The sequence below is a fragment of the Paenibacillus sp. genome, assembly GCF_035645195.1.
Classification (GTDB): domain Bacteria; phylum Bacillota; class Bacilli; order Paenibacillales; family YIM-B00363; genus Paenibacillus_AE.
Map to the genome: position 1 here is coordinate 1 of NZ_DASQNA010000027.1, position 57,671 is coordinate 57,671.

Sequence of the window (57,671 nt, forward strand, 5' to 3'; positions counted from 1 at the left end):
GCTTGAAGACCCCATGTAGACGACATGGTTGATAGGTTCGAGGTGGAAGCGCAGCAATGCGTGGAGCTGACGAATACTAATCGGTCGAGGACTTATCCAAAACGATGTTCGTTCGATTCGCATCCAGTTTTCAGGGAGCAACAAACTCTCTGCATAACACATGCTGATGTAGCTCAGCTGGTAGAGCAACGCATTCGTAATGCGTAGGTCGGGGGTTCGAATCCCTTCATCAGCATTTCATCCGGTTTGGTGGTAATGGCGGAAGGGAACCACGCGTACCCATCCCGAACACGAACGTTAAGCCTTCCAGCGCCGATGGTACTTGGACCGCAGGGTCCCGGGAGAGTAGGACGCCGCCAAGCCGACAAGAACGCCTCGATCGCACCCGCGATCGGGGCGTTTTTTTTTACATCGGCACGCAGTTTCGAGTGTTCCGTATGTTTGTTAGCAAATAGCGGTTTCTTGTTAAGATTTTTGAACAACAATGATCAACCCTTTAACAAACCCTTGCCAACTGGGTGTACTGAAAAGGAATTTGTTCGAAGAAGGAAACAAAGATGTAAAATCTAAGAACAAAATCGGACAGCTAGAAAACCGGATAGGAGGGTCAACGGGATCAAGCGGACGGAATCGGGTTGCAAGAAGCTACTCCCATGGACGCCCGGGTTGTGGTATGGTAATAAGAACGGTTTCAAAAGCGAAAGGGGAAAACGAAAGATGACGAACGCGGAAATCGTCACGTTCGGCGAAACGATGGCGTTAATGATGCCGCAGCACGGCAAAGGAATCGAATTTTCCAAGACGTTCGAAGGATCGTTCGGCGGGGCCGAGAGCAACGTCGCGATCGGCCTTGCCCGGCTCGGCGTACAAGCGGGCTGGTTCGGCCGGCTCGGCAACGATCCGCTGGGACGCATGATTTTGAAAAACATTCGCGGCGAAGGGGTGGACGTGTCCCGCGCGAAGCTCTCCGACGGCGAGCCGACCGGTTTGATGCTGCGCGACATCACCTGGGGCCGTTCGTCGGTGTATTATTACCGGAAGCTGTCTGCAGCCAGCGCGACGACGCCCGAGCACCTTGACGAAGAATATATTAAGCAGGCGCGCATTCTTCATATTACGGGCATCACGCCCGCGCTCAGCGCTTCCTGCCGCGAGACGGTGTTCGCCGCCGTCGACATCGCGAAGAAGCACGGCGTTAAAATCAGCTTTGATCCGAATTTGCGGCTGAAGCTGTGGACGCTCGAGGAGGCGGCGCCCGTACTGCAGCAGCTGGCGGAGCAAGCCGACTATTTCCTGCCAGGATACGACGAGCTGCAGCTGCTGTACGGGACGGACGATACCGATATAATCGTCGCGCGACTGCGCGAGCTGAAGGCGGTGTCGATCGTCAAAGGCGTCGGCAGCGAAACGTGGGTCGTCGAGCCGGATCGAATCGGGCGCATTCCGTTCTTCCCGGTGAAGCAGGTCGTCGACACGGTGGGCGCCGGGGACGGCTTCTGCGCGGGCTTCCTTGCCGGCGTCGCGCGCGGGCAAAGCCTCGACGAAGCGGTCCGTCTCGGCAGCCTCGTCGGCGCGCTCGTCGTCCAGGGAGCCGGCGACTGGGAGAGCCTCCCGCCGCTGTCGATGGTCGAAGCCGAGCTGGGCTTGCGCAAGCATGTCGAACGGTGACCGTTTAATAAGATTCTGTTGATTCGGCTTCCGCCGGCCAATCCGCCGGCGGTTTTTTCCGTTTGCGGAATACGAGGAGCAGCAGCGCGGGCAGCGCGAGCTGGAACGCCATCGCTGCCGGGGTAAACCAACGGTCGTAAGCGAAAAGTTGCATCGCGTTCTGGAACAAGGTCACAGCGCAGACGGCGGCGGCGACGCAGACGATCGCCGTCAGCATCGGGAGGCGCAGCTTCGGCAGGATGCGCGCGACCCCGTTGGCGGCGATGTACAGGCCGAAACTGGTCTTCACCATCATCGCCGGCAGCCAAACGCCGACCATCGGCAGGTCGAGCCGGTCGAGGAAGTCGGTGAGCCGCACCTTCCGAATCATCATGTAGTTCGGGTACAGCGTTCGCACCGGAAGCTCAATGCCCATCGACAGCACGACCGTGATCGTCAGAACCAGCAGCAAAAACCAGCCGAGCATGAACGAGTAGATGGAGTACCGCATCGTCCAGGAACGATAGGTGGCGATCATGAAGATGCCGATCGCTTCACCTGCGTACGAAATTAAATGGGAGCTGCCCTTCCAGACGTCCCGCGGGGAATGCTGAAATACGGGCAGCAGGTTCTCGAACACGAGCGCTGAGCTTAAAAAGATCGGCAAGCAGAGAATCAGTAAGATGAGCATCGGCTGCCAAAGCTGGCTCATGCGGGCGACGACGATTTTGCCGTGCCTCGCTATAGCATAGATGCAAATAGCCAACAGGCTCGTGATGACGGGAATCGGCGTCACCGGCAGCAGGGTAATTTTTACGAAATCGGAAGTGGCGCGGACGTCCCTCAACAGAATGCCGAGAAAAAACAAAGTATAGCCCCCGACCAACAATCGTCCGAACCGGGGGGAGGCGGCGATCAGCCCGTCGAACAAATCCCTCCTCGGAAATCGCGACGCGAGGATGGAATATAACACGATTACCGCCAGCCCATACGCCCCGGAGATCGCAAAACCGATCCAAAAATCGCTTCGCAGGTCGCGAATGACGAGGCTTGGCTTGCTGATCAAGGTCGAATCGAGGACGAACGCGCAGCCGATCAAGAGCACTTGCGATCGGGATAATCGATTGGTCATGGCACGAGCTCCTTTTCCGGAATGCCGACCGGGTACGTAACCGTCCCGGGATGCTGATATTCGAGTCGGGAGTGGAACGATAAATCGGCGCGGCCATACACAGAGCGCCACTCCGGCTTTACCCGCTGCCAATAACGGGGGTAGTGCTGATAAAGAAATTCCCCCAACCCGGCGGGGTCGACGCCGTGCCGCTGCGTTTCGGCGAACGCCTCTCGTACGACGCGCTCGATATGGAGGTTCACCGCCCGCTCGAGCCCCGCGATCGTCTCGGCGGATTCCGAAGCGCGGAAATTCGAATTGTTCTCCATGATTTGAAGCTTTCCTTCGATCACGAAACGGAAGGACGGCGCCGCGCTTCCGGGAGAAGCGGAGATGCGGACGTCGTAGTTGCTCGCTTGGAGAGAAATAAATCCTTCGCCGGACGGCGCCTTCACCGTGATCACCGGAAGCTTGGCTTGGTTCAGGGCCAACAGCATCCCTTGGGCGAGGCTGTCCTTCAGGACCGTCTCCAGTTTGTCGCCCTTAAATAAGGCGACGCCTTTCAACATGGCAATTTTCGGCGCGTCCGGGTTGTCCGCCTGCGTCGCTTTCACCGCGGCCAAGTAAGGCAAATACGGATCGATGCCCTCGGAAAGGATCGCATCGACGAAATCTTCGATCGTGCGGGCACGTTTGTAAGTCATGCCTGCGATTTCGCGCAGCAGCTCGGCCGGCATTTTCTCCAAAGAAGAATCTACCTTGAACAGCTTGTGCGCCTCGCCTTCCGTGACGAACACATACGCCGACATTCGGTTTTGCGGAATGCGTCCCAATATATCCATCACGTCGGAGGTGCCCGCTTTCGCTGCCTCTTCGCCTAGAATCAACACTCGTCGGTGCGAAAAATTCAAGATGCGCGATAGCGAGGCTTGCTGCTCCGCGTTCGCTTCCCTGCCGGTGCGGCCGACGGCCGAGGCGGTATGCCACGGCTTTTGGCCCGACGTACCGCCGCCGCCTCCGCCGGAGCCGGCCCCGCCCATCTGGCCGGGGAGCGGAAATTGAATCGTGATTTGGTACTTATCGTCCTTGCGGTCGACCGCGGTCGCCGAGACAAACACGACGTCGTTGATTTCTCTGCGATCCCAACAGCCCGATAGCGCGGCAAGGAGCGGCAGCAGAGCGATGATCAGCAACTTTCGACGCATGGACTTCCTCCTCGGAGTTGGTCTTAGAAACGGCGGCGGCGACCTTGCTCAGCGACCGTCGGCCTGCGCCGCATCCGGAACCACGGCGCACGCATCAGGATGTCCTTCAGCTCGGCGGGGCGCAGAGGCGCGATGCCGCTCATGTAAGGGACGCCGAACGACGATAAACTGCACAAGTGCGTGGCGATCAGAAGCGTACCGACGATCATGCCGTACAACCCGAACATGCCCGCCAAAATCATGAGCGGGAAGCGGAGCAGACGAATCGCGATGCCGAAGTTGAAGCGAGGCACCGTGAACGAGGCGATGCCGGTCATGGATACGACGATGACCATCGGCGCGGAGACGATGCCGGCCTGCACCGCCGCTTGTCCGATGACGAGGGCGCCGAGAATGGATACCGCTTGGCCGACCGTCTTCGGCAGCCGGATGCCCGCTTCCCGGAGCGCTTCGAACGATACCTCCATGATGAGCGCCTCGATCAGCGCGGGGAACGGGATCGCTTCCCGCGCGGCCGCGATGCTGAGCAGGAGGCTTGTCGGAAGCAAATCGTGATGGAACGTTATCGTCGCCACGTAGATCGCGGGCAGGAACAATGCCAGGAACAATAAAATATAGCGAAGCAGCAGGAGGAAGGTAGAGAACGAATACTTCTCGTAGTAATCCTCCGCCGAATGAAGCATTTGCCAAAACGTGGTCGGGCCGGTCAGCACGAACGGCGAGCCGTCCACGAATACGGCGAACCGTCCCTCCATCAGCTGCCCGGCGACGGTATCGGGCCGCTCCGTGTAAAGCATTTGCGGGAAGATGGAACGGGGGTTGCCTTCGATCAGCTCCTGCACGTATCCGCTTTCCAGCACGGAGTCCAGCCGGACGTTTTGCAGACGCTTTCTCACTTCGGCAATGACGTCTTTGCGCGAGATGCCTTCGTGATACGCGAGCACGACTTTCGTCTGCGATTCGGAGCCAAGGCGGAACGATTCCATTTTCAGCTGCGGGGTTCTCACCTTGTTCCGAACGAGCGCGAGATTGGTGTCGATTCGCTCGATGAAGCCTTCCCGCGGCCCGCGGATCACCGCTTCGGTCGAAGGTTCCTGAATGCTTCGCGCCGAAGTGCTCGGCACCGGGAAGGCGTAGGCGCACGGCGATTCGTCGACGAACAGGAGCACTTGTCCGAGATAGATGGCGTTCAGCGCCTTCTTGTAATCGTCGACGGTCTCCGCGTTCAGCATCCCCTGCACGACGCTTGTCGGCGATTTCGTCATCATCGGCTGGATAAGATGCTCCTCCAGCCGGTTTGCGTCCACGGAGCCCTGCAGATAGGCGATGAGCATCCGTTTGCCGTCTTTGCCTTTCGCTTCCCGGAGAATGACGTCGCTCGCGGGATATGTATCGTTTCGAATTTGTTCCAGCAGCCGGTCCCAAGGCAAGGGAAGCGTCGTTTCGTTCAAAGGCCATCCCTCCTATCGGGCTAGTTTTCCAAGGGGACGCCGAACTCATGCGGAAAAAATGTAAAAATCGGCTCGGTCATTGGAATGTCTCTCCTTTCGGAGTAAGATGGAAATACCGCGCATTGGCGGAAGGTGTACAAGCGAATTGGTTTCCAGCGGGTCGGGATCTTTCGATCGGAGGCGTCCCGGCGGAAAAGAGAGGGTCAACCGGATGGAAGTATGGAAGAGAAATCTAACGGTACTGTGGACAGGAAATTTTTTGATTTCGGTCGGCATGAGCATTATTATTCCGTTCTTGGCCATTTACGTGCTGGAACTGGGCGTGACGGACGTGAAGGAAGCGGCGATCTGGTCGTCGTTCATCTTCGCGATCAATCATGTCATGCTGGCGCTGTTTTCGCCGATGTGGGGAAGGCTCTCCGACAAGTACGGGCAGAAGCGCATCCTCATCGTCTCCGGCATCGGCATGTGCGCGGCGATCGTCGCGATGGGGCTCGTCGGCAGCCCGTGGGGACTGCTCGCGCTGCGCGGCGTGTTCGGCACGATGGGCGGCTTCGGTCCGGCGGCGTCCGCGCTCGTCGCGGTGGAGACGCCGAAGGAGTCGCTAGGCAAATCGCTAGGCTCGCTGCAGACGAGCGGGATCGCGGGGCAGTTGATCGGACCGCTTGCAGGCGGTATCCTCGCTTCGACGATCGGCATGCGGAGCGCATTTTTTATTACCGGGTTTCTCATGGCCGTAACCGTCGCGCTCGTCATCGCGTTCGTGAAGGAGACGACGCCGCGCTCCGCGTTTGCGTGGAAGGACGTCTTCCGCACAGCGGATGCGGGGGCGTCCGGACAGCCGTCGGCCGCGGGCGGGCTCGCGGCGGCGTTCCGCTATCCGTTCGTGCCGCTCATGCTGCTGACGACCATGCTGCTATTCATGAGCACCCAGAGCATCGAGCCGATTATGACGCTGTATGTCCAAAGCGCGATCGAAACGGACCACGTCGAGATCGTCGGAGGGCTCGTGTTCGGGGTGTCCGCGGTGGGCACGCTGCTGACGGCTCCGCTGTTCGGCCGATGGGGCGATCGGAAGGGCTTCGCGGGCATAATCGTCGGATCGCTCGCGCTGCTGGCGATCGTGTACGCGCTGCAGCCGTTCGTGCACCAGACCGGCCCGCTGCTCGCGCTGCGTTTCCTCGCGGGCGTCAGCATCGGCGGGCTGTTCCCGTCGCTCGGCGCGTGCTTGCGGCGGCTGACGCCGAAGGAAGTGCAGGGCAGCGTCTTCGGCGCCAACGCCGGGGCCATGTCCGTCGGCTGCGTGCTCGGCTCGCTGTTCGGCGGCTTCACCGCCCGGTGGTTCGGCTTCGATACAATTTTCAACATCGTCGCCGTCCTGCTCCTGCTGCATGCGGCGCTGCTCGCCGTCGTATGGCGGAAACGTCCGATGAGCGCAAGGTTTTACGAATCGGACGCGGCCCGGCCATCACTATAAACAGATAGCGAACGCGATTCGACCCGTCTCCGACGGGTTTTTTTTCGTTTAATATTAGACTGTCAGTCTAATTTCGCATATAATGGGGGTATGAAAAGGGGGCGGCGCGCATGACGGCGTTCATGAGAGCCTCGACGCAGAAAAAGCGGCGGCGCGTCATCGAGACGGCCATCCGGCTGTTCATGGAGAAAGGCTACGAACAGGCATCCGTGGACGAAATCATCCAAGAAGCGAACATTTCTAAAGGAACGTTCTATCATTACTTTCAAAGCAAAGAAGAGCTGCTCGCCGAATTGACCATAGGTCAGGCGGAAATCATCGAGCACTGGCAGTCGATGTCGCCGGCGCAGGTGCCTTCGCTGGAACGGCATATTAATCGGCTGTTCTTAGACTTGGGGTCTAGTTTGGCGCATATGCCGAAGCTGTTCCGCAGCTTGACGGCGCTCGCCATGAGCAACGATAACGTGAGGAAACGGCAGGCGGAGCAGCTCGGGGCGCTCGAAGCGGCCGTCATGAAATGGCTGCCGGACCGCAGGAAGGCGGAGCTGTTGGTCGCCGTATATTACGGGTCGCTTCACGCCTGGGCGTACCAAGAGGACTCCAGCTTGATCGCGACGCTGCAGTCGAACCTGGCCGCCGCATGGGCGGGGCTCCGGGCGGCGGAGCTGCCGGCGCCGATCGAAATTACCGGAAACGAGAAAGAGGGATACCGAATGAAAGTGGCGATTATCGGAGGAGGGCTCGCGGGTCTGACCGCGGCGGCGTATTTGTCGGAGCATCCATCGATCGAGGGCGTGCTGTTCGAACGGAGCCCGCAGCTCGGCGGGCGCGCGTTCACGTACGAGAAGTCCGGATTTACGCTCAATTACGGCGCGCACGCGGTGTACGGCATCGATCGGCACGAGCTAACGAATCTGGAGCGGGAGCTTGGGCTGTCGTTCGGCAGCAAGCAGGTCGACAAGCGCAAGGTGATGTACGCGAAGGACGGCCGCCTGACGCCGGCGCCGCTCGACGCGATGAACCTGATGAAGACGGATTTGCTGCCGTCGATGCAGAAAGTGCGGTTCGTCGCGGAAATCGCCGCCATTATCGCGAACATCCACAATATGAAAAACTACCGCACGCTAGGCGATTATTTGGCGGAAGCCGAAAGCGGCGAAGATTTGAAAGAGCTGTGGGAGCATCTCGTCTGCTCGAATTTCTTCATCGCGCCGTCGGACGCCCGCAACGTGCCGGGTCATGTCATCGGCGAATATTATCACAACCTGTTCCTTTCCAGTCGTCCGGTCAATTACGTGCTCGGCAGCTGGGCGGTCATCACGAACCAGCTCAGGCACAAAATCGAGGACAGCGGCCGCTGGAGCCTCAAGCTGCAGGAAGCGGTCGACGAGATCCGGTACGAAAACCGGAAATACAAGCTCCGCACGAAGAACGGAGAAGACGAATTCGACCGCGTCGTCTTCGCGATGCCGGTGCAGCAAGTCGTGAAGCTGCTGCGCGGCACGCCGTGGGAACCGTTCCTCGCCGACTTCGAGAAGGCGACGCCGACCGAGGTGATGGTGTACGACATCGGTCTCAACGAGGTGGTGGCGCGGCCGTTCTCGTATATCAGCGACATGAACAAGAAGCTGTTCATCAGCGACGTGTCGGCGACCGATCATACGGTCGTGCCGGAAGGCGGGCAACTGCTGCAGGGCATCGCGTATTTGAGCGATCAGTTCGAGAGCGAGGAGCAGCGCAAACAATATCTCGATCAGAAGACGGCGCAGATGGAAGAAATGTTCGACACGTATTATCCGGGCTGGCGGGAGAAGGTCGCGGTGAAACGGGTATCGAAAAAAGCGATGGTGTCGAGCGTCAAAAATATCGTCACGAACCGGCTTCTGCCGGTGCGCCTCGATTCGGTGCCGTTCTATTTCTGCGGCGACGGCTGCGAAGGCAAAGGCGAGCTGGCAGAACGGGCGTTCTCGAGCGCGAGGGCGGCAGCCCAGCAAATTTTGGCCGAAGCGCGCAAGGAAGAGAGAGTTCTTGTATAACCGTATTCTAACGAAGCCCTGCGCGCCGATCCGGCCGCAGGGCTTCGCCGTTCATGAACGGAGCTGCACGAGCGCCCAATTGCCTGCCCAGACGAGCAAGGCTAAGCCGACGTTGACGCAGCCGAGCACGAACGCGTATTTGCCTTCCCGGCGCTGCTTGGCATGCCGGTACAGCCGGGTATCAACCCACAGCGTGAGCAGGCCGGAGGCCAGCAGCAGCATGACGAGGAAAGGGATATAGCCGAACTCGGACTGTTGCACTTCTTCGAACGCCCCTTTCAATAAGGTTATTTCGCCTTCTGTCCGACCCGGCGCACTTGCAGCGTTGCGGTTACCTGCACGTCCAGGTCCTTGAAGGCTTCCTGCCATCGCTCTTTGGTACGAATGTTTCGATTCCAATAGCCGGGCGCCTTCGCCCGAATATATTCGCCGTAGCCGAAAATGTCCGCCCCTTCCGACTGCAGCTGATGGATGAAGTCTTCGTATTGCTTCGTTATCCGTTCGGACAAATCGTTCTCGATCAGCCGGATCACGTCGAGCGAGGCGACTTTGCCCGCATCGGGTTCGGACAATTCCGATATATTGCCTTCCAGGTACACCTTCACCTGTATCGTCGGCCGACCGTTGCGCATATGCACGTCGGTGGACGCCCTCCGATTCGTGACCCGAAACATCGCGGTTTCCTCCGTGCCGGGAATGCGCACGTAGGAGGAGTAGCCGCCTTGGCCGTTGCCGATGAGCCCCATGTACAGCGCGATCTCCAACGTTTTCGTCACGCCGGCGAGCTTGTCGTTCTTGAAATAGGCGAGACCCGCCAAACGGACGTTGTCCTTATCTTCGATCTGCAGGTAAGGCAAATTCGCCTCCCGGCCTTTGCTGGAGAGCTTGATCCAGAAGCTGCCGATCGGCTCCATCGGATAACGGCCCATCTGCACGGCGTTATCCAGCGTGGCCATCAGGTATAGCGCGGGCACGCGTTCGAGCTGCGGCGCCGCTTTCAAATATTCCGAGGCGTTCTCCTTCGACACGACGAGCCAAGCGAGGCGGCGAATTTCCGGATTGCGGCGCAGATAGTCGTTGATGTTGCTCGTGCCGCGGCGCGCGACGTCTTCGGAAATGACGATTACGCGAAGATGGCCGAAAAACAGCCGGTCCGCCACCTCTTGCTGCAGCGCCTCCACAGCGTCCTCGATCGTATGACCGACCGACTCGAGTACCCAGACCGGCTCTTGGCCGCCGCTCGCGCCGCCGCCGCCGCCGCCTTCTCCGGGGCCGAGCGGAATGCGGCCGGGCACCGCGATTTGCGCCGTCAAGCGAATCAAATGGCCATCCGGCAGCGGCGTGTTGTTGTTCTCTTTTAAAGCGTCCTCTTGAATGTACGATTCGTTCTCGGCTTCGTGGGATTCGGCGATGTCGACCGCGATCGCGAGCACGACGGCGCGTTCTTCGATTTCCAGCCGGTCCCAGCAGCCCGCGAGCGGAACCAGCAGGACCAGCGCCAGAGCCGCGCGGAGCAGTTTCATGCTTCTTTCCCCCTAATGCCGCGAATAGCGGCGACCGCGAGCAGCAGGCCGGGATACACAATCGTCAGCAGCAGCCCGATCCGGCCGACGATTTTAATGATTTCGTACAAATGGAGCACGTTCGACGGCGCCATCGCGATGGCGAAAATGATCGGGAGCAGAAAAAACGTAAACAGCTTATGATCGTGCAGCCGAAACAGCTCTTTCAACCCGTTGACGGCCAAGTAATAGCTCGACATCAGCGTCGTGAACACCGCCGTCACCCAAATGGACAAAAAAGCGGCGTCGAGCCGTTCCAGCACGTTCGCCGGGAGCGCCGTCGTTTTCGCCAGCTCGAGCGTCGGCCACAGCAGGTTTTGGGTCTCCATCGGGCCGAACACGGCGACGACCGCGACGACGGTCAGCAAATAGAGACCGCCGGCGATGGCGATGCCGAAGACGCTCGCGAGCATCGCCTTCCGAGGACGCTGCATATGCGGAATGACCAAGGACATGACGAAGTAGCCTTGGAACAAGGCGGTAATCGTCGAGACGCCGTCGAGAAACCGCGGGCGTTCGTTCCCGAACACGGGCAGCAAATAAAGAATGTTCGAATTTTTGAGCGATAGGACGACGATGACGATCGCCGGAAACAGGACGATCGGCAAATAGAACAAGTGCATGTAGGCGAACGCGTTGATGTCGGCGCGGGCGGACAGCAGCGCGAGCAGCAGCATGACGACGACCGTCACTTCGATCGGCGTATTCTTGAGGACCGACGTGACGACGACGGTGCCGAACTCCCGCGCGGCGAGCGCCGTCAGCACGGAGAAGAAGACGATCAGCGACGCGCTGCCGACGGCCGCGATCCAACGGCCGACGATCAGTTCGCTGAGGCGGACGAACGACACTTGGGGAAAGCGCATGCCGAGCTTCGTGACGAGAAACAATCCCGCGAAAGCGACGAGCATCGCGACGAGGGTTGCCATCGGCGCGCCGGTTTCCGCCGCCCGCACGGCGAACAGAGGCAGCGGAAGGACGCCGACGCCGATGATGGTGCTAATCAGAATCGCGGTCGCCTGAATGGTCGTGATGTCTCTGTACGTCTTCAACTGACTCGACCTCTTTCCGTTGCAAAATGTTGCGGGTTTTCGCGCCCCTCCGATCCATCGTTTTGCGCCCGACCCGGCTTTTCATGCCGGCGCGGAGCATGTCGGGCCGCTCCGACATCCACCACAGCGGCCCGCGTATGAGCAGGTCCTTCATGCCCTGCCAGTTGCCCGGCACGGCGGGCGTCAAGTACGGGACGCCGAACGATTTGAGCGACAGGGCGTGGTTGCCGATCAGGATCAGTCCGACGACGATGCCGTACAAGCCGAACATGCCCGCGAGGAAGATGAGCGGGAAGCGCAGCATGCGCAGCGCGAAGGCCGCGTTGTAGGCCGGCGTAGCGAACGAGCCGATCGTCGTCAGCGCGATGACGACGACGGTGATCGGGCTCGCGAAGCCGGCGGACACGGCCGCTTGGCCGATGACGAGCACGCCGACGATGGAGAGGGCGCCGCCGACCTGCTGCGGCAGGCGGATCGTCGCCTCCCGCAGAATCTCCATTGAAATCTCCATGACAAGCACTTCGACGACGGACGGGAACGGCACGCCCGCGCGTCCGCCGGCGACGGCGATCGCGAATTCCGTCGGGATGAGCTCCGGATTGAAGGAGATGATGGCGACGTACAGCGAAGGCGTGATAAGCGAGAACAGCAGGGCGAGGACGCGCGCGAGGCGGGAGAACGAACCCTGCAGGAAGCGGGAGGCGTAGTCCTCCGACGATTGATAAAACTGTACGAACACGGTCGGCGCGATCAAGGCGAACGGCGAGCCGTCCACCAAAATGACGACGCGGCCTTCGATCATTTGCCCGACCGCCCGGTCCGGCTTCTCCGTGTTCTGAATTTGCGGGAACGGCGACATATGGTTGTCCTCGATGAGCTGCTCCAGAAAGCCGCTGTCGAGAATGCCATCGATGTCGACCGACTTGATGCGCCGCTGCACTTCTTCGACGAGCTCGGGATTGGCGATGCCCTCGAGGTAGCAAACCGCCACCTTCGATTTCGTGATGCGGCCGACCCGCATAATTTTGATGCGCAGGTTCGGGGTCGGCAGCCGGTACCGAAGCAAGCCTAAATTGAAGATGAGCGGCTCGATGAAGCCTTCCCGCGGCCCTTGAATCGTCTGCTCCGTCGGCGGCTGGGACACGGAGCGCTTCGGCACGTTGGGCGAGCCGATGACGAACGCTTGGTCGAGGCCGTCTACGACGACGACGGCTCGGCCCTGCAGAATCGCGTCGACCAGCGTGTAGAGATCGCTTTCGAGCAAGCACTCGCCGTGGATGAGCGCTTCCTCCGCGATCACCTGTTTCAGCTGTTCCTTCTCGACGGGAGCCCCCTGCAGATGCCGCGGACCTTGCATGAGCGGCTGAAGAATGTCGCTGTTAATGATAGCTTGATTGGACAGGTCCGTGAAATAAAACAAGGCGGCGGGCGTCCCGTCGAACACCAAGAACCGGCGGACGACGAAGTCGTCGGTTTCGCTGAGCAAGCTCCGCACGATGCGAACCGTCTCCTCCAGCGCCGGCGGGAGCGGCGCGCCGGCGTATCGATCCATCGATTCGTTCGGCGGCGTGCGGTTGCGGCGGCGCATGGCGAATCCCTCCCGTTCCGATACAAAACTAGATGCCCCGTTTTCTTAGAATTTTCACGAATGCGGGAAATCATGCACGGAGATGGCGGCGGACGGGGTATAATGGACGTATTTCGCAAGCCGGAGAGGAGTGTTTTCATATGTTCGAAGAGGTTCCGGGCGTCGTTTGGTTCGCGGCCGTGCTCATTTTGGGGCTGGTGACGTGGCTCGTCATTTGGGCGACGAACAAAGGGTATTCCAAGCAGTGGGACCAGGATTGATCCTAGACAAAAAAGGATTGACCGCCGGCGCGGCGAGTGATAGAATCATAAAAATTTACCCAAAACCAAGGAAGGGAAGGGATGAAGCCGCAATGGCCATCTATTATAACGAACCGTCGCGCACGTTCAGCGAATATTTGCTCATTCCGAATTTGACCCGGAAAGACTGCACGCCAGCGAACGTCGACCTGAAGACGCCGCTCGTCAAATTCAAGGAAGGAGAGAAGCCGGCATATTCGCTGAATATCCCGTTCTCCTCCGCGGTCATGCAATCGGTGTCGGACGATAAGATGGGCGTCGCCCTCGCGAGAGCCGGCGGCATCTCGTTCATCTTCGGCTCCCAGCCGATCGAAGAGCAAGCCCGCATGGTCCGCAGCGTCAAAACGTACAAAGCGGGCTTCGTCGTCAGCCGCTCGAATTTAACGCCGGACCACACGCTCCAGGACGTCCTCGACCTGAAGAAGCGCAACGGTCACTCCACCTTCGCCATCACCCACGACGGATCGCCGAACGGCAAGCTGCTCGGCATCGTGACGAGCCGCGACTACCGCATCAGCCGCGACGCGCCGAACAAGCCGGTCCGCGACTTCATGACCCCGTTCGAATCGCTCATCGTCGGCCGCTCGGGCATCACGCTGTCCGAAGCGAACGACCTCATTTGGGATCACAAACTCAACTGTCTGCCGATCGTCGACGAAGAGCAGCGCCTCGATTATCTCGTGTTCCGCAAAGACTACGACGCGCACAAAGAGCATCCGTACGAGCTGCTCGACGCGAACAAGAGCTACGTCGTCGGCGCGGGCATTAACAGCAAGGACTACCAAGACCGCGTGCCGGCGCTCGTCGAAGCGGGCGTGGACGTGCTCGTCATCGACTCTTCGGACGGGTACAGCGAGTGGCAGCGGGAAACGATCGAGTACGTGAAAGCGAATTTCGACGTCAAGATCGGCGCGGGCAACGTCGTCGACCGGGAGGGGTTCCTGTATCTCGTCGAGGCGGGCGCCGATTTCGTCAAGGTCGGCATCGGCGGCGGCTCGATCTGCATTACGCGCGAGCAGAAGGGCATCGGCCGCGGGCAAGCGACGGCGGTCATCGAGGTGGCCGAGGCGAGAGATCAATATTACAAGGAAACCGGCATTTACATTCCGATTTGTTCCGACGGCGGCATCGTGCACGATTACCACATTACGCTGGCGCTCGCCATGGGCGCGGACTTCGTCATGATGGGACGCTATTTCGCTCGCTTCGACGAAAGCCCGACGCGCAAAGTGAAAATCGGCGGGACGTTCGTGAAGGAGTTTTGGGGCGAAGGCTCGAACCGGGCGCGCAACTGGCAGCGGTACGACACGGGCGGCAAGCAGGGACTCGTTTTCGAAGAAGGCGTAGATTCCTATGTACCTTACGCGGGCGGCCTGCAGGAAAATCTCGACAAGACGATCGCGAAAATCAAGTCCACGATGTGCAACTGCGGCTCGCTGACGATTGCCGAGCTGCAGAAGAACGCGCGCATTACGCTCGTGTCCGCGACGAGTCTCGTCGAGGGCGGAGCGCATGACGTCATCTTGAAAGATAACAGCGGCTTGTCCGGGGAATAAATGGAATTTTAATATCAAAATGCGAATAAACGTTTGCCTTTTGGGGGCCGATCGGTTAGATTAAAGAGCGTATGGTAAAATTATCCCCCAAAAGGGCAGAGGTGTTTCATGGATCGCAACCGAACGAAATTGAACTGGGTCGTCGCCGGCTTGCTGCTCGGCTTGTTCGTCGGCGCGCTCGATCAGACGATCGTTTCCACCGCCATGCCGACCGTCGTGACGGAGCTCGGCGGCTTCGAGTTTTACGTGTGGGTATTCTCGGCTTATATGATCGCGACGGTCATCGCCACGCCGATTTTCGGCAAGCTGTCCGACATTTACGGGCGGAAGCTGTTTTTCCAGCTCGGACTCGCGATTTTCCTGGTCGGATCGGTGCTGTGCGGCGTCGCCGGCAGCATGACCGAGCTCGTCATTTACCGCGCGGTGCAGGGCATCGGCGGCGGCGCGCTCATGCCGATCGCGTTCGCCGTCATTTTCGACATCTTCCCGCCGGAGAAGCGGGGCAAGATGAACGGCTTGTTCGGCGCCGTCTTCGGTTTGTCGAGCGTGCTCGGCCCGTCGCTCGGCGCTTACATTACCGATTACATCGATTGGCGATGGGTGTTCTACATCAACGTGCCGATCGGCATCGCCGCCATGTTCTTAATCCATTACGGCTATCGCGAAAGTCAGGCGTTCCGCAAGCAGCGCATCGACTGGGCGGGAGCGACGACGCTCGTCGGCGGCATTCTCGCCTTCATGTTCGCGATCGAGCTCGGCGGCGCGGAGACGTTCGCGTGGGGCTCGCCGCAAATCGTCGGCTTATTCGCCGCGTTCGCGATTCTCTTCGCTCTCTTCTTCGCGGTAGAGCGCCGGACGAAAGATCCGATCGTCGAGCTGAAGCTGTTCAAGAACCGGCTGTTCGCTGCGAGCCAGGCGATCAGCTTCTTCTACGGCATCATGATGATGGCCGGCGCCACGTACATCCCGCTGTTCATCCAGGGCGTGTACGGCGAATCCGCGAGCGCGGCGGGCCAGACGCTCACGCCGATGATGCTGGCGGTCGTCGCCAGCAGCGTCGCCGGCGGACCGCTCGTCGGCCGGCTGTCGTACCGCAGCATCATGCTGATGTCGACGGCGATTCTCGCGGTCGCGATGACGCTGCTCGGCACGATGACCGTCGACACGCCCCGCTGGGTCGTGACGATGTACATGGTGCTCGTCGGGCTCGGCATCGGCGTCAATTTCGTCGTGCTGAACATTTCGGCGCTGCACGGCCTGCCAGGGCAGTACAAAGGCGCGGCGATTTCGCTGCTGACGTTCTTCCGGACGATCGGCTCCGCGCTCGGCGTCACCGTGCTCGGCGTCGTGCAGAAGATGGTGTACAACGACCGGATCGCGGAGACGTTCCCGGACCCGGCCGCGGCGGCGCGGTTCGCCGACCCGAAGGCGCTCCTCGTGCCCGACGCGCGGGCGGCGCTGCCGCCGGAGATGCTGGCCGGGGCGACGAAGGCGCTCGCCGACTCGATCTCGTTCTTGTTCCTTGCGTCCATCGCGATCCCGGCGATCGGCCTCGTGTTCGTGCTGATGCTGGGGAACGCGCGAATGGAGCTCTCCAAAGCGGGTCCTCAAGGCGGGGCGGAGGACGGAGCGGCGCCGGCGCCGATCGGCCACTGACGGAGGCGGCGCGGACTAGGAATAGGAGCCCTTACGCTGCCATAGGATTATACAATCCGGCCTCGCCTCAGTCCGATGTCGGTCGGGCGCGGCTAAGGCGCTAAAGGAAAGGATGATGATGTGAACGCAGGGTTTTGGATTCGGTTCGGCGCAAGTTTGTTGGACGGCATCATCGTGAACATTCCGCTGCTCATCGTCGCGCATGCGTTATTCGGGGCGGAGAACCGGGATTGGGTGTCGAATCTCTTGTACACGCTCTACGCATTGATCGTTCCGGTCGTCTGGAGCGGCTACACCGTCGGCAAAAAAATATGCGGCATCCGCATCCGGAAGGTCGACGACGAATCGCCGCCTACGATCGGTACGATGCTTCTTCGCCAAGTGGTCGGCAGCCTGGTGTACGTCGTCACGCTCGGCATCGGTCTCATTATCAGCGCGATCATGGTCGGCGTCCGGGACGACAAACGGGCGATCCACGATTTCATCGCAGGTACGGAAGTCGTCCGCGATTAAAGCCAACGAAAAAGAACCTACCCTTTGCGGGTAGGTTCTTTTTGTTCGCTTGGGCGGGGACGAGCGGTTAGGCGGCGCGTTCCGCGACGGTCCCCGAACGCAGCGCGCCCCACGCGAGCAGCGCGAACACGGCGGCTCCGGTAACGTCGCTCAGCGCGTCGGGCATCTTCGCGACGTCTTTGGCGATCGCGATCGCGATGACGGCGATTATGCCCCACAGCGGCAGCTTCCCCGCGCGGTACAGTCCGACCGCGAACACGATGATGCCGACGAGGTACGAGACGATCAGCAGCAGGAACGGAATGAGGAACGGCCCGCTCTCCCACTTCGTCCACAGCGCGATCATCGCTTCCCGCTGCTCGGGCAAGCCGGCCATCGTGACGACGATGTATTCCAGGAAGGCGACGGCCGAATGCGCCATATTGCCGGCGACGGCGATCGCCGCTCCGACCGCCGCGGCGCCCGCTCCGCGCCCCTCGAGGCGGCGGGCGGCGAAGAAGAAGGCCAGCGCGACGACCACCGAATACGCAAGATCCAAATAGGGGGTCATCATGGCCGCTCCGGGGTTCGCAGCGATCATGTCCAACGTGCCGGCCGCTTGCTCGCCTCCGGGCAGCTCCGGATTTTGGACGACGGCCATGACGAGAAAGAGAAGGGCGATCAGGGCGAACAAGACGCCGCCGACTCCCGAGCCCGCCGTCTTCCGCCGCGCGGCGGCTTCTTCGACGGCAAGTTGCACTGCATGCTTCATACGCGATCCGCTCCTTGAACCTAAAGTGTTGGTTGAGTTCAAGGATGATTGTACGGAACGTCGCGTCCCGCCGTCATGGGACTTCTTCCCGGAGAGCGTCCCGAAGCCGCTCCCGAATCGCTCGGTCCCGGCGCCTCGCGTATTACTTCGCTTTGAAATGGACGACCGCGGTATACAGCATTTTATTATGCAGCGGATGGAACGTCGCTTGATGCTGCACGTTGTGCACGCTCAGCAGCAGCGCTTTATTGATTTCGATCTGCTCATCGATGCGCTTTTCCAGCGTTTTCAGATCGAACGCCTCGACGAACTCTACTTTATCCTCGATTTTGTCCAGCATGAACCCCATAATGCGGTCCCTCCGTTTTCCCGATATTTCTGTATTTCGCTCGAGAATCAGTATACAACAAGCTAAATATTTAAAAAAACGAGTTGATTCATTGCAAAGACCCGCGCCGGATTCGCCCCTATACTTGGTTTACAAGCAACGAGTAAGCGGTTGCAGACTTAAACACCGGAGGGGTAAACAATGAAAAAAGCATGGGTACTATTGCTGCTCGCGGCGATGTTGATCGTGGCGGCGGCTTGCGGCCAGTCGGCCGGCGGCGGTTCGGCGGAGGAGAGCGGGGGCGCGAGCCAAGCGTCGGGAGGCGGCGAAAGCCAGGCGTCCGGCGGCGGGGAAGCGAAGCCGAAGGCGGGCGGCAGCGGGTTCGTCGGCATCTCCATGCCGACGAAATCGTCGGAGCGCTGGGTCAGCGACGGCGAAAGCATGGTGAAGGAATTCGAAGCGCTCGGCTACAAGACGGATCTGCAGTACGCGGAAGACGTCGTCGAAAACCAGGTGGCGCAGCTCGAGAACATGATCACCAAGGGCGTCAATATTTTGGTTATCGCGCCGATCGACGGCGAATCGCTGACGAACGTGCTGGAGCAGGCGAACAAAGCGGGCATCAAGGTCATCTCCTATGACCGGCTGATCAAGAAAACGGAGCATATCAGCTACTACGCGACGTTCGACAACTTCAAGGTCGGCGTGCTCCAAGCGTCGTACATCGAACAAAAGCTCGGCCTCAAAGACGGGAAAGGCCCTTACAACATCGAGCTGTTCGCGGGCTCCCCGGACGACAACAACGCGTACTTCTTCTTCGACGGCGCGATGTCCATTCTTAAGCCGTACATCGACAGCGGCAAGCTCGTGGTGCGCAGCGGCCAGACGTCGATCGAGCAGGTGGCTACGCTTCGATGGGACGGCGCGTTGGCGCAATCCCGGATGGACAATTTGCTGAGCGCGCATTACGCAACGGAACAAGTGCACGCGGTGCTGTCTCCGTACGACGGCATCTCGATCGGCATCATCTCTTCGCTGAAGGGCGTAGGCTACGGCACCGGAAGCCAGTCGATGCCGATCATCACCGGGCAGGACGCGGAGCTCGCGTCGGTGAAGTCGATCATCGCCGGCGAACAGACGCAAACCGTGTTTAAGGATACGCGGGAATTGGCGAAAAAAGCGGTCGCGATGGCGGACGCCGTGCTGAAGGGCCAGGAAGCGGAAGTGAACGACACGACGACGTACGACAACGGCGTGAAGGTCGTTCCGTCCTACCTGCTCGAGCCGGTATCGGTCGACGCGACGAACTATGAGGAAGTATTGGTCGGCAGCGGGTATTACACGAAGGAAGAATTAGGCCGATAATTCGGGGGCGAGAGGGCCGGTGCAGCGACCTTACGTTACGGCGTAAGACGTCGCTGCGCCGCGTTCGTCCATGCGGGAGGTGCGGAAAGCATGACCGACGTCATCCTCGAAATGAGGAACATCACGAAGACGTTCCCCGGCGTCAAAGCGCTCGAGGACGTCAACCTGCGGGTGAGGCAGGGGGAAATCCACGCGCTGATGGGCGAGAACGGGGCGGGAAAGTCGACGCTGATGAAGGTGCTCAGCGGCGTATACCCGCACGGCACGTACGAAGGGGACATTTTGTACAAAGGAAAAACCTGCGAATTCAAAGACATCAAGCAGAGCGAGAGCGAAGGGATCGTCATCATTCATCAGGAACTGGCGCTCATTCCGTATTTGTCGATCGCCGAAAATATTTTCCTCGGCAACGAACAAGCGCGGTTCGGCGTCGTCGACTGGAACGAAACGGTGCGGAAGACGGGGGAGCTGCTCCGCAAGGTCGGCCTGTCCGAATCGCCGAAGACGGTCGTGTCGACGCTCGGGGTAGGCAAACAGCAGCTGGTGGAAATCGCGAAGGCGCTTGCGAAGAAAGTGCAGCTGCTCATCCTCGACGAGCCGACCGCGGCGCTGAACGAAGACGACAGCGCGAATTTGCTTCAGCTGCTGCTCGAGTTCAAACGCCAGGGCATCTCTTCGATCCTGATTTCCCATAAGCTGAACGAAGTCGCCCAAGTCGCCGACGCGATCACGATTTTGCGCGACGGGAAGACGATCGAGACGCTGTATACGAAGGACGGTACGGTGACGGAAGACCGAATTATCAAAGGGATGGTCGGCCGCGATTTAACCCAGCGCTTCCCGGTCCGCACCCCGAACATCGGGGACGTATCGTTCGAAGTGCGCAACTGGACCGTATACCATCCGACGCAGCCGGACCGCAAAGTGATCGACGGCGTCAGCCTCGAGCTGAGACGGGGCGAAATCGTCGGCATCGCGGGCTTGATGGGCTCGGGGCGAACGGAATTCGCCATGAGCGTCTTCGGCAAATCGTACGGCAAACGCATCAGCGGCACGCTGCGCAAGGACGGACGGGAAGTCGCGTTCAACGACGTCAGCGAGGCGATCGAAGGCGGCATCGCGTACGTGACGGAAGATCGCAAACATTACGGCTTGGTGCTGATCGACAATATCAAGCGCAACATTACGCTGCCGAATCTCGGGAAAATCTCGAAGCGGTTCGTCGTCGACGAAAATCGGGAAATCGTCGAGGCCGAAGCGTTCCGCAAGCAAATGAACATCAAAACGCCGAGCATTCTTCAGACGACCGGCCTTCTAAGCGGCGGAAACCAGCAGAAAGTCGTGCTCAGCAAATGGATATTTTCGGAACCGGACGTGCTCATCCTCGACGAACCGACGCGGGGCATCGACGTCGGGGCGAAATACGAAATCTATACGATCATCCAGCGCCTCGCTTCGGAGGGCAAAGCGGTGCTTGTCATCTCATCCGAGCTGCCGGAAATTCTCGGGCTGTGCGATCGCATCTACGTGATGAACGAAGGGAAAATCACCGGCGAAGTTCCGCGCGAGCAGGCGTCGCAGGAGCTGCTTATGAAATATATGACAGGGGCAAGGAGGGACGAGCGTGGGGAAGCTATCGGGGCTGTTTAAAGCCAATATGCGCCAATACGGAATGATCATCGCGCTGTTGTCCATCGTGATCCTATTCCAAATCATCACGGACGGCATTTTGTTGAAGCCGCTGAACATTACGAATCTGATTTTGCAAAACAGCTATATCCTAGTGCTCGCGATCGGGATGGTGCTCGTGATCATCACGGGGCATATCGATTTGTCCGTCGGCTCGGTGGCGGCGTTCGTCGGCGCCGTCTCGGCGATCATGATGGTCGATATGCAGCTGCCGATGCCGCTCGCGTTCGTCCTGTCCCTCTTGATCGGCGGGCTGATCGGGGCATGGCAGGGCTTTTGGGTCGCGTACGTCCGCATTCCGTCGTTCATCGTGACGCTGGCCGGCATGCTGCTGTTCCGGGGACTCACGATGGTCGTGTTGAACGGGCAATCGATTTCGCCGTTTCCCCCCGCATTCCAGAAAATCAGCTCCGGCTTCCTTCCGGATTGGTTCGGGGGCGGGACCGTTCATTTGCTGACGATCGTCATCGGCATTCTCTTGACGCTCGTTCTCTTCTTCGGCGAAGCGCGGAATCGTCGAACGCAGTTGAAATACGGTTTCGACGTGCTGCCCAAGGGGCTGTTCGCGGCGAAGCTGATCGCGATCGCGGCCGCGATCAACATGTTCACGTACGTGCTGGCCACGTATGAAGGCATCCCGAACATTCTAATCATCCTGTTCGTCCTCATCGTGATTTATACGTTCGTCACGAATCGGACCGTGGCCGGCCGCCATATTTACGCGTTGGGCGGCAACGAGAAGGCGGCCGGTTTGTCGGGCGTCAAGACGAAGCGGGTCACCTTCTGGGTTTTCGTGAACATGGGCGTGCTCGCGGCGCTGTCGGGCCTCATATTCGCGGCGCGTCTCAATGCGGCGACGCCGAAGGCGGGCATCAACTTCGAGCTCGACGCGATCGCGGCCGTCTTCATCGGCGGCGCTTCCGCGACGGGCGGCATCGGGACGGTCGTCGGGGCGATCGTCGGCGGTCTCGTGATGGGCGTCATGAACAACGGGATGTCGATCGTCGGCCTCGGCATCGATTGGCAGCAGGGGATTAAGGGGCTGGTGCTCTTGCTCGCCGTCGGATTCGACATTTATAATAAGAACAAATCCGCATAACCCACCCGTTGAAGCAAAGCCGCCCCTCGAGGCGGCTTTACGCGCCTTAGCCCCAAGGAGGATGTTCATGAAAAAGCTGCTCATCGTGTATTCCGTGCTGATCGCCGCATTCGGTTTGTTCTTTTACATCTATTTTTTCCGCGGGGATCAACAGGCTTCGTGGGAAAGCGCTTACGCCGGATCGATGCAGGGCTCTGCGGAAGAACATTACGTGATGGTGACGTTCCTATCGGGCATCGATTATTGGAAGAGCTGTCTGAAGGGATTCGAGGACGCGGCGGAAGCGCTCGGCGTGTCCGTCGAATACCGCGGCGCGACGTCCTATGACGTGCACGAGCAAATCACGGTCATGGAGCAGGTCATCGCAAGGAAGCCGGCGGGCATCGCGCTGACGGCGATGGATCCGGCCGCGCTCGTCGACACGATCAATAAAGCGGTGGACAGCGGCATCCCCGTCGTCCTGTTCGACTCGGGGGCGGAGGGCAGCAAGGCGTATTCGTTCCTCGGCACCGACAATTACAACGCCGGCGCCGCCGCCGCGCGCCAGATGGCGAAGCTGACGGGCGGCGGCGGGCAGGTCGCCGTCGTCACGCTGCCGAATCAGCTGAATCACGAGGAGCGCGTGGCCGGCTTCCGCGCCGCGCTGCGCGCCGAATTTCCGGACATCGACGTGGTTGCGGTCGAGAACGGGAAGGGCGATCAGCTTGCCTCGGAGCAGGTCGCGAGGGAGCTGCTCGAGGAATACCCGAAGCTGCGCGGCATATTCGTCACGGAAGCGAACGGCGGCGTCGGCGTCGGGGCGGCCGTCAAGAAGGCGAACCGGCTGCCGGACGTCAGCATCGTGAGCTTCGATACCGACAAGGGAACGCTCGACATGGTGCGCGACGGCACAATCGCGGCCACGATGGCGCAGGGGACGTGGAACATGGGGTACTGGTCGCTCATGCATTTGTTCCATCTCCATCACGGCTTGGCGCGTCCGGTGCCGAACTGGGAGCAGGCCGACGTGCCGCTGCTGCCGACGTACGTGGACACCGGCGTTTCGGTCGTGACGCGCGACAACGTGGAGCATTATTATGCGAAATAATGCGCGCGGCGCGGCGGCCTGGTTCCGAATCGAGGATTGGCCGATCCGCTACCGCTTGATTACGTTCTTCCTCTTGATCGGTATCATTCCGGCGCTGTGTCTCGGCCTCGTCATCGATTGGGCGGCTTCGCGCATTATCGAACGCCAAGTTACGCACTATACGATGCAGTTTATCGGCAACGTCAACGATTCGTTGGAAGCGTACGCCGACAGTCTTCATAATTTATCTTATTTCGTCTCGTTTCAGCCGGAGGTGCAGCGGTTTCTCGACCGGGATCCGCTGACGGAGGAGGAAGAGTATCAGTTTCGAAAATTTCTGCAGGGCATCACGACGCTGCATACCGAAGTCGCCGGCATGATCGTCGTCGCGTCGGACGGCGCGTATATCAGCAACGAGATGTACGCTCGCACGCAGCGCAGCTTGATCGAGGAAGATTGGTATCGCGAGGCCGTCGCGAACGAGGGCATCTTCTCGATCCTCGGCCATCCGTCCGGTCGGAACATCGCCTCGCACGTTAATTACGGCGACGACGAAGTCGTCTCCGCGGTGCGGGCGATCCTCGATCCGGAGACGCAGCGCGTCAAAGGCGTCGTGCTGATCGACCTGAAGCTGCGGGTGATCGCGGAGACGCTGCAGAACGTCCGCTTCGGCAAGAGCGGCTTCCTGATGATCGTCGACGATCGGGGCGACGAGATTTACATGCCTCCGTCGGCGCTGGCGGGGCGGATCGATCCGGCGTGGTTCGCGGACGGCATGTCGGGCGTCGTATCTCGGACGGTGGAGGGGCGGACGTACCAGCTGATCTATCGCAAATCGCCGTTCACGAACTGGACGACCGTCGGCGTATTTCCGGCGGCGGAAACGGCCGGCGAGGTGCGGGAAATTCGGCTCTATTTGGTGTCCTTCGTGTTTCTGCTTTGTTTGCTCGGCATCGCCGCCTCGTACGTGCTGTCCCACTCCATCTCGCGGCCGATCCTGCAGCTGGCGACGATGATGCGCAGAGCCGAGGACGGCAATTTGTCGGTGCGGTTTCCCGGGGAGCGCCGCGACGAGGTCGGCATGCTCGGCCGCAGCTTCAACAATATGCTGGCGCAGATCGCGCGGCTGATCGAGCTCGTCGGTTTGGAGCAGCGCAAGAAGCGGGAAGCGGAGCTGCGCAGCCTGCAGGCGCAGATCAAACCGCATTTTCTGTACAACACGCTGGACACGATTCAGTGGCTCGGGCGCAAAAGCGGCGCTTCGGACGTAGTGGAGGTCGTCGCTTCGCTGTCCCGGCTGTTCCGCATCGGCTTAAGCCGCGGGAACGAAATGATACCGCTGAAGGACGAAATCGAACACGTGAGGCATTATTTGGTCATTCAGAAAATGCGCTACAAAGATAAACTGGATTACTCGATCGACGTCGAGCCTTCGATCGAGCCGCTGGCCGTCCTGAAGCTCATTCTGCAGCCGATCGTGGAGAACGCCATCTACCACGGGATCAAAGAACGCCGCGGGCCGGGGCGGATTCGCATCTCGGCGAAGCGCGGAGAACGAGGCATCGAGATCTTCGTAGAAGACGACGGCGTCGGGATGCCGGAGGACGCGCTGCGGAAGCTGCGCGGCAAGCTGGCGATCGAACGCGGCGGAGCGGCGGCGGCCGACGGCGAGGGCGAGGGAGGCTACGGGCTGCTGAACGTGCAGGAGCGCATCCGGCTCGGGTACGGCGCACCGTACGGCCTTAGCGTCGACAGCGAACCGGGGCGAGGCACGAAAGTAACGGTGCTGCACCCCGTCTTGGAACAGGAGGAGAGCGAACGATGAGCGGAACGGCGGAAGCTTGGAAAATGATGATCGCGGACGACGAATGGATTATTCGGGACGGGCTGAAGGACGTCATCCCGTGGGAGAAGCTCGGCATCGCGCTCGCCGCGGAAGCGGAGGACGGAGAGCAGGCGCTGGAGCTCGCCATCGAGCAGCGCGTCGACCTGGTGCTCGCCGACATCAATATGCCGATCATGAACGGGCTCGAATTGATTTCGAAGCTGCGATCGGCGCTTCCCGACGCTAAGGTGGTCATTTTGACGGGGCATGACGAATTTTCGTATGCGCAGGAAGCGATACGGCTGCAGGTGGACGATTACTTGCTGAAGCCGGTCCAGCCCGAGCAGCTGTCGCAAGTGCTGGCGAAGCTGACGGAGGAGCTCGAGCGGGAGAGGCGGCAGGAGGCGCATTTGAACGCGGCGTCGAAGCAGATCGAGAAAAACTTGACGCTGCTTCGGGAGCGATTCTGCCTCGAATGGGTGGACGGGACGCTGGCGGAAGAGGAGATCCAGGACCAGCTTACGTTCCTGCAGCTTCCGTCCGTTGCGCCAAGGGCGGTCGGCGTCGCGCGATGGCTCGGGCTCGCGAGAAGCGGGGAATGGATCGGAGAGAAAGATAAACAGCTGCATTTGTACGCCATGGAGAACATCGCTCTGGAACTGCTGGCTCCGCATCGCGCCGTCGCGTTCCGCGAGCGGTCGGGCATGATCGCCTTCCTCGTGTGGGGTAGGCCCGACGACGACGTCCCCGGCCGCATCGAGGCGGCGATCTCGAAGTACCTCAAAGCGTCGAGCGTCGTCTGCTTCGAACGGAACGAACAGGGCTTGGCGGGGGTGTCGAGCAGCTACCAAGCCGCGAAGGCGGCCGTCTACAAGCAGACCCAGCTGTCGCCGCTCGCGAAGAAGGCCAAGGAAATCGTCGAGCAGCGATACGGGGACCCGGAGCTGTCGCTGGAACGCATCGCGGGGGAGCTGAACGTGTCCGCCGTATATTTGAGCCGGCTGTTCAAGCAAGAGGCGGGCATCTCCTTCGTGCACTATGTATCCCAGACCCGCGTGAAGCACGCGATCCGGCTGCTGACGGGCACTGATCTCGCGATGCATGAAATCGCGGAGCGCATCGGCTACGAGTCGCAGCATTATTTCAGTACGGCGTTCAAACGCGCGACAGGCTATTCCCCGATTCAGTACCGGAAAGAAACGCCCAAAGGATAGCCTCACGGGCTGGCTTCCGACCCTCTCTGCGGAGAGGGTTATTTTTGTTTCTCAAAAACTTTCTCGGGGGTATTCAAAAAGAAACAAATCCGTGTTAGTATAAAAACAACATAAACAAAAACAAACAAACACATTCGGAGGTTGCAATCATGCCACAAAATCTTTGGGATTCCTCGAAAGCCGCAACATTGAAGCCGGGTCTTGACGAACTCGTTTACCGCTCGAACCTGCTTGGCACGGACCGTTCGGTCGCGAACTGGGGCGGCGGCAACACGTCGATGAAGACCGTGGAGAAGGACTTCCGCGGCCGCGACGTCGAAGTCATGTACGTGAAAGGCAGCGGCTCCGACCTCGGCACGATGCAGGCGAAGCATTTCACGGGCCTCCGCATGGACGACATCCGTCCGCTGTTCGAGCGCGACGCGATGACGGACGAAGAGATGGTCGCGTACCTCGCGAACTGCATGATCGACCACAAGCATCCGCGCGCGTCGATCGAGACGCTGCTGCACGCGTTCCTGCCGTTCAAGCATGTCGACCACACGCATCCGGACGCGATCATCTCGATCTGCTGCGCGGACAACGGCAAGCAAATCGCCGAAGAAATTTACGGCAACCGCTTCGTATGGGTACCTTACGTGCGCCCGGGCTTCACGCTGTCGAAGATGATCGCGCAAGGCGTCCGCAACAACCCGAACGCGGAGCTCGTCCTCATGGAGAAGCACGGTCTCGTCACCTGGGGCGAAACGTCCGAAGAAGCGTACCACAAGACGCTCTCCATCATTAATGAAGCGGAGCGCTACATCGAGTCGAAGGTGAACGAAGCGACGCTGTTCGGCGGCCAAAAGTACGAGTCGCTGCCGGAAGAAGACCGCAAGAGCGTGCTCGCGCGCATCATGCCGATCATCCGCGGCCTGGTGAGCTCGGAGCGCAAAATGATCCTGACGTACGACGACGCGGACGACGTGCTCGGCTTCGTGAACAGCAAAGACGCGGCATCGCTGTCGCAGGTCGGCGCCGCTTGCCCGGACCACCTCGTGCACACGAAAATGACGCCTTGCTTCATCGACTGGGATCCGGCGAGCAAAGACGTCGACGCGCTCATCGAGAAGGTGAAAGCGGGCGTAGAAGCGTATAAAGTAGAGTACGCGGCATACTTCGAGCGCAACAAAAACGAAGGCGACCAAATGTCCGAAACGTCCCCGCGCGTCATCTTGATTCCGGGCGTCGGCATGGTCAACACGGGCAAGAGCTGGGCGATGGCGCAAGTGAGCGGCGCGCTGTACCACCGCGCGATCGCCGTTATGCGCGGCGCTACGTCGCTGGGCAATTTCGTTTCGCTTAGCGAGAACGAGTCGTTCAACGTCGAGTACTGGCCGCTTGAGCTTTACAAGCTGACGCTCGCTCCGCCGGAAGCGGAATTCTCCCGCAAGGTGGCGTTCATTACGGGCGGCGCCGGCGGCATCGGCAGCGAAACGGCTCGCCGCCTCGTCTCCGAAGGCGCGCACGTCGTCCTCGCGGACCTCAACCTCGAGGGCGCGCAGAACATCGCGAACGAAATTAACGCGAAGTACGGCGACAACCGCGCGATCGCGGTCAAAGTCGACGTCACGAACGAGGAAATGGTCGCCGAGGCGTATGCGGTTACGGCGCGCAGCTACGGCGGCGTGGACATCATCGTCAACAACGCGGGTCTTGCGACGTCGAGCCCGTTCGACCAGACGTCGCTGAAAGAATGGAACCTCAACATGAACGTGCTCGGCACGGGCTACTTCCTCGTGGCGCGCGAAGCGTTCAAGATGATGAAAGAGCAAAAAATCGGCGGTTCGATGGTGTTCATCGGCTCCAAGAACTCGGTATACGCCGGCAAGAACGCGACGGCTTACAGCGCGGCGAAGGCGCTCGAAGCGCATCTGGCGCGCTGCATCGCGGCGGAAGGCGGCGAGTACGGCATCCGCGTGAACACGATCCTGCCGGACGCGATTCTTCAAGGCTCCGCGATCTGGAACTCGAACTGGCGCAACGAGCGGGCGGCCGCTTACGGCATCGAGCCGGATCAGTTGGAAGAGTACTACCGCAAGCGCACGACGCTGCTCGTGAACATTTTCCCGCGCGATATCGCGGAAGGCGTCGCGTTCTTCGCTTCTTCGAAGTCGGAGAAGACGACGGGCTGCATGCTGACGATCGACGGCGGCGTGCCGGCGGCGTTCACTCGCTAATCGATATTCCACAATCGAAACGGAGGAATCAGGCTCATGGCAGCTTCCATTGAAAAAAGCTACGCCGAGGCGAAAGAGCTGTACGCCGCTCACGGCATCGATACGGATCAGGTGCTGAAGCAGCTTGCCGACATCAAAATTTCGATGCACTGCTGGCAGGGCGACGACGTTCGCGGCTTCTTGTTCCGCGACCAGGCGCTCTCCGGCGGCATCTCCGTCACGGGCAACTACCCGGGCGCGGCCCGCACGCCGGAGGAGCTGCGCGCGGATCTCGAGAAGGCGTACTCGCTCATCCCGGGCAAGCATAAGCTCAACCTGCACGCGATTTACGCCGACACGGACGAGAAGGTCGATCTCGATCAGCTCGAGCCGAAGCATTTCCAATCGTGGGTCGACTGGGCGAAGGCGAACGGCCTCGGCCTCGACTTCAACCCGACGTGCTTCTCGCATCCGAAGTCGAGCGACGGCTTCACGCTGAGCCATGCGGACCCGGCGATCCGCCAGTTCTGGATCGACCACTGCAAGGCGTCGCGCAAAATCGGCGCGTACTTCGGCGAGCAGCTCGGCCAGACGTGCGTCACGAACGTCTGGATCCCGGACGGCTATAAGGACGCTCCGGCCGACCGCATGGCGCCGCGTCAGCGGCTGAAGGCGGCGCTCGACGAAGTGTTCGCGGAAGAGCTGAACCCGGCGCACAACCTCGACGCGGTCGAGAGCAAGCTGTTCGGCCTCGGCTCCGAAGCGTACGTCGTCGGCTCGCACGAGTTTTACATGGGTTACGGCCTCCAGAACAACAAGCTGATCTGTCTCGACGCGGGCCATTTCCACCCGACGGAGACGATCTCGAATAAGCTGTCCTCGCTCGCGCTGTTCGCGGACGGCATCCTGCTGCACGTCAGCCGCCCGATGCGTTGGGACAGCGACCACGTCGTCACGATGGACGACGAGCTGATGGACATCGCGCGCGAGCTCGTTCGCGGCGACCTGCTCGGCAAGACGTACATCGGCCTCGACTTCTTCGACGCGTCGATCAACCGCGTCGCGGCATGGGTCATCGGCACGCGCAACACGATCAAAGCGCTGCTGCGCGCGATGCTCGAGCCGGTCGAAGCGCTCCGCGCCGCGGAGCTCGCAGGCGACTACACGACGCGCCTCGCTTTGACGGAAGAGTTCAAATCGTATCCGTTCGGCGCGGTGTGGGACTACTACTGCGCGACGCAGAACGTGCCGGTTCGCGAGTCTTGGCTCGCCGACGTGAAGAGCTACGAGCAAGAAGTGCTTTCGAAGCGACAAGGATAACGGATACCACTGCCGGGAGGTACGCCGCATGAGCGTATTGGCTTTCGACCTTGGGGCGAGCAGCGGCCGGGCGGTCGCCGGGCGCCTCGAGAACGGACGTTTGGTCGTCGAAGAAATTCACCGGTTTCCGAACGACCCGGTACAGGTGGGGAACCGCCTGTACTGGGACATTCTCCGGTTGTATCATGAAATTAAGCAGGGCGTTATCAAGGCGCGGCAGGCGGGCATCGACGTGCGCAGCATCGGCATCGACTCGTGGGCCGTCGACTTCGGCCTGATCGGCGCGAACGGGGAGCTCATCGCGAACCCGTACCATTACCGCGACCATCATACCGACGGCATGATGGACGAAGTGTTCGCGAAGCTCGGCAAGGCGAACATTTACGCGAAGACGGGGCTGCAGTTCCTGCAGTTCAACACGATGTATCAGCTCGCGGCGCTCGTCAAGGCAGACAATCCCGCTTTGGCGGCGGCCGACAAGCTGCTGATGATTCCGGATTTGCTGCGGTATTTCCTTACGGGGATCATGAAAGGCGAATATACGAATGCCTCGACGACCCAGCTGCTCGGCGCGGAGAGCCGCGCTTGGGACGCGGAGCTCGTGGCCGGCGTCGGCGTGAAGCCGTCGCTGCTGCCCGACGTCGTGCAGCCGGGCAGCTTGGTCGGTCCGCTGACGCCGCGCGTGCAGGAGGAGCTGATCGTCGGGCCGATTCCGGTCGTCGCCGTCGCGGAGCACGACACCGCGTCCGCGGTCGTCGCCGTGCCGGCGCTCGATGCCGACTTCGCGTACCTTAGCTGCGGCACGTGGTCGCTGCTCGGCACCGAGCTCGATCATCCGGTGCTGACGGAGCAAGCGCTCGCGTGGAACTTCACGAACGAGGGCGGCTACGGCGGCACGTACCGTTTGCTGAAAAACATTATGGGCCTGTGGCTCGTCCAAGAGTGCAAGCGCACTTGGGATAAAGAAGGGAAAAACCATTCGTTCGCCGAGCTCGTGAAGCTGGCGGAAGCGGCGGCGCCGCACGCGGCGTACATCGATCCGGACGACGACCAGTTCCTCGCGCCGAGCGACATGCCCGCGCAAATTCGCGCGTACTGCCGCGCGACGGGGCAGCCGGTGCCGGAGACGGAAGGCGCGGTCATCCGCTGCGTGCTGGAGAGCCTCGCGCTGAAATACCGCTGGGTGCTCGAGCGGACGGAGCGGCTCGCGGGCAAGACGTTCGGCGGCCTGCACATCGTCGGCGGCGGCATTCAGAACGAGCTGCTGTGCCGCATGACGGCGAACGCGATTCGCCGCCCGGTGTGGGCCGGCCCTGCGGAAGGCAGCGCGATCGGCAACGTGCTCGTGCAGCTGATCGCCGCGGGCGACATTCCGGATTTGGCGGCGGGCCGTAGAATCGTGCGCGACTCGTTCGGCGTGGCGGAGTATGCGCCGGAGGACTTGGATGCGTGGGCGGCCGCGTACGAGCGGTTCGTGCGCGTGACGAAGCTGGAAGCGTAGGTTTCGGGTTTGCGGGAGTGCATCTAGTGCTTACAGAAGAGCAACGAAGGAGGAGGTAAGCCATGCTGGTGGCGGAGCGATTGCAGCGCATCGTCGAGCTTGTGAACGAGCGGAAGAGCATCCGCGTGACCGAGCTGAGCGAATTGTTCGCCGTGACGGAAGAGACGATTCGCCGCGATCTGGATAAGCTGGAGTCGGAGGGGAAACTTGCCCGGACGCACGGCGGCGCGATCAGCTTGGCGGAATCCGATACGGAAGTGCCTTATTACGAGCGGGAGGTCGTTCGCAAGGAGGAGAAGCGGCGCATCGCGGAGGAAGCGGTCAAGCTGATCCGCCCGAAGGACCGCATTCTGCTCGACGCGAGCTCCACCGCTTGGTACATGGCGAAACTCATTCCCGACATACCGCTCACGGTGCTGACGAATTCGATCAAAGTAGCGATCGAGCTGGCCGGCAAGGAGAAGGTCGAGGTCATCTCGACCGGCGGCATCGTGTCGCCGGGGTCGCTCTCCTACGTCGGTCCGCTCGCGGAGCGCTCGCTGGAGTCGTACCACGTCGACCGGCTGTTCCTCTCCTGCAAGGGAGCGCGTCTCGACCGCGGACTGAGCGAGTCGAACGAACTGCAGGCGCTTGTCAAGCGGCGTATGATCGAGGCGGCCGACGAAGTCGTGCTGCTCGCCGACTACTCCAAGTTCGGCGTGCAGGCGTTCACGCATGTCGCCGGCTGGGACCGCGTCGCGCGCGTCGTGACGGACGAGAAAACCGGCCAAGGCGACGTGGCGCGGCTGCGGGAGATGGGCATCGACGTCGTGCAGTTAAAGGGTTAGAGGGTTAATGTTTCGCCTTCGTAACGATATATGAGCTTACCTATTTAGGACCCTAACGTTCTTCCTGCGTTGGGGTCTTCTTGCTGCATAGCCGCAGCGGGACGTACGGGTATTTCGGGCCGAAGGACGGATCGACAATGCGTTCGGGTACGGAGACAATAGAGGAAAGGAGGCGGACGGGTGGTGCTGCAATTGGGGGAGGCTGTTCATCTGCGTTATGCTTCGGTGCGAACCGTCGCGGCCGCGCGGATCATCATCATCTTGATCGCGCTTGCGGCTGTGGCGGTCGGGTGCGAGGAAGCGCCGTCGAATGTCGAGGACGCGGGATGGACGCTGCCCGCCTTCGAGGGCGTCATCGCCGTCAAAGTGACGGACGAACGAACGGGCACGGTGGTCAGGCGCATCGACGATCCGGCTGCCATCGAGCAGCTGCTGGGCGGGCTTCGCCAAGCGGAGCCGTCGGGGATCGACGACCCGGAGATGTCCGGCAGGTTGCTGCGCGTGACCTTGACCGGGGCGGAAGGGGTGCGTACGTTCACGGTGAACGATTTGCGAGAGACGGACGCAGCGCGATACAGCGGGAAGGTGTATATCGAGGGGGAGGACGGCCGGACTCGGGCGTGGACGGTCAAGAGCGCTTGGATCGCGGAGTTGTGCGGCGAATTTCGACCGAACGATCCTCCGCTGCTGTATCTTTCGATAGCGAACGAAAGCGGCAGCGTCTCCGTCTGGGCCAACCGGCGCATCCGCACGGCGTCGGCGCCCATCGCCGTCGAATCGACGCTGCAGGTCGCCGGGTTGACCAAGGACGCTTCGGCGCCGGCGTACCGGATCGAGTGGAGCGACGCGCAGCGGTTCGTTGTTCGATTCGAGGAGCTGGGCGAAGGCGCAGCGGTCCGATTTCGGTTGGACGGTTTGATGACGGCCGATGGGGAAACGTTCGCGAACGCGGACCAGCCCCGCCGCAACGAGGTATTGTTGATCGGCCGGCCGGCGCATAGCCGTGCGCTGTGGTTCGATGAGGCCGGACGCCTCTTCCGGGCCGTTCGGTCGGAGCCGGCCGCGCTGGTGCAGCCGTTCGAGACGGAGGACGGGCCGGCGCTGCTGGCATACCATCTCGACGGAAGCCAGACGGCGATCGACTTGCGCAGCGGGGAGCGCCGCGCCTTCCAAATTGGAGCGTGGCCGGACGCAGCGGAGCCGTTCGGCAACGATTACGGCTCCGACGTGCTGTTCTCCGACCGCATGCACGGGAGCGCGACCTTCGCGGTGCACGGCAACCGCACGCTGTACCGCGTCGAGCCGTTCGGAGGCGAGACGGTCAAGCTGTACGAATCGCCGGTCCCGATTCGCTCGGTCGCATCATCGCCGGACGGGCGTCGCGTCGCGCTGCTCGTGTCGGCAGACGGTGGTTCCGGCGGCGCTCTGACCGCGGAGGCGGATGCGCTCGTGCTGAGCGCGTCCGGCGAGACGCTGCGTCGCATTCCCCGCGTCACGTTCGGCGGGCATAGCGACGGCTTCCTGTTCGTGCTGCCGATGCGATGGGCAAACGACAACACGATCGCCGTACGCCGCTACGACGGGGAGTCGGACGTCGCTTGGATCGACGCGAACAAGGGAACCGTGCGGCTCGAACGCCGTCCTGCGCTGCCCGAAGCCGCAAGGTCGCTGCTGGAGGAAGCCGTCGGCTGGCCGGCCGAAATTATAAAGACGGCGCCGCTGGACGGCGGACAGGTCGCGGTATGGACGCATGAGGGGAGCTGGCTCGTCGATGCCGGGCGGCGGAGGGCTGTTTGGCTTGGGCCGGGCGAGGCGCTGCCGTGGACCGGCGGGACTGCGTTCGTCGTGTGGGAATCCGTGCCGGACGTTCGGACGTACGACATCGGCATGCCGATGCCTTGATCGATGAGGCGGCGAAGCCGGGAAGGAACGATCGTTCCAGCCGGCAAGGGGAGCTCAAAGCCGTTTCGACCGGCGGCACGGCATCGTGCCGCCGGGCTCGCTTTCCTGCGTCCCCGCTCGCCGATTGCTCCGGCCCTCCGAATGGATTATGATGTTTGGCAAATGTGGTCCAATCGTTGTTTTGCGTGCACAATCAAATTTCTATCCAGATCATGCATGATCCTTGGGTCGATGTTCGAATACACATAGTTTCCGATTTTCTGTACCGTCTCTCTTCCTTCTTGAAGTTCTTCCGCGAGATGAGTCAGCGACTCCAACAGAGCATGCATAACGGACACATCATGCGCCCCATACAGTCTGAGTTGGTAAAAGGTCTTATATAAGAAGTCCTCGAACGTAAAGTAAGGAATTTCGAGAATGTATCCCTTCCCTCTCACAATCCAGCAGCTGCCCTTCCATGACCCAAGCTTGGCAAGCAAAATCCCAAGAGCTCTAATGCAGTAGATCGCCGTATTAGGGTCATTAATCCCGGGAGAAATCGCCCGCAAACCCGTTTCTATTATTTTTTCCATAACGAAGGCGATGTCTTGCTCGTTTGACCTTACTGGAGAAACCTTCACTGCGTTCGCTAATTTTTTTTGAAATTCCTCGGATAAAGTAGAGTGCCCGCGAATTTCCATTAAGGGCGCTCTTTTTCGTATGTATTGGCCAACCTTGGGAATAAGGAGAATCTTTAACTCTTTATAGCCTTTTCTTTTTATTGCTCTCTCCAACGCCAAGAAATCCACAAAGTTCAGATATCCCTCCTTCTCCGAATATATAGTCAAACATTCAGCCGCTGGCGTCGAGGAAGTGAGTTCGGATTCCCCGAGGGTACCGACGGTTTTAAACGCATGAATCAATGTAACGGCTTTTTCCGAAACAATTTGAATCAAAGTATTAACCCTAATGAACTTAGACACCTGGTGAATAAAATAAACGAAAAACAGCAGGCAGATCAATGCGAACAAGACAGCGACCGAAGCATCGACGTCTTTCGGAAGCGGCAGGCCTTTTTGTTTTGCCCGCCTGGTTGGTCCTCCCTCCAGAAGGGGGATCGGCGTCCCGGGGGCGGGTGCGTATGCGCTGGAGGATGATGATGGGAAGGAGGTACGCAAAAGAAGGGAGGGGTGGTGACAAAAGAAAGGTAGGAGGTACACATCATGGCGGGGCACAGGCGGGCGCAGGCACGCTGAAGACGGGTTATGGGAAGGGAGTACGCAAAAGAAGGGAGGGGTGGTGACAAAAGAAAGGTAGGGGGTACACATCATGGCGGGGCACAGGCGGGCGCAGGTGCGTTGGCGGCGCGTTATGGGAAGGAGGTACGCAAAAGAAAGGAGGGGTGGTGACAAAAGAAAGGTAGGAGGTACACATCATGGCGGGGCACAGGCGGGCGAGGCGCGCTGGAGACGGGTTATGGGAAGGGAGTACGCAAAAGAGGAGAGGGGTGGTGACAAAAGAAAGGTAGGAGGTACACATCATGGCGGGGCACAGGCAGGCGCAGGTGCGCTGGCGGCGGGTTATGGGAAGGAGGTACGCAAAAGAAAGAGGGGATGGTTACAAAAGAAGGGTAGGAGGTACACATCATGGCGGGGCACAGGCGGGCGCAGGCGGTTGCAGGCGCGTTGTCGCGGATGATGGGAAGGGAGTACGAGTACGCAAACAATTACAAAAATTGGCGCGTGTCGAATCGTGTTGATATATGTTGAAAATTGGCTGAATCGCATCTATAATGAGGGCACTGCACTATAGACGAAACGGCAAACCTTGCGAAAGCAAGCGGCGCAAAGCTATGGGCCTACGGAAACCGAGTTTCTACGGCCGCCAAGCTCCCGAACGGTAGATGCGAGCGGCACTCCCATCCTCCTTTTTGCGCCTGCGTGTTCACCGACAACGTGCGAAAGAGGAGGTTCTACCATGAACACGCAAAATTCCGGGGACTTTACTTCGTACCTGGCCGGCAAATATAGATCGCTGCGCAATGAGCTCCGCCATTACCCTGGCGCGTTGTTCTCCTACGTGGAAAAAGACGGACGTCACGTGTATACGCGGGCCGACGGCGGCATGATCCACGATGCGAACCTGCGTCCGGAAGATATTATAGGAAAAGACGCCGCATTTTTGGAAGCGTTACCATATAATCGGGAGCGATTCGCTTCGGCCTGGGCGGGGGCGAGGACGGAGTACGAAGCCGAAGTCGAGGGACGCTGGGTCTGGACGTCGCTGCGGCCGATCGAGCGGGGCGGCGCCGTCGTCGAAGTCGTCGGGTACGCGGCCGACGTGACGAAGCGGAAAACGGTGGAGCGGGAGCTCGCCGTCAGCGAAACGAAATACCGTATCATCGCGGAGAACGCGACGGACCTGATTAAAATTTTCGGAGGCGATGGGACGATCGTTTACGCCTCCCCTTCGCATCTGACGGTCTTGGGCTATGCTCCCGAAGAGGTGGAGGGCACGAACGGATTGACATTCGCTCACCCCGACTACGTGGGTGTCATCATCGATACGATCCGCAAGCTGAACGAAGAGCGCCGGTCGATTACCGTGCAGCTTCGTTTCGTGCACAAGAACGGCTCCGCCGTTTGGCTGGAGAGCAAACTGACGCCGGTGATCGAACGGGGAACGGTCGTGTCCATCATCGCCGTTTCGCGGGATATCACCGAACGGGTGCGCTTGGAAGAGCGGATGCGGGCGATGGCGTACGAGGATCCGATTACGGGTCTCGGCAATCGCCGCCGCTTCGAGGAGCGGCTCCCGACGCTGCTGAGCGAACAGATAGGCCGGCGGACGGCGCTGTACTTTTTCGACATGGACCGATTCAAAATCGTGAACGATTCGCTCGGTCACGACGTCGGCGACTTGCTGCTGAAGCAAGTGGCGAATCGAATCAAAGCGATGTTCGACGGGACGGAACATCTCGGGTTCCGCATGGGCGGCGACGAATTCGCCGTCGCCGCGCTCGGCATCGCGGATCGAGATGATGCCGCCGCCCGCGCCGCGGCGATCATGAACGCGTTCCGGGTTCCGTTCACGATCGGCGGCATGGAAATCAACGTCACGACGAGCATCGGGGTAGCGGTATATCCAGACGACGCGCAGGATCTGCAAACGCTCGTAAGAGCGGCCGACCAAGCGATGTACTGCGCGAAGGAGCAGGGGAAGAACACGTACGTCTTCTACAAGAATCGCGTCGCCGAGGACCGGAGGACGGGGCTGCAGGCGGAGAACGAGCTCCGGAAGGCGCTTAGAGCGCGGGAGCTGTATTTGGAATATCAACCGCGCATCGACATGCGCACCGGCCGTCTCGTCGGCGTCGAAGCGCTCCTCCGCTGGCGCCATCCGGAGAAAGGCGTCGTGCCGCCGTCCGATTTCATTCCGCTGGCGGAGGAGAGCGGCCTGATCGTGCCGATCGGGGAATGGGTGCTGAAGGAGGCGTGCGCGCAAAACCGGCGCTGGCAAACGGACGGCTTCCCGCCGATCGTCGTCTCCGTCAACTTGTCTCCGAAGCAATTCGCGTCCGCGGGGCTCGTCGAGACGGTCGAACAGGCGCTGCGCAGCTCCGGGCTGGAAGCGAAGTGGCTGGAGCTGGAAATTACGGAGAGCATGATGATGAAGAACGTCGAGGCGGGCGTCCGGCTGCTCGGCGAGCTGAAAGCGCTCGGGGCGAGCGTGTCGCTCGACGATTTCGGCACGGGGTATTCTTCGCTGAGCCTGCTGAAAAATTTCCCGCTCGATTCGATCAAAATCGATCGCAGCTTTATTCAAGACATTCCGTTCGGCATTCGGGACGCGGCGATTTCTTCGTCGATCATCGCGATGGGGAAGCATCTCGGGCTGAAGGTCGTCGCCGAAGGAGTCGAAACCGGCGAGCAGCTGCGGTTTCTGCTTGGCGCGGGCTGCCACGAATATCAAGGCTTCTTGTACAGCAAACCGGTCCCGGCGGCGCGCATTGACGCGATGCTCGGAGAAGCGCCGGGAAGACAATGGAACTAGCCGCCGGCTGCACCCGCCCGGAACCGTCCAGGTGCCGGGCGCACAGCCGATCGCGCCGTTAAAAAATGCTTTACGCTATTCAACATGTCTGATAAGCTGATAAGCAGAGAGTTTTATTTTCCCCGGAAGGTGGAACGGTCCCATGAAAGTGTCTTTATTCATCACCTGTTTAAGCGATGCGGTATACCCGCGCGTCGGCGAAGCGATGGTCCGGCTGCTCGCGCGGTACGGCGTCGCCGTCGAATTCCCGAAAACGCAAACGTGCTGCGGTCAGCCGGCGTTCAACAGCGGCTACTGGGACGAAGCGCGCGCTTCGGCGAAAACGCTTTTAGAGTCGTTCGACGACAGCGATTTCGTCATTTCGCCGTCGGGCTCGTGCACCGGCATGATTCACCACTACTATCCGAAGTTGTTCGAGAACGATCCGGTCATGCTGGAGAAGGCGAAGGCGCTCGTCGCGAAAACGTACGAATTCACGCAGTTCCTCGTGCAGGTGCTCGGGGTCGAAGACGTCGGCGCGACGTTCCCGCACAAGGTGACGTACCACCCGTCTTGCCACGGCAGCCGGCTGCTCGGCATTAAAGCGGAGCCGAGCAAGCTGATGGAGAACGTGCGGGGCATGGAAATCGTGCCGTTGCCATACGCGGAAGACTGCTGCGGCTTCGGCGGCACGTTCGCGGTCAAAATGTGCGACATCTCCGGCGCGATGGTGTCCGAGAAGACGGATCACGTGCTCGAAACCGAAGCCGAAGTGCTCGTCGGCCTCGACATGGGGTGCCTCATGAACATCGCCGGCAACCTGCGTTACCGCGGCAAGCCGGTCCGGGTTATGCATTTGGCGGAGCTACTTTACGAGGGGGTGTCGGCCGTTGAGCAGCGTTAATCACGGAAGCGGTCTCGCGACGGTCAAAGAACGCGCGGGCGTCGCGCTGAACGACGAGTTTTTGCGCAATGCGGTGAAGTTTACGACGGAGCGGCTTCGGAACGGCAAGAAAACCGCGTCCGCGGAGCACGGCAACTGGGACGATTGGCGAGAGCGCGGGCGGCAAATCCGGCTTCATACGATCGCGCACCTGGATTACTACCTGAACCAATTTATCGAGAACGCCCGCGCGAACGGGGTGCATATCCATTTCGCGGATACGGGGGCGGAAGCGGTCGACATCGCGCTCGCGATCGCGAAGAACGTCGGCGCGCGCTCGGTCGTCAAATCGAAATCGATGGTGAGCGAGGAGCTGCATTTGAACGCGGCGCTCGAGAAGGTCGGCATCGAGTCGATCGAGACGGATCTCGGCGAATATATTATCCAGCTCGCGAACGAAACGCCGTCGCACATCATCATCCCGGCGATTCATAAGAACCGGTACCAAATCGCCGAGCTGCTGTCGAAGGACGCGGGCGAGACGCTGCCGCCGGAGACGACGGTGCTCGCCGGCTTCGTCCGGAAAAAGCTGCGCGAGAAATTCCTCGAAGCGGACATCGGCATGACCGGCTGCAATTTCGCGATCGCGGAGAGCGGTTCGATGGTGCTGTTCGAAAACGAAGGCAACGCGCGCATGGTCACGACGGTGCCGAAAACGCAAATTACGCTCATGGGCATGGAGCGGATCATTCCGACGTGGGACGACCTCGAGGTGATGGCGACGCTGCTGCCGCGCTCGGCCACAGGCCAGCGGCTGACCGTCTATATGTCCGGCATTACCGGTCCGCGCCGGACGAACGACGGCGACGGCCCCGAAGAGATGCACATCATCATCGTCGACAACGGCCGTTCGCTGCAGCTCGGCGATCCGGAGTTCCAAGAGCTGCTCAACTGCATTCGCTGCGGAGCATGCCTCAACGCTTGCCCGGTGTACCGCCATATCGGCGGCCACGCGTACGGCGGCACGTACAGCGGTCCGATCGGCGCGGTGTTGACGCCGGCGCTCAATAAGAACGTCGCGGAATGGGACGACATCGCGAACGCGTCGAGCTTGTGCGGCGCCTGCTACGAAGCTTGTCCGGTCAAAATTCCGCTGCACGATATGCTGGTGTATTTGCGCAAACGCAAAGTGTCGAGCGGCAATGGCGACCCGCTCGAGAAGATCGGCATGAAAGGGTTCCAAGTGCTCATGTCGAACGCCTCCCGTTTCACCGGCGCGGTGAAGCTTGCGAAGTTCGGGCAGCCGCTGCTGGCGAGAGACGGGGCGATCAAGGCGAAAATCGGTCCGCTGAAAGGCTGGAATTCGTACCGCCACGCGCCGACGCTGCCGAGCGAATCGTTCCGCGACCGGTGGGAGTCGCTGAAGGGCGAGCTGAACCGGACGGCGGAGCCGCTCGCGGGCGAAGCGCGGCGCCGGATGGAAGAAGCGCTGGCGAAACGGAAGACGGGAGGGCACGGTCATGACTAACGATCTGTTGAAACAGCTGGAGGAGCGGTCCCGCGCGAAGCAGGCGCAGTTCATCGGCAACATCGCGAGCCGGCTCGGCCGACCGCAGGTGCGCGAGAAGCCGCGGCATCCGTTCAAGGGAGCGCCGGCGTTCTGGGACGAGTTCGAACTCGCGCTGGATGAGCGCATTCAGCTGTTCAGCGACAACTGGACGAAGGCGGGCGGCCACGTCGTGCGGCATGCGTCGATGGAAGAGGCAAAGTCGTGGATCGTCGGCAAAGCGTCCGAGCTGAAGGCGAAGCTGCTGCTGCGCCAAAACCAGCCGGAGCTGAACGAGCTCGGCATCGAAGCGGAGCTGCCGGACGCCGAGGTCGTCGTCTGGGACGAAGCGCCGCGCGATGAGCGGCTGACGGTGGCGGCCGGCGCGGACATCGGGCTCGTCGTCGTCGATCACGCGGTAGCGTACACGGGCTCGATCGTCGTGAAGTCGTCCGAACAGAAGGGACGCTCGGTCAGCCTGCTGCCGACGGCGCTGTTCGCGATCATCCCGGCGGATCGGATGAAGACGCGCCTCGGCGAAGTGCTGCGGCCGCTCGACGCGACGCCGCGCGAGGATTTGCCGGCCGGCGTCCACTTCATCAGCGGCCCGAGCCGCTCCGCCGATATCGAGAACGATCTGACGATCGGCGTTCACGGCCCGGGCGTCGTCTACGCGATCATCGTAGGGTAGGCGGAGCGGATGGACGTTTCGAAGCTGTCCAAGCGGAACCAGTACGAGCACATTACGGAGCAAATCAAGCGGCTCATCGTGGACGGCGAACTGAAGGCGGGCGACAAGCTGCCGTCGACGAAGGAGCTTTCCGAGCGGTTCGGCGTCGGCCGGTCGACGATGCGGGAGGCGCTGAGCGCGCTGAAGGCGATGGGGCTCATCGACATTCGCCAGGGCGGCGCCAGCACGGTGCTCGCGGTGCCGACGACCGGCATCGAAAGCTTGCTCGTCAATAAGCAGACGATTATGGATCTGCTCGAGGCGCGCCAATCGTTCGAAATATCGAATGCCGGGCTCGCCGCCCGCAAGCGGACGGAGGAGGACCTCGCCGCGTTCCGGGCGATCCTGACCGACATGCGCGACGGACTCGGGGACGAAGCGGCCGGAGAGCGCACCGACCTCGCGTTCCACCGGCAGCTGGCGAAGGCGACGCACAACTCGGTGCTGCTGACGCTGTTCGAGGCCGTCTCGTCGCAGATGGAGCTGGCGATCCGCGAGACGCGGCGCGCCGAGCTGTACGCGAGCCGCTCGGTGTCCGACCGGCTGTACCGCGAGCACATGGCCATCTTCGAGGCCGTGGAGCGCGGCGACGCGGCCGGCGCGGAGGCGCGCATGCGCGATCATCTCGAGCATGTGGAGAGCATGCTGATGCGGCATTTGCGCCGGTAAGACGACAACACCCCCGGTCCGTGGCGGACCGGGGGTGTTGTTCGTTGCGGCGCGCTATACCGCCGCCGCGCCAGCGCCTGCGCCTGAGCCGGTCGGCGCCGCCGGCTGCTCCGAGGCCGTCTCCGCGACGCCCGCGCCGTCCATGCGGCTCGCGCCCTGGAAGACGGCGCCCGCGTTCACGACGAGCGACTGACAGCGCACGTTGCCGTACAGCTTGCCGGTCGCCGTCAGCGTCAGCGTGCCCCTCGTCGTCACGTCGCCGCGCACGACGCCGGCGATGACGACGTTCCGGGCCGCGATGTTCGACTGCGCTTCGCCGCCTTCGCCGACCGTCACGTCGCCGCTGCATTCGATGTCGCCGAGCATGCGCCCTTCGATGCGCAGGCTCGCCTCGGACTTGATCGTCCCCTCGAAGACGCTGCCTTCCCCGATCAGCGTATCGGTCGCGGCGACGTCGATCCGTTTCCCTTTAAACATCATCGGTCATCCTTCCTGGTGTTGAATATACGGCTTCGGGTTGATCGCGGCGCCGTTCTTATGTACCTCGTAATGCAGATGCGGACCGGTGCTGCGGCCGGTCGAGCCGAGCAGCCCGATCTTCTCGCCCTTCTTCACTTTCTGGCCTTTCTTCACGAGCGTCTTCGACAGATGCATGTACACCGTCTCCAAGCCGTTCCCGTGACTGACGTAAATATAGTTGCCCATCGCGCGCTCGTAGCCGGTCCGCGACACCGTGCCGTCCGCGGTCGCGAAAATCGGATCGCCGACGCTGCCGCCGAAATCGATCCCTCGATGATAGGCGCTTTTGCGCGTAAACGGATCTTTGCGGTAGCCGAAGAACGACGTAATTTGCGTCGAGGTCGTCGGGTAAATCGACGGCGTGATGCGCCGCAAATACGCGACTCGTTCGGCTTCCTTCAGCGCTTCCTGCAGCGCGTTCTCGAGCCGCTCGGCTTCGCCGTTCATCGCAGCGATCGCATCCCGCGTCTCCTCGGAGAGGCGCAGGGCGTCGTCCGCATCGACGGGCACGAATTCGCCGCCGACGTTCGCCGATAAGACGGAGACCGCATCCCCGTCCGCGCGCGCCGCCTCGGCGGTCGGAACGTCGTCCTCGCCGGACAGCGCCAGGATTTCGCGCTCCAGCGCCCGCAGCTCGGCCATCTTGGCCGCGAACGCCTCCGCCTCCTGCGAGAGCCGAACGACTTCGTCTTGCAGCTTCGCAATTTCGGCGTCCTTCGCGGCCACCGTCGCCGAGAGAGCGTCCTGCGCGGCGGACGCGTCGGCCGCGAGCGCGTCGCGCGAATGCAGCAGCGCCGCATGGTTCGCGGCGAGCAGCGCGGAGGCGGCCAGAACGATCCCCGCGATGCCGGGCGCGGCGTACAGCCAGAACGCCGGAAGCCGAAGCCGCCGCACTTGGCGGTTCGCTTCGGGAATGATCAAGAGAGTAAACTTCTTCGTAAGCCAGTCGCGAATCATAACGTCTCCTTCTTGGCTTCGCTGCCGAACCTGAACTTCCGAACAACGGAAGTTAGTATGGTCATTTTTGGGATGGCGACACTTAGTAATATTCGCCAATTTCCGACGAATATCCTGCTTGACCCGTCGAAACGGGACATTTTTGATCGAAAACCGCGGGAAAATCGTCTTCGCGCGGCGAGAGGGGCGGGCGATAAGGAGGAGGGGAGGGGAGCGGTGCGGAGGGCGGTCGAGCGGCAGGAATACCGCCGGGGAAGGGCGGGAATACCGCCGCGGAAGGGCGGGAATACTATTCGTTACGCCCGGAGGTGACGCATCCATGATCTGGCTTACATTGGCGCTGATTTTATTCATTTTCCAAGTCGCAACGATTATGATCGCCGAATACCGGCGTCCTTCCAAAGGGTTCGCATGGCTGTCGATTTTGTTTCTGCTCCCGATCGTCGGATTCGTCTTCTACTATTTCATCGCCCGGGAGTATCGCCATCGCAAAATGATCCGCCGCCGCAGCAGCCGGGACGTCGACCAGAAGGTCCATCGGCATCCGCTGCCGGTCGTCAAAACGATTCAAAGCGCAGAGCAGTTCCCGAATCCGGCGATGCGCGGGGAGACGAGGCTGTTCGGCCTGCTGCGCAGCTTCCCCGATGCGGCGGTCACCGTCTGCAACGAGACGACGGTGCTCGCGTCCGCGCAGGAGACGTACCGGTTGATGCTGCAGGACATCGAGCGGGCGGAGCATCATATTCACATGCTCTATTACATATGGAACGACGATATCTATGGGCGAAAATTTCACGATGTGCTCATACGCAAAGCGCTGGAAGGCGTCGAGGTGCGCGTCATCTACGACGGCATCGGCGCGTATTCGACCCCGAAAGGGTTCTGGGACGGACTTCGCCGCGCGGGAGGGCAAGTGCACTGCTTTCTGCCTGCATTCATCGCGTTGTTCGACAAGCGGATCAATTTTCGAAACCACCGCAAAATTACGGTCGTCGACGGCAACATCGGGTACGTCGGAGGCATCAACATCGGCGACGAATATACGGGGAAGGACAAAAAGCTGGGGTATTGGCGCGATACGTCGGTACGGATCGAAGGGGACGCGGCGCTCGAGCTGCAGCGGACGTTCATGAACGACTGGGAGCTCGTCTGCGGCGAACGGCTCCCGTATTCGGAGGACTATTACCCGAAGCATGGCGTCGCCGAAGGCGAAGCGGTGCAAATCGTGCCGGGCGGGCCTGACACGCAGTGGGACATGATTCTCGAGATGTATTTCGCGTCGTTCATCTCCGCGAAGGAGCGCATTTACGTCACGACGCCGTATCTCATCCCGGACCAAAGCCTGCTTATGGCGCTCAAAACGGCGGCGCTCGCCGGCGTCGACGTCCGCATCGTCATTCCGGGCATCGCCGACTCGAAACTGACGCTGTGGGCGTCGCTGTCGTACGTCGAGGAGCTGCTGCTCGCCGGCGTGCGCGTTTACCGCTACTGCAAAGGCTTCATGCACGCGAAAACGGTCGTCGTCGACACGCATTTCGCGATGACGGGCACGGCCAACATGGATTTGCGAAGCTTCTTCAGCAATTTCGAAATCAACGCGGCGTTCTTCGACGAACATATCGTCCGCCGGTTTCTGGAAGATTTTCTGCTCGATTTGGACAACAGCGAGGAGATCGAGCTGCGCGGGTTCGCGCGCCGAGGCCGGCTGCAGCGCGCCAAGGAAACGATCGGACGGCTGCTGGCGCCGCTGCTCTAGCGTCGAATTTACCGGGGCTTCAGCGCGGCCAGCACCGCGTCGAGCGACTGCGGCGGCACGCGGCGGATCAAATCCCCGTGCGCGTTCAGCCGCGCTTCGATGTTGCGCAGATGAAAGTCGGCGGGCCTCACCTTCGGATGCAGTTCGTCGTAAAACAGCGGGGTGGACAAGGTGCCGCCCTTTTTGGCGCGCGGCGTGTACGGGGCGGACAACGTTTTCCCATACCAATGCTGCAGGTAATCGAAGTAAATGAGCGTGCCGCGGTCTTTTTTCAACCGTTCGATCGTAAACAAGCTCGGGTGCGTCTGGACCAAATAATCGCCTAAAAATTTGCCGATGGCGCGCAGCTGCTCGAACGTGTACCCGCGGCGAATCGGCACGTAAATTTGGACGCCGGTCGCGCCGGACGTTTTGGCTACGCTTTGGATGCCGAGCGAAGCGAGCAGGTCGACGACGATTTTGGCCGCCTCCATGATGCGGGGCTCCTCCTCGAGCGTCGGATCGATGTCGATGAGCCACTCCGCGGGCAGCTCGTCGTTCACGTAATGAAGGGACGGATGGAATTCCAGGCACGCCAAATTGCCGAGCCACAGCAGCGTCGGAAGCGAGTCGAGCACGATGTAATTGATGCCGCCGAGCTCGGCCGTCTTGACGAAGTCGGGCGCGCCTTTGGGGCAGTTTTTTTGATAAAACGATTCGTCGTGGATGCCGTGCGGCCAGCGGATCGTCGTTAAATAACGGTTCGACGTGTACGAAAGCAAATAAGGGGAGAGCGCGATCAATCGGTCCAAAAACTCGAGCTTCGTGATGCCGATGTCCGGCCAAAGCGGCTTGTTCGGGTTCGTGACGACGATCTCCTGTCCGTCGATCGTGACGACGCCTTTCTGCGCGCGGGACGGGGCGTAGGTCGCGTTCGCCATAGGGAAAACCTCCTTCCGCGGAAGCGGCGGGATTTTCCCTAGTATGAGCGTAACGCGGGGTTATGAATCAGTGGATGTCTTTCTTTTTGAAACGGCCGCCCTTCACGTCATGAATGTTGCCGACGGCGAGGAACGCGCCGGGATCCCGCTCTTCGACGATCGATTTCAGCTTCGCTTCCTCGAGGCGGGTAATGACGCAGAAGATGACCTTCTTGGCGCCGCCGGTAAAGCCGCCTTCGCCGTTCAAGTACGTCACCCCGCGGCCGAGCCGCTGCATGATCGCTTCGCCGATTTCCTCGTACGTATCGCTGATGATCCACACCGCTTTCGATTCGTCGAAGCCTTCGATCGTCACGTCGATCATTTTAAAAGCGATATAATACGCGATCAACGAATACATCGCCCGGTCCCAGCCGAACACGAAGCCGGCGCTGCCGAGAATGAAGACGTTGATGAACATGACGAATTCGCCTACGGAGAACGCCGTCTTTTTGCTGAGCAGGATCGCGACGATTTCGGTGCCGTCGAGCGAACCGCCCGAACGGATCACCATGCCGACGCCGACGCCGAGAATGATGCCCCCGAACACGGCGGCGAGCAGCGGATCGATCGTAAGCGGCGGAATCGGATGCAGCAGCGTCGTGCCGATCGACATGACCGCGACGGCGTACAGGGTGGATAATGCGAACGTTTTGCCGATTTGCTTATAACCCAAAAATAAGAACGGAAGATTGAGCAGGAGCAGGAAAGCGCCGAGCGGGACGTGCGTCAGATGGGAGGCGATGATCGAGATGCCGACGATGCCTCCGTCGATGATGTTGTTGGGGACTAGGAAAATTTCGAGACCGACGGACATCAAAGCGGCGCCCAGCGTTAAGAATAACGTGCGCCGGAGCAGCTTCGCTTTGGACAACCGGTGGTGCTGCGACGGCTTCGGACCCATGGCGGCGGCGTTCATGTTCATAGACTCACGACTCCTCTCCTTTTTTATCCGCAGGAGTCAGCGCGAATTCGGTGGCGAGCTCGTTCACGATCCAATCGATCGCGCACAGCTGGCCTTGCAGAAAGTCCCGCTGCCCCTCGTATTCCTCTTGTTCGATTTGCTGCTTGAGCGTCTGTCGGCGGAGCGACAGCACCGCCAAATAATGCTCGATTTTCGATCGGCGGAACGTTTCGGGCATCCCAAATTCTCCTTCCCTCGCAGGGATTGATACAATTGTATACGATTGTATACGTAATATGCAAACAAAATAGCCCTTCGGCGGATGCCGAAGGGCTTCGTTGCGGGAACAACGTTAGTTGCGGCCTGCGGTGATCGCGGCGGTCAGAAACTGCTCCAGCGCGGCGGGCTCCGCAAGCTTCGGGTGGCGCAGCAGTCCGTCCGCCGTAATCTCGAGCCCCGTGACGGCGACGGGGAACGGACGGTCGAGCCAAACGACCGTCTCGCGCTTCAGTTCGGCGGGGGCGGTCCCGCCGGGGAACGGGCTGGCGGCGGCGCGGTGCGCGGACGCATAGGCGGCGAGAGCGGCGCGGCTCCGCTCGTTGAGCCCGAGCGAGGCGCGGCCGAGGTAGACGCCCTCGTACAGAAGCGCGAGGCTGGCGACCCGGCCTTCGCGGAACGTCACGCCGACGCAGACGGCGTCGTAACGCTGGATCGTCCGCTTCTTATACGAATCCTTGTGCCGCTTGCCTTCCGCGTACGGCGCGGACAGCCGCTTGCTGACGATGCCTTCCCAGCCGCGCTCCTCGACCCACTGCCACAGCGCCGGACCGTCGCGGAATAGATCGGTCACGAACAAGGCAGGGTCGCCGTCCGGAGGGAACGCCTCCCGCAGCCGCGCGTAGCGCTCCGCGTACGGCCGGTCGCGCAGATCCTCGCCGTCGATCGCGAGCAGATCGAACAGCACGTACGACACCGGCGCTTCCGCGCTGCTGCGCGCCAAGGCGGAGGCGGTGCGGGTCCGTTCGCGCTGCAGCACCTTCTGGAAGACGGGACGACCGCGCGCCGCGTCGAAGTAGACGATTTCGCCGTCCAGCAAATAAGAGCCCTCGAGCCGCTGGAGCCGTCGCACGACCTCCGGGTACGTGTCGTTTTTGCGGAGCAGCTTTCTCGAGAACAGCTCGACGTCGCCGCGGTCGACGCGCGCGAGCGCGCGGACGCCGTCCCATTTCAGCTGATATCCCCAATCCGGTCCCTCGGGAATGTCGTCTCGGGCGATCGGCCCCATCGGTTCGGAGGGCAGTGCGAGCGCGCCGCTCCCGCGGGCTTCGGCGGGGCTCGAATGGTTCATTATGACACCACCTGTCGTGATTAAAGTGGAGCTCGGCTATAACGTGGAGGCCGCCTGAATGAATCGCTCCTTGACCTCCAGCAGCCGATGCTCGATGTCCGCCACCTGGCGCCGCAGCTTCGAATGATCGTCCGCGGACCATTGTTTGGGGCGCGGCGAATACAAATTCGCGTTCCCGATCACCTTGTCCCCGATGACGAGCGGGGTCGTGCAGAAGGCGCGAATGTTCGACTTCAACAAATCGCGGCGATGGTTGAGCGAGACGAAATGCTCCGACGATTCGACGTCATGGATGGATACGATGCGCCTGCCGTACTCGGGAACGCCGTCGCTGCCGTTAATATCGGCGGCCACGCAAAGACCGTTGGCATACTCGCGGTAATGAAGCGGCACGTTCGGATCGGCGCCGACCCACAGACGCTTCTCCTGTTGGTCGAACAAATAAATGCCCAAACAGACGTCGTCTTCGAAGTGCCGCTCGATCGACGCGCAGATGCGGTTGAGGCGCAGCTTCGTTTCCATAAAGATATAATGCTCCGAACCGATCATTTCCTCTCGGTACAATTGTTGAAGCAGATCCGAAACGTTCTTCTGCCCGGCCAATCGGCGGTTGATTTTGCTCACGGTTTGCCGGACGTCCTTCGACAGTTGGAACGTCTTTAAGGAAGTGACGATGCGGTCCATGATTACCCTCCTCGCGATTTTCGAATCGTAGCGTCCCGGAGCTGCTTCTTCGCGTCGTCCGCCGCGCGAAGCAGCTTGAGCAGCAGCTCGATTTCCTCGTCGGACAACGGCTCGCCGTTCCAGTGCAGCGAATTTTGGGGCGCGCCGGAAGCGTCGCTCGCTCTGGCGGGAGGCGCGGGAACGTCGGTCACGCCGAGCAAGTAATCTGAAGAGACGTTGAAAATGCGGGAGATTTCCGCGACGGTCGCAAGGGCTGGCTCCCGGGCGCCGCTTTCGTAGCCGGCTACGGTACTCTTGGCCGTGCCGATCCGATTCCCGAGCTCGAGCATGGACATCCGGTGCTTTCTGCGCAATTCTTTGAGTCTGGCCGAGAAAACGGTCATGGGACATTACTCCTTAAAATTAAGATTGATTCGCAGGGCGAACGAGCAATATAATGAGGTAAAGTTCGCGAAATGCGAACTAACTTGTGCATATCGTAAAATCATGCCGTACTACCCATTTTATCCGAACGGAAGGATCAAGGCTATGAAAATAAGCGCGAAGCTCGGGGTCGGATTCGGTTCGATCGCGTCCACCATGCTGCTGCTGTCGGCGCTTGCCGTCGGCAGCCTCTCTCTCCTGGAGCAGCAGGTCAAGAACATAACGCAGTCGCAATATCCGAAGGTAGAAACGGCCGCCGCGATCGATCACGACATCGGCGTTATCGCTCGCAGCATGAGGAACTATGTCCTTGCCGCTTCTGAAACGGTCAGAACGGAGGAACTCCGGCGTCTGGAAGCCGCCGAGGCGTCGGCCGTCGAGTCGTTCGAAACGATGCGGCAGCTGGCGACGGACGAAGCGACCGCGGTCGCCGTCTCGAAGCTGGGCAGCGTCGGGGCCGACTACTTATTATATCAAGACCAAGTGATGGACCTCGCGCAAGCGGGGCGAACGGCGGAAGCGTCGCGGCTGCTCACCGAAGAGGCCGGTCCGTTCCAAGCGCTCACGCAGGCCGTGGACGAGCTGCAGTCGGTCAGCCGGTTGTCCGTACAGCGGGCGGCGGCCGACGCGGAGCGGGAATTTCGGGAGAAGAGCGCCGTTCTGATCTCGATCTCCCTGCTCGCCCTAACGATCGGCGGCGCGGCGACGTTCTGGTTCAGCCGAACCGTCGTGACGGGGCTTCGCCGCGTGTCCGGCGTCATGAACGAATTCGCGTCCGGGACGATGGACGCGGCCATCCGCGTTACGTACCGGGCCAAGGACGAAATCGGCGCGGTCGCGGAAGCGTTCAACGCGATGGCCGACGCGCTGCAGCGCCGGCACGAAGAAGGGCGGCGCTGGGCGGAGGCGAACGAAACGCAGCTTTGGCTGCATACGCATCTGGATCGCCTGATCGTTTCGCTGCAGCAGGCCGAATCCGTGGAGGGGCTGTCGGAACGGCTGCTGCGCGAGCTGTCGCCCGTCGTCGGCGCCGTCTGCGGCGTCGTCTACGCCTCCGGGGCGGACGATCGCCGCTACGAGCTGGCGGGCGCGTACGCGATCCCGGCCGGCGCCGCCTCCCGGCTGCGTCCGTCGCTGACGGCCGAGGACGGGCTCGCGGGGCTCGCGATCGCCACGGGCGAGCGCCAGCTGCTGCGCGACACGAAGCATCGCGAGCTGCGCATCTCCAGCGCGCTGCTCGATCAGCCGGCGTCGGCGATTTACGTCTACCCGATCCGAGGCGTCGACCAGGTCGAGGCGGTGCTCGAATTCGCCGTTCGCGAGGAGCTGACCTACGAGCAGGAGGAGCTGATTCGGCAGCTGTCGACCCGGGCGGGCCTCTTATTCAACAAAGCGAAAAACCAGCATCGAATCGCTTCGCTGCTGCGCAAGTCTCAAGAGCTGACCGAGGAGCTGCAGCAGTATGCCGAGGAGCTGAACGCGCAGCAGGAAGAACTGATGCAGTCGAACGCGGAGCTCGAGGAGCAGACGGCGGCGCTGCAGCAGTCGGAGAAGCTGCTGCAGGAGCAGCAGAAACGGCTTACGACGATGAACGCGGAGCTGGAGGGGAAAGCGGAGGAAGCCGAAGCGGCGAACCGGGAGCTCGAGAAGCGGGCTCGTCAGCTGCTCGCCGCCTCCACCTACAAGTCCGAATTTTTGGCGAACATGTCCCACGAGCTGCGCACGCCGCTCAACAGCATGCTCATTTTGGCGAAGCTGTTGTCGGAAAACAAAGAGGGACGGCTGACGGACAAGCAGGTCGAGTACGCGGCGACGATTTACTCGTCGGGCAACGATTTGCTGTCGCTTATCAATCAAATTCTCGATCTCGCGAGCGTGGAGTCCGGCAAGATGCAGATCCAAGAGGAGCCGGTGCCGACGCGGGATGTGGAAGACTTCGTCCGGCGCAATTTCGGCGCGATCGCGCTGCAGAAAGGCATCGAGCTTCGGTTCGAAAGCGATCCCGACATCCCCGTCTCCGTGCTCACCGATCCGCTGCGGCTGCAGCAAATTTTGCGCAATTTGCTCTCCAACGCGTTCAAATTTACGGAGCGCGGCAGCGTCACCTTCGCGATGCGGCGCAGGGAGCGGGGCGGAGAGCCGCCCGCGCTGGAGCTTGCGGTGCGCGATACGGGCATCGGCATCCCGAAGGAGAAGCAGGAGCACGTTTTCGACGCTTTCGTGCAAATCGACGGCTCGATCCGGCGGAAATACGGGGGCACGGGGCTCGGCTTATCGATCAGCCGCGAGCTGGCCGCCATGCTCGGCGGGGAAATCCGCCTCGAGAGCGAAGTCGGGAAGGGCAGCGCGTTCACGCTGATCCTGCCGATCCGCAAAGCCGCTGCCGCGGCGAGGGAGCTGACCGAGGAGCTCGGGGCGGCGCTTCCGGAAATCGCGGCGTCCGCGCCGCCGATCGTCCCGACTGCGCCTGCGGCCGCTTCGGCCGCCGAGCCGGCCGAGCCGCGGATGCCCGCCTTCCCGGGACGCACGATTTTGATCGTGGACGACGATATTCGGAACGTCTTCGCGCTGTCGAGCCGTTTGGAATCATGCGGCGTGCAGACGCTGCACGCCGAGAACGGCAAAGCCGCCATCGAGGTGCTAGAGGCGCATGAGGAGATCGACCTCGTGTTGATGGACGTCATGATGCCGGAGATGGACGGCTACGAAGCGATTCGCCGCATTCGGGCGAATCCGGTGTACGCGGAGCTGCCGATCATCACCGTCACGGCCAAAGCGATGAAAGAAGATCGCGAGATGAGCCTCTCGGCCGGAGCATCGGATTATATTACGAAGCCGATCGACATGGACCGTCTGATGACGCTGCTCGCCGTTTGGCTGCACGGCAAAGCGTAGTCAGGAGACAAACGATGCTTTTACTATAGTACCAGGGGGGGATAGGATGAGCGCAGCGGTTAGCGAGCGAATCAACATATTAGTCGTGGACGATCGTCCGGAAAATTTGGTGGCGCTCGAAGCGCTGCTGTCGTCGAAATACGTCAATCTCGTGAAATGCGATTCTGGGGAAGCCGCGCTCAGATATTTGTTGAAAGAGGACTGCGCCCTCATCCTGCTGGACGTCCAGATGCCCGGGATGGACGGTTACGAAACCGCCCAGCTCATCAAGACGAGGGAGCGGTGCAAGGACATCCCGATCATTTTCATCACGGCGATCAACAAAGACCCGGAGCATGTCCATTACGGCTATGCCCTCGGCGCCATCGATTATATTTTCAAGCCGTTCGACCCGGACACGCTGAAAGCGAAGGTCGACAGCTTGCTAGAAATGCATTTGAGCAGCCAGAGGCTGGTCGAGCAGACGAGGCTGCTGAACGAGAAAACGAAGGAGCTGGAGCAGGCGAACGCGAGGCTGCTACGGCTCGCCGCCGATCTGCAGCGGGCGGAAGCGATGGCGAAGGTGATCGGGGAGACGTCGTCGGACACGATGATCACGTTCGACGAAGAAGGCGTGATCACCTCCGTCAATCCGGCCGTGACCCGCATGTTCGGCTATGCCCGGGAGGAGGTGCTCGGCGGGTCGATCGACCGGCTGTTCCGGGAACCGTTCCTGCGGCGTTATGTCCGGTCGGGCGAAACGCCTTGGCCGAACGAGGATACGCTTGAGCTGGAAGCGATCGACCGCGGCGGCGCGTTGTTCCCGGCGGAGGTGCAGCTGCACGAGACGCGCCTCGAGCAGCGCCGGATCTACGCCTGCACGATCCGGGACGCCACCGAACGGAAGGCGCAGCTCGAGCAGCTCGAGTACATGGCCTTGCACGACATGCTGACGGGGCTGCCGAACCGCATCCATCTGCACGAGGCCGTTCGCCGTCGCCGCGGGGAGCCGTTCGCGCTCATCATGTTCGACTTGGATCATTTTAAGACGATCAACGATACGCTTGGGCATTCGTACGGGGACGAGCTGCTGAAATGCTTGAGCCGCGAGCTGCTCGCTCTCGTGCCGGCGGACGGCGTCGTCGCGCGGATGGGCGGGGACGAATTCGCCGTCCTGCTGCCGAACAGCGGCGCCGCAGAGGCCGAGCGGGCGGTCCAGAGCATGATTCAGATCATCGAACAACCCGTGTCGGTCGACGGCATTACGCTCGCGGTCGGCGTCAGCATGGGCATCGCGCTCAGTCCGACGCACGGCGACGACCCGGAGACGCTGCTTCGATGCGCCGACGTCGCGATGTACTCCGCGAAGACGAGCAGCGTCGGCTACGCCGTCTACGACAAGTCGGCGGACGGCAACAGCCCGTACCGGCTGTCGCTGATGGGCGATTTGCGCAGCGCCGTCGAGAAGGGGCAGTTCCGCCTTCATTACCAGCCGAAGCTCCGGATCGGCTCCCGCTCCGTCGCCGGCGTCGAGGCGCTGCTCCGCTGGGAGCATCCCGAGCACGGGTTCGTGCCGCCCTGCGATTTCATCCCGCTCGTGGAGCAAACCGGCTTCATCCATACCCTCACCTTGTGGGTGCTGGAAGAGGCGATCCGCCAATGCAAGGCGTGGGAGGATGCCGGCATCGACCTGCCGGTGGCGGTCAACTTATCCGTACGCTGCCTTCAGCATCAGCAGTTTCCCCAATTGGCGTCCGGCTTGCTGAGAAAATATAGGCTGCCGGAGCATAAGCTGCAGCTCGAAATTACCGAAAGCTTCCTGATGGCCGACACGGCCCGGGCGACGATCGTGCTGGAGCAGCTGCACCGCAGCGGCATTCGCCTCGCGATCGACGATTTCGGCACCGGCTTTTCCTCGCTCGCCTATTTGAAGCAGCTGCCCGTCTCCCAAGTGAAAATCGACAAATCGTTCGTCATGTCCATGCAGAAGGACGACAGCAGCGCGATGATCGTGCGCTCGATCATTCAGCTCGCCCACAATTTGCGCATGGGCGTCGTCGCCGAAGGCGTCGAATGCGCCGAAGCATGGGAGACGCTGAGCGGCTGGGGCTGCGACGAGGCTCAAGGCTTCTACATCGCGAAGCCGCTGCCCGCGGACGCCTTCGAAGCGTGGCTTAGGGACGAATGCGACGACGCGCGCTGGACGAAGGGCGGGGACGGCGCATGAGCGGCCGCGACTTGACCGACGAGGAGCTGCTGCGCCTGATCCGCGAGCTGGGAGGCGGCGGCGGTTCGCCGCTCGCGCCGTCGAAGTCCGATCGTTCGGTTCGGGCGGACGGCAGCTGGGCGATGATCGTCGGGGGCGACGTCGCGATCCATTACGGCGCCGGCTTCGCCGCGGGCGACATCGTCATGGAGGCGAAGCCGCCCGTCAAGCTGTACGTCAACGGCGCCGCGGTCGACGGGAAGGCGATATTGGAGAAAGGGGACCGGGTCGGGTGGAGCGTGGAAGAGCCGCCGATGTTCCGGATCCATGTTTCGCCGGACGGGATTCAAGCGCACCTGCATATCCGCGCGGCGGTACGGAAGCCGTGGCGGCTGCTCCCGAAGGAAGCTTCCTCGCACCTCGTCCTGGAGGCGGGGGAAGACGAGGAGGGGGCCGCGCAGCCGTTAAGCGCCGCGGACGTCATCGGCCGCATTCACGAGATGGGCGTCTCGTGCAATTTGAACTTGCCGGCCATCCTGCAGGAAATCGCCGAGCCTACATACGAGCCCGTGTTGATCGCCCGGGGCGTCGAGCCGATCCCGAGCCGGGACGCCGAGCTGACGTTGTATTTCGCGGAGCGGATCGAGAGCGTGTTCCGCGAAACGGACGGTTCGATCGACTTCAAGAACCATCTTCGCATTCCGCAGGCGGCCGCGGGGGAGCGGATCGCGAGGCGAACAGCCCCCGTGCCGGGCGTCGCCGGCCGCAACGTGTTCAACCAAGCGATCGTGCCGCCCGCTCCGGCGGACGTCCCGATCCGCGCCGGACGTTACGTCGACATAACGCCCGACGGCGATGTCATCGCGCTGAAGGCCGGAAGGCCGAAGCTGTCGGGGGATCGCGTGAAGCTGTTCGACATCACGACGGAATACGTCGTGTTCGGGGACGTCGACCTTGCGAAGGGCAATATCGTCTTCTCCGGGGACGTCGTCATCTACGGCGACGTGCTGGAGGGGATGATCGTCGAATCGCTCGGCAACACGTACGTGTTCGGCAACGTATACGGCGCCACGATTACGGCGACGGGCAGCATCTACATCTCCGGCAACGCGACCAACAGCTATTTGTACTCCGGGTATTTCGGCGTCGTCTATAACCGGTTGTATTCGTACACGAAGGCGCTCGGCGAACAGCTGGAGTCGCTGCTCGCGGCGGCGGCGGAGCTAGAACGCGCCGTCCGGGCGCAGGGCAGAACCGCCCGGGTCGGGCACCTGCTCGCGACGCTCGCCTCCGCGAAATTCGCGGGCGTGCCGAAGACGATCCAGGAGTCGCTGGCTGCCCTGACGCATGTGCGCAGGACGGACGGCGAAGAATGGGGCGACCTGCGCCGGCAGCTGGAAGCCGTCTCCGGGCCGCTCGGCTTCCTCGGGCTGGCGTCGGCGGAGCCGCTGGAGCGGCTGCGCGAGCTGGCCTCTAGGTCGTTCGAGACGATCGAGCGGATGCAGGAGCGCCAGGTGACGATCCAGTTCGCACAGTGCAACGGTACGACGGTCAAGTCGAACGGCGACATCGCGGTAACGAAGGAGGGGACGTTCCAAAGCCGCCTCTTCGCCCGGGACGGAATCGTATTTAAGAGCAGCGGCGCCGTCTGCCGCGGCGGGGAGCTGGAAGCCGGCGGCCTCATCGCGCTTATGTCCGTCGGCGGCCAAAGCGGCGGGGAAGCGGTCATCCGCTCCAACCAGCGCATCTTGGCAGAGCGGATTTACATGGCGAAGCTGTGCATCGGGCGAAGCGAGCAGTACGTGCAGCGGCCGATGCAGCAGGTGACCGCGTATTTGAACCGCGGCCGGCTCATCGTCGAAGGAGAAGCGATATAACAGAACGAGGGAGAGGCCGCCTTGGCCTCTCCCTCGTTCCGTTAACGCGTGCCGATCGGCGTCTTCGGCTCTCCCGCCGGCGCGCCGTCCTCGGCGCCGGCGGCGCGGCGCGGCCGCCCGCGCTTCTTCGGCGCGGCGGGAGCGCCCGCCCCTGCGCCGGTCCCGGCTCCGGCCGGCGCGCCCGCGCGGTCCGTCGCCGCGGCGATGTCCGGCGTCTTGCCCTGCGCCGCTTGGAGCGACGCCTGCAGCGCGCTCATGAGATCGATGACGTTCGTCCGGCGCTGCTCCGGCACGACTTCGATCTCTTGGCCCGCGACCTTCGCTTGGATGAGCCCCATCACCTGCTCGCGGTAGTCGTCGTGATATTTCGACGGATCGAACGGTACGGACAGCTGCTCGATGAGCATCTTCGCCATCAGCAGCTCCTTCTCGCTTACGGCGCCGCGAACCGTCTGGAGGTTCGGCACGTTGGCGGCGGAGCGCACCTCGTCCGGATAAAAGATCGTCTCCATGCTGATGCAGCCGTCCACGATCCGGATCGCCGCGAGCGACGATTTGTTGCGGATCGTCACTTTGGCGATGCCGATTTTTCCCGTATCCTGCAGCGCGGCGAGCAGCAGACCGTACGCGTTCGCGCCGGTGTCGCCGGGGCCGAGATAATACGTTTTCTGAAAATAAATCGGATCGATCTCGCTTAAGTTGACGAAGTCGACGATTTTAATTTCGCGGCTCGCGTCCGCGGAGAGCGCGTCCAATTCGTCCTTGTCGAACCGGACGAAGCGCCCTTTTTCGTATTCGAAGCCTTTGACGATTTCTTCGTTCTCGACGGGTTCCTCGCAGTGGGGGCAGCGGCGGCTGTACGAAATCGGCGTGCCGCATTTGCGGTGCAGCATACGCATCGAGATGTCCTTGTCTTCCGTTGCGGCGTACATTTTGACCGGGATGTTGACAAGCCCGAAGCTGATCGCGCCTTTCCAGATCGTATGCATAACATAAGCCTCCCGCGGATCGTTTCCATGTAGTATGGCACGATCAGGAGGAGGCTATCGAATTAATTGATAATTTTTTCGATTTCGACATCGCTTCG

46 protein-coding genes, 1 tRNA gene, 2 rRNA genes and 1 riboswitch (1 of these 50 running past the window's edge) are annotated in these 57,671 nt (G+C 61.2%); of the genes, 29 read left to right on the top strand and 20 right to left on the bottom strand.

The genetic code is table 11. The features are described 5' to 3' along the window. From VE009_RS14340 to VE009_RS14355, 4 genes are all read left to right on the top strand, one after another. Window positions 1–100: ribosomal RNA gene (locus tag VE009_RS14340) — 23S ribosomal RNA — on the top strand; the annotation flags it as partial. Between the two features lie 62 nt (window positions 101–162). Next, window positions 163–235: transfer RNA gene (locus VE009_RS14345), tRNA-Thr, on the top strand. Between the two features lie 10 nt (window positions 236–245). Continuing rightward, a 5S ribosomal RNA gene (gene rrf, locus VE009_RS14350) occupies window positions 246–362 on the top strand. A gap of 355 nt (window positions 363–717) precedes the next feature. Further along, window positions 718–1,668, top strand: coding sequence for a sugar kinase (locus tag VE009_RS14355; RefSeq protein WP_325008717.1), 951 nt, complete (start codon window positions 718–720; stop codon window positions 1,666–1,668). Window positions 1,669–1,672: 4 nt separating this feature from the next. Here VE009_RS14355 and VE009_RS14360 read toward each other — a convergent pair whose 3' ends face one another. Genes VE009_RS14360 through VE009_RS14370 form a run of 3 tightly spaced genes read right to left on the bottom strand, consistent with a single transcriptional unit; the run spans window position 1,673 to window position 5,414 of the window. Continuing rightward, window positions 1,673–2,779, bottom strand: a complete 1,107-nt coding sequence (locus VE009_RS14360) for an endospore germination permease (RefSeq protein ID WP_325008718.1) — start codon at window positions 2,777–2,779, stop codon at window positions 1,673–1,675. Continuing rightward, window positions 2,776–3,963 (bottom strand): Ger(x)C family spore germination protein, encoded by a 1,188-nt coding sequence (locus VE009_RS14365; RefSeq protein WP_325008720.1) that lies wholly within the window; start codon window positions 3,961–3,963, stop codon window positions 2,776–2,778. The genes VE009_RS14360 and VE009_RS14365 overlap by 4 nt, the downstream gene beginning before the upstream one ends. A 23-nt stretch (window positions 3,964–3,986) precedes the next feature. Then, window positions 3,987–5,414, bottom strand: coding sequence for a spore germination protein (locus tag VE009_RS14370; protein WP_325008722.1), 1,428 nt, complete (start codon window positions 5,412–5,414; stop codon window positions 3,987–3,989). Window positions 5,415–5,625: 211 nt separating this feature from the next. Between VE009_RS14370 and VE009_RS14375 the strand changes: the two genes are divergently transcribed. Both VE009_RS14375 and VE009_RS14380 read left to right on the top strand, forming a co-directional pair. Continuing rightward, the gene (locus VE009_RS14375) at window positions 5,626–6,891 is read left to right on the top strand and encodes an MFS transporter (protein ID WP_325008725.1); all 1,266 of its coding nucleotides are present in this window, start codon (window positions 5,626–5,628) and stop codon (window positions 6,889–6,891) included. Between the two features lie 110 nt (window positions 6,892–7,001). Beyond that, a complete protein-coding gene (locus tag VE009_RS14380; protein ID WP_325008726.1) occupies window positions 7,002–8,927 on the top strand; it encodes an FAD-dependent oxidoreductase in 1,926 nt (641 codons plus the stop codon). Between the two features lie 51 nt (window positions 8,928–8,978). On the opposite strand, the gene VE009_RS14385 is transcribed toward VE009_RS14380, so the two are convergent. The 4 genes from VE009_RS14385 to VE009_RS14400 are packed head-to-tail and all read right to left on the bottom strand — an operon-like array spanning window position 8,979 to window position 13,129. Beyond that, entirely contained in the window at window positions 8,979–9,188 is a 210-nt protein-coding gene (locus tag VE009_RS14385) for a CLC_0170 family protein (protein ID WP_325008727.1), read from the bottom strand. A 26-nt stretch (window positions 9,189–9,214) separates the two neighbouring features. Continuing rightward, a complete protein-coding gene (locus VE009_RS14390) occupies window positions 9,215–10,450 on the bottom strand; it encodes a Ger(x)C family spore germination protein (protein ID WP_325008729.1) in 1,236 nt (411 codons plus the stop codon). Further along, the gene (locus VE009_RS14395; RefSeq protein WP_325008731.1) at window positions 10,447–11,541 is read right to left on the bottom strand and encodes an endospore germination permease; all 1,095 of its coding nucleotides are present in this window, start codon (window positions 11,539–11,541) and stop codon (window positions 10,447–10,449) included. Before VE009_RS14395 ends, VE009_RS14390 begins: the two co-directional genes overlap by 4 nt. Next, window positions 11,489–13,129, bottom strand: coding sequence for a spore germination protein (locus tag VE009_RS14400; RefSeq protein ID WP_414694862.1), 1,641 nt, complete (start codon window positions 13,127–13,129; stop codon window positions 11,489–11,491). Before VE009_RS14400 ends, VE009_RS14395 begins: the two co-directional genes overlap by 53 nt. A gap of 352 nt (window positions 13,130–13,481) precedes the next feature. On the opposite strand from VE009_RS14400, the gene VE009_RS14405 reads away from it, so the two are divergent. From VE009_RS14405 to VE009_RS14415, 3 genes are all read left to right on the top strand, one after another. Then, on the top strand, window positions 13,482–14,984 hold the full coding sequence (locus VE009_RS14405) for an IMP dehydrogenase (RefSeq protein WP_325008733.1): 1,503 nt from the start codon (window positions 13,482–13,484) through the stop codon (window positions 14,982–14,984). 108 nt (window positions 14,985–15,092) lie between these two features. Further along, complete coding sequence (locus VE009_RS14410; RefSeq protein WP_325008735.1) at window positions 15,093–16,640, top strand: MDR family MFS transporter; 1,548 nt, start codon at window positions 15,093–15,095, stop codon at window positions 16,638–16,640. Between the two features lie 120 nt (window positions 16,641–16,760). Further along, on the top strand, window positions 16,761–17,153 hold the full coding sequence (locus tag VE009_RS14415) for an RDD family protein (protein WP_325008736.1): 393 nt from the start codon (window positions 16,761–16,763) through the stop codon (window positions 17,151–17,153). Window positions 17,154–17,220: 67 nt separating this feature from the next. Here the strand turns inward: VE009_RS14415 and VE009_RS14420 are convergent, their stop codons facing one another. After that, window positions 17,221–17,904 (bottom strand): hypothetical protein, encoded by a 684-nt coding sequence (locus VE009_RS14420; protein ID WP_325008738.1) that lies wholly within the window; start codon window positions 17,902–17,904, stop codon window positions 17,221–17,223. 142 nt (window positions 17,905–18,046) lie between these two features. Next, the gene (locus tag VE009_RS14425) at window positions 18,047–18,253 is read right to left on the bottom strand and encodes a DUF2536 family protein (protein WP_325008740.1); all 207 of its coding nucleotides are present in this window, start codon (window positions 18,251–18,253) and stop codon (window positions 18,047–18,049) included. Window positions 18,254–18,433: 180 nt separating this feature from the next. Here VE009_RS14425 and chvE point away from each other — a divergent pair, with 180 nt between their 5' ends. From chvE to VE009_RS14480, 11 genes are all read left to right on the top strand, one after another. Further along, window positions 18,434–19,597, top strand: coding sequence for a multiple monosaccharide ABC transporter substrate-binding protein (gene chvE / locus VE009_RS14430; protein ID WP_325008742.1), 1,164 nt, complete (start codon window positions 18,434–18,436; stop codon window positions 19,595–19,597). Window positions 19,598–19,687: 90 nt separating this feature from the next. Next, window positions 19,688–21,247, top strand: a complete 1,560-nt coding sequence (gene mmsA, locus VE009_RS14435; protein WP_325008744.1) for a multiple monosaccharide ABC transporter ATP-binding protein — start codon at window positions 19,688–19,690, stop codon at window positions 21,245–21,247. Between the two features lie 7 nt (window positions 21,248–21,254). Continuing rightward, window positions 21,255–22,385 (top strand): multiple monosaccharide ABC transporter permease, encoded by a 1,131-nt coding sequence (gene mmsB, locus VE009_RS14440; RefSeq protein WP_414694864.1) that lies wholly within the window; start codon window positions 21,255–21,257, stop codon window positions 22,383–22,385. 67 nt (window positions 22,386–22,452) lie between these two features. Then, window positions 22,453–23,472 (top strand): substrate-binding domain-containing protein, encoded by a 1,020-nt coding sequence (locus VE009_RS14445; protein ID WP_325008748.1) that lies wholly within the window; start codon window positions 22,453–22,455, stop codon window positions 23,470–23,472. Then, window positions 23,462–25,276, top strand: coding sequence for a sensor histidine kinase (locus tag VE009_RS14450; protein ID WP_325008751.1), 1,815 nt, complete (start codon window positions 23,462–23,464; stop codon window positions 25,274–25,276). The genes VE009_RS14445 and VE009_RS14450 overlap by 11 nt, the downstream gene beginning before the upstream one ends. Beyond that, on the top strand, window positions 25,273–26,490 hold the full coding sequence (locus tag VE009_RS14455) for a response regulator transcription factor (RefSeq protein ID WP_325008753.1): 1,218 nt from the start codon (window positions 25,273–25,275) through the stop codon (window positions 26,488–26,490). The genes VE009_RS14450 and VE009_RS14455 overlap by 4 nt, the downstream gene beginning before the upstream one ends. A 149-nt stretch (window positions 26,491–26,639) precedes the next feature. Continuing rightward, window positions 26,640–28,709, top strand: coding sequence for a bifunctional aldolase/short-chain dehydrogenase (locus tag VE009_RS14460; RefSeq protein WP_325008755.1), 2,070 nt, complete (start codon window positions 26,640–26,642; stop codon window positions 28,707–28,709). A gap of 36 nt (window positions 28,710–28,745) precedes the next feature. After that, window positions 28,746–30,008 carry an L-rhamnose isomerase gene (gene rhaA / locus VE009_RS14465; RefSeq protein WP_325008757.1) on the top strand — a complete coding sequence of 421 codons (1,263 nt, stop codon included), beginning with the start codon at window positions 28,746–28,748 and terminating at the stop codon, window positions 30,006–30,008. 28 nt (window positions 30,009–30,036) lie between these two features. After that, window positions 30,037–31,509: a rhamnulokinase gene (gene rhaB / locus VE009_RS14470; protein WP_325008759.1), complete on the top strand. Its 1,473-nt coding sequence runs from the start codon at window positions 30,037–30,039 to the stop codon at window positions 31,507–31,509. Window positions 31,510–31,571: 62 nt separating this feature from the next. After that, on the top strand, window positions 31,572–32,336 hold the full coding sequence (locus tag VE009_RS14475; protein WP_325008761.1) for a DeoR/GlpR family DNA-binding transcription regulator: 765 nt from the start codon (window positions 31,572–31,574) through the stop codon (window positions 32,334–32,336). Window positions 32,337–32,516: 180 nt separating this feature from the next. Beyond that, a complete protein-coding gene (locus VE009_RS14480) occupies window positions 32,517–34,238 on the top strand; it encodes a hypothetical protein (protein WP_325008763.1) in 1,722 nt (573 codons plus the stop codon). Between the two features lie 146 nt (window positions 34,239–34,384). Here the strand turns inward: VE009_RS14480 and VE009_RS14485 are convergent, their stop codons facing one another. Next, window positions 34,385–35,548 carry a DUF2254 family protein gene (locus tag VE009_RS14485; RefSeq protein WP_325008765.1) on the bottom strand — a complete coding sequence of 388 codons (1,164 nt, stop codon included), beginning with the start codon at window positions 35,546–35,548 and terminating at the stop codon, window positions 34,385–34,387. 478 nt (window positions 35,549–36,026) lie between these two features. After that, window positions 36,027–36,114: riboswitch (cyclic di-GMP riboswitch) on the top strand. Between the two features lie 80 nt (window positions 36,115–36,194). On the opposite strand from VE009_RS14485, the gene VE009_RS14490 reads away from it, so the two are divergent. The 5 genes from VE009_RS14490 to VE009_RS14510 all read left to right on the top strand — a co-directional run bounded on the left by VE009_RS14490 (window position 36,195) and on the right by VE009_RS14510 (window position 42,077). Next, window positions 36,195–38,270: a putative bifunctional diguanylate cyclase/phosphodiesterase gene (locus tag VE009_RS14490; RefSeq protein WP_325008767.1), complete on the top strand. Its 2,076-nt coding sequence runs from the start codon at window positions 36,195–36,197 to the stop codon at window positions 38,268–38,270. Window positions 38,271–38,412: 142 nt separating this feature from the next. Continuing rightward, on the top strand, window positions 38,413–39,153 hold the full coding sequence (locus VE009_RS14495; RefSeq protein WP_325008769.1) for a (Fe-S)-binding protein: 741 nt from the start codon (window positions 38,413–38,415) through the stop codon (window positions 39,151–39,153). After that, the gene (locus VE009_RS14500; RefSeq protein WP_325008771.1) at window positions 39,140–40,660 is read left to right on the top strand and encodes a LutB/LldF family L-lactate oxidation iron-sulfur protein; all 1,521 of its coding nucleotides are present in this window, start codon (window positions 39,140–39,142) and stop codon (window positions 40,658–40,660) included. Before VE009_RS14495 ends, VE009_RS14500 begins: the two co-directional genes overlap by 14 nt. Beyond that, window positions 40,653–41,369: a LutC/YkgG family protein gene (locus VE009_RS14505; protein WP_325008774.1), complete on the top strand. Its 717-nt coding sequence runs from the start codon at window positions 40,653–40,655 to the stop codon at window positions 41,367–41,369. Before VE009_RS14500 ends, VE009_RS14505 begins: the two co-directional genes overlap by 8 nt. Window positions 41,370–41,378: 9 nt before the next feature. After that, window positions 41,379–42,077 carry a FadR/GntR family transcriptional regulator gene (locus VE009_RS14510; protein ID WP_325008776.1) on the top strand — a complete coding sequence of 233 codons (699 nt, stop codon included), beginning with the start codon at window positions 41,379–41,381 and terminating at the stop codon, window positions 42,075–42,077. 54 nt (window positions 42,078–42,131) lie between these two features. Here the strand turns inward: VE009_RS14510 and VE009_RS14515 are convergent, their stop codons facing one another. Together VE009_RS14515 and VE009_RS14520 are read right to left on the bottom strand one after the other, a co-directional pair. Continuing rightward, window positions 42,132–42,557, bottom strand: coding sequence for a polymer-forming cytoskeletal protein (locus VE009_RS14515; RefSeq protein WP_325008778.1), 426 nt, complete (start codon window positions 42,555–42,557; stop codon window positions 42,132–42,134). Window positions 42,558–42,560: 3 nt separating this feature from the next. Next, window positions 42,561–43,553 (bottom strand): M23 family metallopeptidase, encoded by a 993-nt coding sequence (locus VE009_RS14520; RefSeq protein WP_325008780.1) that lies wholly within the window; start codon window positions 43,551–43,553, stop codon window positions 42,561–42,563. A 319-nt stretch (window positions 43,554–43,872) separates the two neighbouring features. On the opposite strand from VE009_RS14520, the gene cls reads away from it, so the two are divergent. After that, a complete protein-coding gene (gene cls / locus VE009_RS14525) occupies window positions 43,873–45,309 on the top strand; it encodes a cardiolipin synthase (RefSeq protein ID WP_325008781.1) in 1,437 nt (478 codons plus the stop codon). A gap of 8 nt (window positions 45,310–45,317) precedes the next feature. Here the strand turns inward: cls and VE009_RS14530 are convergent, their stop codons facing one another. The 6 genes from VE009_RS14530 to VE009_RS14555 form a co-directional block, all read right to left on the bottom strand. Then, the gene (locus VE009_RS14530) at window positions 45,318–46,229 is read right to left on the bottom strand and encodes a DNA polymerase domain-containing protein (protein ID WP_325008783.1); all 912 of its coding nucleotides are present in this window, start codon (window positions 46,227–46,229) and stop codon (window positions 45,318–45,320) included. 67 nt (window positions 46,230–46,296) lie between these two features. Further along, window positions 46,297–47,187 carry a YitT family protein gene (locus VE009_RS14535; protein ID WP_325008968.1) on the bottom strand — a complete coding sequence of 297 codons (891 nt, stop codon included), beginning with the start codon at window positions 47,185–47,187 and terminating at the stop codon, window positions 46,297–46,299. A 10-nt stretch (window positions 47,188–47,197) separates the two neighbouring features. After that, complete coding sequence (locus VE009_RS14540) at window positions 47,198–47,410, bottom strand: hypothetical protein (protein WP_325008785.1); 213 nt, start codon at window positions 47,408–47,410, stop codon at window positions 47,198–47,200. Window positions 47,411–47,524: 114 nt separating this feature from the next. Further along, a complete protein-coding gene (locus tag VE009_RS14545) occupies window positions 47,525–48,520 on the bottom strand; it encodes a DNA ligase (protein ID WP_325008787.1) in 996 nt (331 codons plus the stop codon). 36 nt (window positions 48,521–48,556) lie between these two features. Next, window positions 48,557–49,204, bottom strand: a complete 648-nt coding sequence (locus VE009_RS14550; protein WP_325008789.1) for a GAF domain-containing protein — start codon at window positions 49,202–49,204, stop codon at window positions 48,557–48,559. A gap of 2 nt (window positions 49,205–49,206) precedes the next feature. After that, complete coding sequence (locus VE009_RS14555; RefSeq protein ID WP_325008791.1) at window positions 49,207–49,587, bottom strand: helix-turn-helix transcriptional regulator; 381 nt, start codon at window positions 49,585–49,587, stop codon at window positions 49,207–49,209. 145 nt (window positions 49,588–49,732) lie between these two features. Between VE009_RS14555 and VE009_RS14560 the strand changes: the two genes are divergently transcribed. The 3 genes from VE009_RS14560 to VE009_RS14570 are packed head-to-tail and all read left to right on the top strand — an operon-like array spanning window position 49,733 to window position 56,584. Then, on the top strand, window positions 49,733–52,522 hold the full coding sequence (locus VE009_RS14560) for an ATP-binding protein (RefSeq protein ID WP_325008793.1): 2,790 nt from the start codon (window positions 49,733–49,735) through the stop codon (window positions 52,520–52,522). Between the two features lie 46 nt (window positions 52,523–52,568). After that, window positions 52,569–54,728 carry a two-component system response regulator gene (locus VE009_RS14565; protein ID WP_325008795.1) on the top strand — a complete coding sequence of 720 codons (2,160 nt, stop codon included), beginning with the start codon at window positions 52,569–52,571 and terminating at the stop codon, window positions 54,726–54,728. Continuing rightward, window positions 54,725–56,584, top strand: coding sequence for a FapA family protein (locus VE009_RS14570; RefSeq protein WP_325008797.1), 1,860 nt, complete (start codon window positions 54,725–54,727; stop codon window positions 56,582–56,584). Before VE009_RS14565 ends, VE009_RS14570 begins: the two co-directional genes overlap by 4 nt. 41 nt (window positions 56,585–56,625) lie before the next feature. On the opposite strand, the gene VE009_RS14575 is transcribed toward VE009_RS14570, so the two are convergent. Together VE009_RS14575 and VE009_RS14580 are read right to left on the bottom strand one after the other, a co-directional pair. Next, window positions 56,626–57,573, bottom strand: a complete 948-nt coding sequence (locus tag VE009_RS14575; protein WP_325008799.1) for a Ku protein — start codon at window positions 57,571–57,573, stop codon at window positions 56,626–56,628. Between the two features lie 62 nt (window positions 57,574–57,635). Further along, window positions 57,636–57,671, bottom strand: partial view of an HD-GYP domain-containing protein gene (locus VE009_RS14580; protein WP_325008801.1) — the final stretch only. Its footprint extends 996 nt past the window's final position; the window shows 36 of its 1,032 coding nt (coding positions 997–1,032); its start codon lies off the right edge, out of view; the stop codon is at window positions 57,636–57,638.

Bases quoted from the DNA above. Each gene is read 5' to 3' on its own strand.
- VE009_RS14355 (WP_325008717.1), top strand. From the start codon at position 718: ATGACGAACGCGGAAATCGTCACGTTCGGCGAAACGATGGCGTTAATG.
- VE009_RS14360 (WP_325008718.1), bottom strand. From the start codon at position 2,779: ATGACCAATCGATTATCCCGATCGCAAGTGCTCTTGATCGGCTGCGCG.
- VE009_RS14365 (WP_325008720.1), bottom strand. From the start codon at position 3,963: ATGCGTCGAAAGTTGCTGATCATCGCTCTGCTGCCGCTCCTTGCCGCG.
- VE009_RS14375 (WP_325008725.1), top strand. From the start codon at position 5,626: ATGGAAGTATGGAAGAGAAATCTAACGGTACTGTGGACAGGAAATTTT.
- VE009_RS14380 (WP_325008726.1), top strand. From the start codon at position 7,002: ATGACGGCGTTCATGAGAGCCTCGACGCAGAAAAAGCGGCGGCGCGTC.
- VE009_RS14390 (WP_325008729.1), bottom strand. From the start codon at position 10,450: ATGAAACTGCTCCGCGCGGCTCTGGCGCTGGTCCTGCTGGTTCCGCTC.
- VE009_RS14400 (WP_414694862.1), bottom strand. From the start codon at position 13,129: ATGCGCCGCCGCAACCGCACGCCGCCGAACGAATCGATGGATCGATAC.
- VE009_RS14405 (WP_325008733.1), top strand. From the start codon at position 13,482: ATGGCCATCTATTATAACGAACCGTCGCGCACGTTCAGCGAATATTTG.
- VE009_RS14410 (WP_325008735.1), top strand. From the start codon at position 15,093: ATGGATCGCAACCGAACGAAATTGAACTGGGTCGTCGCCGGCTTGCTG.
- VE009_RS14420 (WP_325008738.1), bottom strand. From the start codon at position 17,904: ATGAAGCATGCAGTGCAACTTGCCGTCGAAGAAGCCGCCGCGCGGCGG.
- VE009_RS14425 (WP_325008740.1), bottom strand. From the start codon at position 18,253: ATGGGGTTCATGCTGGACAAAATCGAGGATAAAGTAGAGTTCGTCGAG.
- chvE (WP_325008742.1), top strand. From the start codon at position 18,434: ATGAAAAAAGCATGGGTACTATTGCTGCTCGCGGCGATGTTGATCGTG.
- mmsA (WP_325008744.1), top strand. From the start codon at position 19,688: ATGACCGACGTCATCCTCGAAATGAGGAACATCACGAAGACGTTCCCC.
- mmsB (WP_414694864.1), top strand. From the start codon at position 21,255: ATGCGCCAATACGGAATGATCATCGCGCTGTTGTCCATCGTGATCCTA.
- VE009_RS14445 (WP_325008748.1), top strand. From the start codon at position 22,453: ATGAAAAAGCTGCTCATCGTGTATTCCGTGCTGATCGCCGCATTCGGT.
- VE009_RS14450 (WP_325008751.1), top strand. From the start codon at position 23,462: ATGCGAAATAATGCGCGCGGCGCGGCGGCCTGGTTCCGAATCGAGGAT.
- VE009_RS14455 (WP_325008753.1), top strand. From the start codon at position 25,273: ATGAGCGGAACGGCGGAAGCTTGGAAAATGATGATCGCGGACGACGAA.
- VE009_RS14460 (WP_325008755.1), top strand. From the start codon at position 26,640: ATGCCACAAAATCTTTGGGATTCCTCGAAAGCCGCAACATTGAAGCCG.
- rhaA (WP_325008757.1), top strand. From the start codon at position 28,746: ATGGCAGCTTCCATTGAAAAAAGCTACGCCGAGGCGAAAGAGCTGTAC.
- rhaB (WP_325008759.1), top strand. From the start codon at position 30,037: ATGAGCGTATTGGCTTTCGACCTTGGGGCGAGCAGCGGCCGGGCGGTC.
- VE009_RS14475 (WP_325008761.1), top strand. From the start codon at position 31,572: ATGCTGGTGGCGGAGCGATTGCAGCGCATCGTCGAGCTTGTGAACGAG.
- VE009_RS14485 (WP_325008765.1), bottom strand. From the start codon at position 35,548: ATGATGTGTACCCCCTACCTTTCTTTTGTCACCACCCCTCCCTTCTTT.
- VE009_RS14490 (WP_325008767.1), top strand. From the start codon at position 36,195: ATGAACACGCAAAATTCCGGGGACTTTACTTCGTACCTGGCCGGCAAA.
- VE009_RS14495 (WP_325008769.1), top strand. From the start codon at position 38,413: ATGAAAGTGTCTTTATTCATCACCTGTTTAAGCGATGCGGTATACCCG.
- VE009_RS14505 (WP_325008774.1), top strand. From the start codon at position 40,653: ATGACTAACGATCTGTTGAAACAGCTGGAGGAGCGGTCCCGCGCGAAG.
- VE009_RS14510 (WP_325008776.1), top strand. From the start codon at position 41,379: ATGGACGTTTCGAAGCTGTCCAAGCGGAACCAGTACGAGCACATTACG.
- VE009_RS14515 (WP_325008778.1), bottom strand. From the start codon at position 42,557: ATGATGTTTAAAGGGAAACGGATCGACGTCGCCGCGACCGATACGCTG.
- VE009_RS14520 (WP_325008780.1), bottom strand. From the start codon at position 43,553: ATGATTCGCGACTGGCTTACGAAGAAGTTTACTCTCTTGATCATTCCC.
- cls (WP_325008781.1), top strand. From the start codon at position 43,873: ATGATCTGGCTTACATTGGCGCTGATTTTATTCATTTTCCAAGTCGCA.
- VE009_RS14530 (WP_325008783.1), bottom strand. From the start codon at position 46,229: ATGGCGAACGCGACCTACGCCCCGTCCCGCGCGCAGAAAGGCGTCGTC.
- VE009_RS14535 (WP_325008968.1), bottom strand. From the start codon at position 47,187: ATGAACGCCGCCGCCATGGGTCCGAAGCCGTCGCAGCACCACCGGTTG.
- VE009_RS14540 (WP_325008785.1), bottom strand. From the start codon at position 47,410: ATGCCCGAAACGTTCCGCCGATCGAAAATCGAGCATTATTTGGCGGTG.
- VE009_RS14545 (WP_325008787.1), bottom strand. From the start codon at position 48,520: ATGAACCATTCGAGCCCCGCCGAAGCCCGCGGGAGCGGCGCGCTCGCA.
- VE009_RS14550 (WP_325008789.1), bottom strand. From the start codon at position 49,204: ATGGACCGCATCGTCACTTCCTTAAAGACGTTCCAACTGTCGAAGGAC.
- VE009_RS14555 (WP_325008791.1), bottom strand. From the start codon at position 49,587: ATGACCGTTTTCTCGGCCAGACTCAAAGAATTGCGCAGAAAGCACCGG.
- VE009_RS14560 (WP_325008793.1), top strand. From the start codon at position 49,733: ATGAAAATAAGCGCGAAGCTCGGGGTCGGATTCGGTTCGATCGCGTCC.
- VE009_RS14565 (WP_325008795.1), top strand. From the start codon at position 52,569: ATGAGCGCAGCGGTTAGCGAGCGAATCAACATATTAGTCGTGGACGAT.
- VE009_RS14570 (WP_325008797.1), top strand. From the start codon at position 54,725: ATGAGCGGCCGCGACTTGACCGACGAGGAGCTGCTGCGCCTGATCCGC.
- VE009_RS14575 (WP_325008799.1), bottom strand. From the start codon at position 57,573: ATGCATACGATCTGGAAAGGCGCGATCAGCTTCGGGCTTGTCAACATC.